The sequence below is a fragment of the Streptomyces ziwulingensis genome (assembly GCF_039542605.1).
GTDB lineage: Bacteria > Actinomycetota > Actinomycetes > Streptomycetales > Streptomycetaceae > Streptomyces > Streptomyces ziwulingensis.
On record NZ_BAABIG010000084.1, the window covers coordinates 54,186 to 110,217 of the forward strand.

Annotated in this window: 51 protein-coding genes, 3 tRNA genes and 1 pseudogene (2 of these 55 only partly in view); 28 read left to right on the forward strand and 27 right to left on the reverse strand. The window is 73.5% G+C overall.

Annotated elements, in window-relative coordinates:
- Positions 1–568: the 5' portion of a Gfo/Idh/MocA family oxidoreductase gene (locus ABEB00_RS31935; protein ID WP_345624178.1), read on the reverse strand. 536 nt of this gene lie to the left of the window's left edge; only the first 568 of its 1,104 coding nucleotides appear in the window; the start codon lies at positions 566–568; its stop codon lies off the left edge, out of view.
- A 55-nt stretch (positions 569–623) separates the two neighbouring features.
- Here ABEB00_RS31935 and ABEB00_RS31940 point away from each other — a divergent pair, with 55 nt between their 5' ends.
- Both ABEB00_RS31940 and ABEB00_RS31945 read left to right on the forward strand, forming a co-directional pair.
- Positions 624–1,982, forward strand: a complete 1,359-nt coding sequence (locus tag ABEB00_RS31940; RefSeq protein ID WP_425586608.1) for an ROK family transcriptional regulator — start codon at positions 624–626, stop codon at positions 1,980–1,982.
- Positions 1,983–2,198: 216 nt separating this feature from the next.
- Positions 2,199–3,092 carry a hypothetical protein gene (locus ABEB00_RS31945; RefSeq protein WP_345624179.1) on the forward strand — a complete coding sequence of 298 codons (894 nt, stop codon included), beginning with the start codon at positions 2,199–2,201 and terminating at the stop codon, positions 3,090–3,092.
- A 15-nt stretch (positions 3,093–3,107) separates the two neighbouring features.
- On the opposite strand, the gene ABEB00_RS31950 is transcribed toward ABEB00_RS31945, so the two are convergent.
- From ABEB00_RS31950 to ABEB00_RS31960, 3 genes are all read right to left on the reverse strand, one after another.
- Positions 3,108–3,902 carry an ABC transporter permease gene (locus tag ABEB00_RS31950; RefSeq protein WP_345624180.1) on the reverse strand — a complete coding sequence of 265 codons (795 nt, stop codon included), beginning with the start codon at positions 3,900–3,902 and terminating at the stop codon, positions 3,108–3,110.
- On the reverse strand, positions 3,899–4,870 hold the full coding sequence (locus ABEB00_RS31955; protein WP_345624181.1) for an ATP-binding cassette domain-containing protein: 972 nt from the start codon (positions 4,868–4,870) through the stop codon (positions 3,899–3,901). The genes ABEB00_RS31950 and ABEB00_RS31955 overlap by 4 nt, the downstream gene beginning before the upstream one ends.
- A gap of 108 nt (positions 4,871–4,978) precedes the next feature.
- Entirely contained in the window at positions 4,979–5,647 is a 669-nt protein-coding gene (locus ABEB00_RS31960) for a DUF4097 family beta strand repeat-containing protein (RefSeq protein ID WP_345624182.1), read from the reverse strand.
- 272 nt (positions 5,648–5,919) lie between these two features.
- Between ABEB00_RS31960 and ABEB00_RS31965 the strand changes: the two genes are divergently transcribed.
- The 13 genes from ABEB00_RS31965 to ABEB00_RS32025 all read left to right on the forward strand — a co-directional run bounded on the left by ABEB00_RS31965 (position 5,920) and on the right by ABEB00_RS32025 (position 18,653).
- The gene (locus ABEB00_RS31965; RefSeq protein WP_345624183.1) at positions 5,920–6,651 is read left to right on the forward strand and encodes a GbsR/MarR family transcriptional regulator; all 732 of its coding nucleotides are present in this window, start codon (positions 5,920–5,922) and stop codon (positions 6,649–6,651) included.
- A gap of 135 nt (positions 6,652–6,786) precedes the next feature.
- Positions 6,787–7,542 carry a GntR family transcriptional regulator gene (locus ABEB00_RS31970; protein WP_345624184.1) on the forward strand — a complete coding sequence of 252 codons (756 nt, stop codon included), beginning with the start codon at positions 6,787–6,789 and terminating at the stop codon, positions 7,540–7,542.
- A gap of 164 nt (positions 7,543–7,706) precedes the next feature.
- The gene (locus ABEB00_RS31975; protein ID WP_345624185.1) at positions 7,707–8,831 is read left to right on the forward strand and encodes a TIGR03364 family FAD-dependent oxidoreductase; all 1,125 of its coding nucleotides are present in this window, start codon (positions 7,707–7,709) and stop codon (positions 8,829–8,831) included.
- 5 nt (positions 8,832–8,836) lie between these two features.
- Entirely contained in the window at positions 8,837–9,541 is a 705-nt protein-coding gene (locus tag ABEB00_RS31980; RefSeq protein WP_345624186.1) for an HAD family hydrolase, read from the forward strand.
- The gene (locus ABEB00_RS31985; protein WP_345624187.1) at positions 9,538–10,659 is read left to right on the forward strand and encodes an ABC transporter ATP-binding protein; all 1,122 of its coding nucleotides are present in this window, start codon (positions 9,538–9,540) and stop codon (positions 10,657–10,659) included. Before ABEB00_RS31980 ends, ABEB00_RS31985 begins: the two co-directional genes overlap by 4 nt.
- Positions 10,637–11,521 carry a 2-aminoethylphosphonate ABC transporter permease subunit gene (locus ABEB00_RS31990; protein ID WP_425586613.1) on the forward strand — a complete coding sequence of 295 codons (885 nt, stop codon included), beginning with the start codon at positions 10,637–10,639 and terminating at the stop codon, positions 11,519–11,521. Before ABEB00_RS31985 ends, ABEB00_RS31990 begins: the two co-directional genes overlap by 23 nt.
- Positions 11,508–12,305 (forward strand): ABC transporter permease, encoded by a 798-nt coding sequence (locus ABEB00_RS31995; protein ID WP_345624189.1) that lies wholly within the window; start codon positions 11,508–11,510, stop codon positions 12,303–12,305. The genes ABEB00_RS31990 and ABEB00_RS31995 overlap by 14 nt, the downstream gene beginning before the upstream one ends.
- Before the next feature lie 87 nt (positions 12,306–12,392).
- Complete coding sequence (locus tag ABEB00_RS32000; RefSeq protein WP_345624190.1) at positions 12,393–13,442, forward strand: 2-aminoethylphosphonate ABC transporter substrate-binding protein; 1,050 nt, start codon at positions 12,393–12,395, stop codon at positions 13,440–13,442.
- 87 nt (positions 13,443–13,529) lie between these two features.
- Positions 13,530–15,023 (forward strand): alkaline phosphatase family protein, encoded by a 1,494-nt coding sequence (locus tag ABEB00_RS32005; RefSeq protein WP_345624191.1) that lies wholly within the window; start codon positions 13,530–13,532, stop codon positions 15,021–15,023.
- A 159-nt stretch (positions 15,024–15,182) separates the two neighbouring features.
- On the forward strand, positions 15,183–15,962 hold the full coding sequence (locus ABEB00_RS32010) for an HAD-IIA family hydrolase (RefSeq protein ID WP_345624192.1): 780 nt from the start codon (positions 15,183–15,185) through the stop codon (positions 15,960–15,962).
- 131 nt (positions 15,963–16,093) lie between these two features.
- Positions 16,094–16,858: a hypothetical protein gene (locus ABEB00_RS32015; protein WP_345624193.1), complete on the forward strand. Its 765-nt coding sequence runs from the start codon at positions 16,094–16,096 to the stop codon at positions 16,856–16,858.
- 2 nt (positions 16,859–16,860) lie between these two features.
- The gene (locus ABEB00_RS32020) at positions 16,861–17,526 is read left to right on the forward strand and encodes a class F sortase (RefSeq protein ID WP_345624194.1); all 666 of its coding nucleotides are present in this window, start codon (positions 16,861–16,863) and stop codon (positions 17,524–17,526) included.
- A gap of 68 nt (positions 17,527–17,594) precedes the next feature.
- Positions 17,595–18,653, forward strand: a complete 1,059-nt coding sequence (locus ABEB00_RS32025) for a glycoside hydrolase family 6 protein (protein ID WP_345624195.1) — start codon at positions 17,595–17,597, stop codon at positions 18,651–18,653.
- On the opposite strand, the gene glxA is transcribed toward ABEB00_RS32025, so the two are convergent.
- The 3 genes from glxA to ABEB00_RS32040 form a co-directional block, all read right to left on the reverse strand.
- Complete coding sequence (gene glxA, locus ABEB00_RS32030) at positions 18,650–20,587, reverse strand: radical copper oxidase GlxA (protein WP_345624196.1); 1,938 nt, start codon at positions 20,585–20,587, stop codon at positions 18,650–18,652. The two genes, ABEB00_RS32025 and glxA, sit on opposite strands and share 4 nt — an antisense overlap.
- Positions 20,584–22,491, reverse strand: coding sequence for a glycosyltransferase family 2 protein (locus tag ABEB00_RS32035; RefSeq protein WP_345624197.1), 1,908 nt, complete (start codon positions 22,489–22,491; stop codon positions 20,584–20,586). Before ABEB00_RS32035 ends, glxA begins: the two co-directional genes overlap by 4 nt.
- Before the next feature lie 230 nt (positions 22,492–22,721).
- A tRNA-Lys gene (locus tag ABEB00_RS32040) sits at positions 22,722–22,795 on the reverse strand.
- A 187-nt stretch (positions 22,796–22,982) separates the two neighbouring features.
- Between ABEB00_RS32040 and ABEB00_RS32045 the strand changes: the two genes are divergently transcribed.
- From ABEB00_RS32045 to ABEB00_RS32055, 3 genes are all read left to right on the forward strand, one after another.
- A complete protein-coding gene (locus ABEB00_RS32045) occupies positions 22,983–23,966 on the forward strand; it encodes a peptidoglycan-binding protein (RefSeq protein WP_345624198.1) in 984 nt (327 codons plus the stop codon).
- 154 nt (positions 23,967–24,120) lie between these two features.
- Positions 24,121–25,287 (forward strand): SPFH domain-containing protein, encoded by a 1,167-nt coding sequence (locus ABEB00_RS32050; protein WP_345624199.1) that lies wholly within the window; start codon positions 24,121–24,123, stop codon positions 25,285–25,287.
- Between the two features lie 62 nt (positions 25,288–25,349).
- Complete coding sequence (locus ABEB00_RS32055; RefSeq protein ID WP_345624200.1) at positions 25,350–25,955, forward strand: lytic polysaccharide monooxygenase auxiliary activity family 9 protein; 606 nt, start codon at positions 25,350–25,352, stop codon at positions 25,953–25,955.
- A gap of 45 nt (positions 25,956–26,000) precedes the next feature.
- Here the strand turns inward: ABEB00_RS32055 and ABEB00_RS32060 are convergent.
- The 7 genes from ABEB00_RS32060 to ABEB00_RS32090 form a co-directional block, all read right to left on the reverse strand.
- A tRNA-Lys gene (locus tag ABEB00_RS32060) sits at positions 26,001–26,074 on the reverse strand.
- Between the two features lie 124 nt (positions 26,075–26,198).
- The gene (gene ehuA / locus ABEB00_RS32065) at positions 26,199–26,996 is read right to left on the reverse strand and encodes an ectoine/hydroxyectoine ABC transporter ATP-binding protein EhuA (RefSeq protein WP_425586609.1); all 798 of its coding nucleotides are present in this window, start codon (positions 26,994–26,996) and stop codon (positions 26,199–26,201) included.
- A complete protein-coding gene (gene ehuD, locus ABEB00_RS32070) occupies positions 26,986–27,636 on the reverse strand; it encodes an ectoine/hydroxyectoine ABC transporter permease subunit EhuD (protein ID WP_345624201.1) in 651 nt (216 codons plus the stop codon). Before ehuD ends, ehuA begins: the two co-directional genes overlap by 11 nt.
- A complete protein-coding gene (gene ehuC / locus ABEB00_RS32075; RefSeq protein WP_345624202.1) occupies positions 27,633–28,337 on the reverse strand; it encodes an ectoine/hydroxyectoine ABC transporter permease subunit EhuC in 705 nt (234 codons plus the stop codon). Before ehuC ends, ehuD begins: the two co-directional genes overlap by 4 nt.
- Positions 28,334–29,254 carry an ectoine/hydroxyectoine ABC transporter substrate-binding protein EhuB gene (gene ehuB, locus ABEB00_RS32080; protein WP_345624203.1) on the reverse strand — a complete coding sequence of 307 codons (921 nt, stop codon included), beginning with the start codon at positions 29,252–29,254 and terminating at the stop codon, positions 28,334–28,336. The genes ehuC and ehuB overlap by 4 nt, the downstream gene beginning before the upstream one ends.
- Positions 29,255–29,362: 108 nt before the next feature.
- The gene (locus ABEB00_RS32085) at positions 29,363–30,775 is read right to left on the reverse strand and encodes an amidase (protein ID WP_345624204.1); all 1,413 of its coding nucleotides are present in this window, start codon (positions 30,773–30,775) and stop codon (positions 29,363–29,365) included.
- Positions 30,776–30,789: 14 nt separating this feature from the next.
- Positions 30,790–31,758: a D-2-hydroxyacid dehydrogenase gene (locus ABEB00_RS32090; RefSeq protein WP_345624205.1), complete on the reverse strand. Its 969-nt coding sequence runs from the start codon at positions 31,756–31,758 to the stop codon at positions 30,790–30,792.
- Positions 31,759–31,999: 241 nt separating this feature from the next.
- Here ABEB00_RS32090 and ABEB00_RS36230 point away from each other — a divergent pair.
- Both ABEB00_RS36230 and ABEB00_RS32100 read left to right on the forward strand, forming a co-directional pair.
- Positions 32,000–32,167, forward strand: a pseudogene (locus tag ABEB00_RS36230) (maleate cis-trans isomerase family protein); the annotation flags it as partial.
- Positions 32,164–32,895, forward strand: a complete 732-nt coding sequence (locus ABEB00_RS32100) for a maleate cis-trans isomerase family protein (protein ID WP_345624206.1) — start codon at positions 32,164–32,166, stop codon at positions 32,893–32,895. The pseudogene ABEB00_RS36230 and the gene ABEB00_RS32100, both read left to right, overlap by 4 nt.
- Before the next feature lie 224 nt (positions 32,896–33,119).
- Here the strand turns inward: ABEB00_RS32100 and ABEB00_RS32105 are convergent, their stop codons facing one another.
- On the reverse strand, positions 33,120–33,875 hold the full coding sequence (locus ABEB00_RS32105) for a sporulation protein (RefSeq protein WP_345624207.1): 756 nt from the start codon (positions 33,873–33,875) through the stop codon (positions 33,120–33,122).
- A 493-nt stretch (positions 33,876–34,368) separates the two neighbouring features.
- Here ABEB00_RS32105 and ABEB00_RS32110 point away from each other — a divergent pair, with 493 nt between their 5' ends.
- A complete protein-coding gene (locus tag ABEB00_RS32110; protein WP_345624208.1) occupies positions 34,369–36,693 on the forward strand; it encodes an ATP-binding protein in 2,325 nt (774 codons plus the stop codon).
- A gap of 2 nt (positions 36,694–36,695) precedes the next feature.
- Here ABEB00_RS32110 and ABEB00_RS32115 read toward each other — a convergent pair whose 3' ends face one another.
- A complete protein-coding gene (locus tag ABEB00_RS32115; protein WP_345624209.1) occupies positions 36,696–37,160 on the reverse strand; it encodes a response regulator in 465 nt (154 codons plus the stop codon).
- Complete coding sequence (locus tag ABEB00_RS32120) at positions 37,157–38,938, reverse strand: PP2C family protein-serine/threonine phosphatase (protein WP_345624210.1); 1,782 nt, start codon at positions 38,936–38,938, stop codon at positions 37,157–37,159. The genes ABEB00_RS32115 and ABEB00_RS32120 overlap by 4 nt, the downstream gene beginning before the upstream one ends.
- A 235-nt stretch (positions 38,939–39,173) precedes the next feature.
- Between ABEB00_RS32120 and ABEB00_RS32125 the strand changes: the two genes are divergently transcribed.
- Positions 39,174–40,274, forward strand: a complete 1,101-nt coding sequence (locus tag ABEB00_RS32125; RefSeq protein ID WP_345624211.1) for an LLM class flavin-dependent oxidoreductase — start codon at positions 39,174–39,176, stop codon at positions 40,272–40,274.
- On the opposite strand, the gene ABEB00_RS32130 is transcribed toward ABEB00_RS32125, so the two are convergent.
- Positions 40,250–42,106: a putative bifunctional diguanylate cyclase/phosphodiesterase gene (locus ABEB00_RS32130; RefSeq protein ID WP_345624212.1), complete on the reverse strand. Its 1,857-nt coding sequence runs from the start codon at positions 42,104–42,106 to the stop codon at positions 40,250–40,252. The two genes, ABEB00_RS32125 and ABEB00_RS32130, sit on opposite strands and share 25 nt — an antisense overlap.
- Before the next feature lie 263 nt (positions 42,107–42,369).
- Here ABEB00_RS32130 and ABEB00_RS32135 point away from each other — a divergent pair, with 263 nt between their 5' ends.
- Positions 42,370–43,746, forward strand: a complete 1,377-nt coding sequence (locus ABEB00_RS32135; protein WP_345624213.1) for a M6 family metalloprotease domain-containing protein — start codon at positions 42,370–42,372, stop codon at positions 43,744–43,746.
- A 78-nt stretch (positions 43,747–43,824) separates the two neighbouring features.
- On the opposite strand, the gene ABEB00_RS32140 is transcribed toward ABEB00_RS32135, so the two are convergent.
- The 7 genes from ABEB00_RS32140 to ABEB00_RS32170 form a co-directional block, all read right to left on the reverse strand.
- A tRNA-Lys gene (locus ABEB00_RS32140) sits at positions 43,825–43,898 on the reverse strand.
- Positions 43,889–44,500 (reverse strand): bifunctional DNA primase/polymerase, encoded by a 612-nt coding sequence (locus ABEB00_RS32145; protein WP_345624214.1) that lies wholly within the window; start codon positions 44,498–44,500, stop codon positions 43,889–43,891. The genes ABEB00_RS32140 and ABEB00_RS32145 overlap by 10 nt, the downstream gene beginning before the upstream one ends.
- Positions 44,501–44,729: 229 nt before the next feature.
- Positions 44,730–45,101, reverse strand: a complete 372-nt coding sequence (locus ABEB00_RS32150) for a hypothetical protein (protein ID WP_345624215.1) — start codon at positions 45,099–45,101, stop codon at positions 44,730–44,732.
- Positions 45,102–45,341: 240 nt separating this feature from the next.
- Positions 45,342–46,709 (reverse strand): AAA domain-containing protein, encoded by a 1,368-nt coding sequence (locus tag ABEB00_RS32155; protein ID WP_345624280.1) that lies wholly within the window; start codon positions 46,707–46,709, stop codon positions 45,342–45,344.
- Positions 46,710–46,747: 38 nt separating this feature from the next.
- Positions 46,748–48,343, reverse strand: coding sequence for a hypothetical protein (locus tag ABEB00_RS32160; RefSeq protein ID WP_345624216.1), 1,596 nt, complete (start codon positions 48,341–48,343; stop codon positions 46,748–46,750).
- Entirely contained in the window at positions 48,334–49,524 is a 1,191-nt protein-coding gene (locus tag ABEB00_RS32165; protein WP_345624217.1) for a hypothetical protein, read from the reverse strand. Before ABEB00_RS32165 ends, ABEB00_RS32160 begins: the two co-directional genes overlap by 10 nt.
- A complete protein-coding gene (locus ABEB00_RS32170; RefSeq protein WP_345624218.1) occupies positions 49,421–50,386 on the reverse strand; it encodes a phosphatase PAP2 family protein in 966 nt (321 codons plus the stop codon). The genes ABEB00_RS32165 and ABEB00_RS32170 overlap by 104 nt, the downstream gene beginning before the upstream one ends.
- A 187-nt stretch (positions 50,387–50,573) precedes the next feature.
- Here ABEB00_RS32170 and ABEB00_RS32175 point away from each other — a divergent pair, with 187 nt between their 5' ends.
- The gene (locus ABEB00_RS32175) at positions 50,574–51,182 is read left to right on the forward strand and encodes a histidine phosphatase family protein (protein ID WP_345624219.1); all 609 of its coding nucleotides are present in this window, start codon (positions 50,574–50,576) and stop codon (positions 51,180–51,182) included.
- 57 nt (positions 51,183–51,239) lie between these two features.
- Here ABEB00_RS32175 and ABEB00_RS32180 read toward each other — a convergent pair whose 3' ends face one another.
- Complete coding sequence (locus ABEB00_RS32180) at positions 51,240–52,709, reverse strand: NsdA family TPR-like regulatory protein (protein ID WP_345624220.1); 1,470 nt, start codon at positions 52,707–52,709, stop codon at positions 51,240–51,242.
- Between the two features lie 280 nt (positions 52,710–52,989).
- Between ABEB00_RS32180 and ABEB00_RS32185 the strand changes: the two genes are divergently transcribed.
- Entirely contained in the window at positions 52,990–53,388 is a 399-nt protein-coding gene (locus ABEB00_RS32185; protein ID WP_425586610.1) for a hypothetical protein, read from the forward strand.
- Positions 53,389–53,500: 112 nt separating this feature from the next.
- The gene (locus ABEB00_RS32190; RefSeq protein ID WP_345624221.1) at positions 53,501–54,370 is read left to right on the forward strand and encodes a spermidine synthase; all 870 of its coding nucleotides are present in this window, start codon (positions 53,501–53,503) and stop codon (positions 54,368–54,370) included.
- Between the two features lie 33 nt (positions 54,371–54,403).
- Here ABEB00_RS32190 and ABEB00_RS32195 read toward each other — a convergent pair whose 3' ends face one another.
- Complete coding sequence (locus ABEB00_RS32195) at positions 54,404–54,982, reverse strand: hypothetical protein (RefSeq protein WP_345624222.1); 579 nt, start codon at positions 54,980–54,982, stop codon at positions 54,404–54,406.
- A gap of 217 nt (positions 54,983–55,199) precedes the next feature.
- Between ABEB00_RS32195 and ABEB00_RS32200 the strand changes: the two genes are divergently transcribed.
- Together ABEB00_RS32200 and ABEB00_RS32205 are read left to right on the forward strand one after the other, a co-directional pair.
- A complete protein-coding gene (locus ABEB00_RS32200; RefSeq protein ID WP_345624223.1) occupies positions 55,200–55,904 on the forward strand; it encodes a response regulator transcription factor in 705 nt (234 codons plus the stop codon).
- Positions 55,901–56,032, forward strand: partial view of a sensor histidine kinase gene (locus tag ABEB00_RS32205; RefSeq protein ID WP_345624224.1) — the start only. It continues 1,278 nt past the right edge of the window; only the first 132 of its 1,410 coding nucleotides appear in the window; its start codon is at positions 55,901–55,903; the stop codon falls past the right edge of the window. The genes ABEB00_RS32200 and ABEB00_RS32205 overlap by 4 nt, the downstream gene beginning before the upstream one ends.

Genomic DNA, 56,032 nt, shown 5'->3' on the forward strand with positions numbered 1-56,032 from the left:
CGATCTCTGCCGGGTCGCCGGACTCGCGCCAGCCGCCCTTGGGCTGGGGCCGCCACCGTTCGAACCGCGACTCGAACCGCCATACGTCGCCCAGGGCGCCTTCGGCGAGCAGCCCCCGCAGGGTGAGGAAGTCGTTGTCCCAGCGGCGGTTCTGGAAGACGGAGAGGAAGAGGCCGCGCTCCTCGGCGAGGGCCGCCAGCTCGCGCGCCTCGGCCGCCGTGCCGGCGAGCGGCTTGTCGACCACGACCGGCAGGCCGGCCTTGAGGGCGGCGGTCGCCAGCGGGACGTGCGTCTTGTTCGGGGAGGCGAGGACGATCAGGTCCAGGTCGCCGGCCCGGTCGAACAGGTCGTCCGGGCTCGCGGCGACCCGTACGTCCGGGAACTCGGCGCGGGCCTGCGCCTGCCGCTCCGGGTTGGAGGTGGCCACCGTGTCCAGGGTGAGCCCCTCGGTGGCGGCGATCAGCGGGGCGTGGAAGACGGACCCCGCGAGGCCGTAGCCGACGAGTCCGACGCGCAGCGCACCGGTGCGCCGCGCGGTGCCGGGAGGAGTGTCAGTCGTACCAGTCATACGTCTACTTTGGCAACGCTGTTGCCAAAGTGCAAGCAGGAGCGAGAATGGCGGCGTGAACAGGACGGACGGCGACGCAGACGGCAAGGACGGCAAGGACGGCAAGGACGGCAAGGACGGCAAGGACGGCAGCGGGACCGGGAAGGGGGCCGGGAGTGAGGGCGGCGGGGCGAATCGGGCGGCCGGCGTCAATCTGCTCGGCCTGCGCCACCACAACACCGCCCTCGTGCTGGACCTGCTGCGGACGGCCGGGGCCGAGGGCATCAGCCGGCTGGAGCTGGCCGAGCGGACCGGGCTCACCCCGCAGGCGGTCAGCAAGATCACCGCCCGGCTGCGGGCGGACGGCCTCGCCGCGGCGGCGGGGCACCGGGCGTCCACCGGCGGCAAGCCGCGCACGCTGCTGCGGCTGGTGCCGGCGGCCGGGCACGCCGTCGGCGTCCATCTGGACCGCGACGAACTGCGGGCGGTGCTGGTCGACCTCACGGGCACGGTGGTGGGGGAGCGGCGGGCACCCCTGGACCTCGGCGCGGGAGCCGAGACCGTACTGACGGGACTGGTGCGGGAGGCGGAAGCGCTGGTCGGGGAGGCGCTGGTGGGGGAGGCGCTGGTGGGGGAGGGACCCCGGCCGGGCGGGGGCAGCCGCGCCCCGCTCGCCGCGGCCGCCCGTACCCATGCCCACACCCACACCCATGCCCGCACCCCTGTCCGCACCCCTGTCCACACCGGCGCCCACGCGCCTGCGTACGCCCCCACCCTGCTCGGCCTCGGGGTCGCGCTCCCCGGTCCTCTCGACCATGCCCGGGGGGTGCTGCACCGGGTCACCGGTTTCCCCGAGTGGGACGGGTTCCCGCTGCGGGACGCGCTGGCCCGGCGGCTGGGGGTGCCGGTCGTGGTCGACAAGGACACCAACGCGGCGGCGCTCGGCCTCGCGGTCGGCGGCGAGCGCGGCTCCTTCGCCTACCTGCACCTCGGTACGGGGCTGGGGGCCGGGCTCGTGTTCGGCGGGAGCGTGCACCGCGGGCCGCGGACCGGGGCGGGCGAGTTCGGCCACCAGGTCATCCAACTCGACGGGCCGCCCTGCACCTGCGGGGCGCGCGGCTGCGTGGAGGCCCTGTGCCTGCGGGCCGTGGACCGGGGTGACGTCGCCGAGGCGGCGCGCGTACTGGGCGCGGGCGCCGCCAACCTGGTCGGACTGCTCGACATCGACCTGGTCCTGCTCGGCGGCCGGACCGTCACCGCGACACCCGAGGAGTACGTGCACGGGGTCGGCGCCGTCCTGGCGGCCCGCGCCCGGCGCGAGGGCGGCGGCGAGACGCCGGTCCCGGTACGGATCGCCCCCGGCGGGGCGCGCGCCGTGGCCGAGGGCGCCGCCCAACTCCTGCTCGCGCCCCTCTTCGGACGCGGCGAGGCGTGAGCGCCGGTCACAGCGGTCACGGCGGTCACGGCCGTCACGGCAATCGCGGCGCTTGCGTCGGTTCCGTCACGCCCACCGCCTCCACTCGCCTCCCTCCATGGAGGGCATTCCTGCGGCCGTCCGGAGGAGCGGACGGCCGGGACGACGACCGGGACCGCACCCACCCGGCATGCTCATGTGTTCATGCGACTGTGTACGCCCGCGTCCCCCTGCCTGATGGCGGCAGCCGCCCTTCTCGCCGCGTCCGCGCCCGCCCCTGCCCTGGCATCGGCGCCGGGCTCGGCGGAGATGCGGACCCCCGCCGTGACGGCCGCCCCCGATCCCGCCCCTGCCTCCGACCCCACCCCTGAACCCCTGCCCGCCTGCACCGCCGCCGAGGACCACACCTTCCCCCTGACCACCCGCCTCCACGGCGGGCCCGCCGGTTACGAGGCCGGGGGTGGTTACGGGACCTGGTACATCGACCTCACCAACACCACCGACCGCACCTGCGCCGGCATCCACCCCGTCGTCGTCCTGGTCGACGAGCGGCGCGCGCTGACGCCCGCACAGCCGAAGCTGGAGTTCTACGACGACGACAGCGGCGGCGGCAGCCCGCACCCGGTCCGGCTGAAGGCCACCGACGCCGACGAGCTGATCGGGGTCCTGGCCGCCGACGACGGCGGCTTTCCCGGCTTCACGGTCGGGCCCGGCCGGACGGTCAGCGTCAAGGTCCGGCTCGCGGTCACCTCGGACGCGGGGCCCAACGACGTCACCGCCGTCGCCGCCGTCGTACAGCGTCGCGGCGGTGACGGCGAATGGGTCGGGCAGTCGAACGACTACCGGTTCCGGATCGCGGCGGGCGAGACGGGCGAGACGGGCGAGACGGGCGAGACGGGCACCGGTACCGACACCGGAGCCGACAGCGGTACCGACACCGGGCCCGGTACCGGAACCGACAGCGGGACCGGGGCGAGTCCCGGTCCCGCCGCCTCCTCCGGTGTGCTTCCCTTCGCCGACGAACTCGCCGGTACCGGGCTCGGCCGGACGTACGCCGTTCTCACGGCCGGTGCCCTGCTCGCCGCCGCCGGGGCCGGCGCCGTACTGCTGGTGCGCCGCCGCCACCGCTGACGGACGGCGCCTCGGTCACTGCTTCGGGTCCTGGTGGAACTTCGAGGTCGACCAGAAGTAGCCGAGGACCGTGAGGCCCAGGCACCAGGCGACGGCGAGCCATCCGCTGTGGCCGATCTCGCTGCCGAGCAGCAGCCCGCGCAGGGTCTCGATGGCCGGGGTGAACGGCTGGTACTCGGCGATCGGCTGGAACCAGCCCGGCATCGACTCCAGCGGGACGAAGGCGCTGGAGAGCAGCGGCAGCAGGATCAGCGGCATGGCGGTGTTGCCGGCGGCCTCGGCGTTGGGGCTGATCAGGCCCATGCCGACGGCGATCCAGGTCAGCGCCAGGGCGAACAGGGCGAGCAGGCCCAGCGCGGCGAGCCATTCCAGGGCGGTGGCGTCGGTGGAGCGGAAGCCGATGGCGAGGCCGACGGCGCCGACCAGGACCACGCTGGCGACGGACTGCAGGACGCTGCCGACGACGTGTCCGATGATCACCGAGCCGCGGTGGACGGCCATGGTGCGGAACCGGGCGATGATGCCCTCGCTCATGTCCGTCGCGACGGAGACGGCGGTGCCGATCGTGGTGGAGCCGATGGTCATCATCAGGATGCCCGGGACGAGGAACGCGACGTACTCGGCGCGGTCCGCGTCACCGCCGCCGATGCCCGCGCTCATGGTGTCGCCGAAGATGTACACGAACAGCAGCAACAGCATGATCGGCGTGAGCAGGAGGTTCAGGGTGAGGGAGGGGTAGCGCCGGGCGTGCAGCAGGTTCCGCCGCAGCATCGTGGAGGAGTCGCGTACGGCGAGGGAGAAGGTGCTCATCGGGCGGTCTCCTTGGACTGGTCGTTCTGACGGGGGATGTCGGCCGTGCCGGTCAGGGCGAAGAAGACGTCGTCCAGGTCGGGCGTGTGCACGGTGAGTTCGTCGGCCTCGACGCCGGCCGTGTCCAGGCGGTCGAGTACGGCGCGCAGAGCGCGCTGGCTGCCGTCGCTGGGGAGCTGGAGCGCGAGTGCCTCGTCGTCGCGGACGGTGTCGCCGAGGGCGGCGGCGGCCGCGCGGTAGGCGGCGGGGTCGGCGAAGCGGAGGCGGACGTGGCCGCCGGGCACGATGCGCTTGAGTTCCTCGGCGCTGCCCTCGGCGGCGATCCGGCCGCCGTGCAGGACGGCGATGCGGTCGGCCAGCTCGTCCGCCTCCTCCAGGTACTGGGTGGTGAGGAAGACGGTGACGCCGCCGGTGACGAGTTCGCGGATGATCTGCCACATGTTGTGGCGGGAGCGGGGGTCCAGTCCGGTGGTCGGCTCGTCCAGGAAGATGATCCGCGGTGAGCCGACCAGGGTCATCGCGATGTCCAGGCGGCGCTTCATCCCGCCGGAGTAGGTGGACGCGGGCTTCTTCGCGGCCTCCACCAGGTCGAAGCGCTCCAGCAGTTCGGCGCTCACCCGCCTGCCCTCGGCGCGGGAGAGGTGGTGCAGGTCGGCCATGAGGAGCATGTTCTCCTCGCCGGTGATCAGGCCGTCCACGGCGGAGAACTGGCCGGTGACGCCGATCGCGGCCCGCACGGACTGCGCGTCGCCGGTGAGGTCGTGGCCGCCGACGCGGATCTCGCCCGTGGCGGGGTCGGGGGAGACGAGGGTGGAGAGGATCTTCACGACGGTGGTCTTGCCGGCGCCGTTCGGCCCGAGCAGCGCGAACACGGAACCCGCCGGGACGGCCAGGTCGACGCCGTCGAGGACGGTCTTGTCGCCGTAGGACTTGCGCAGTCCGGTGGCGGAGATGGCCAAGTCGGTCATGACAGAGGCTCCTTGAAGGCTGCGGACGGAGGGTGGGGACGACGGCCGGAGAGGGAGGCTGGAGAGGGAGGCTGGAGAGGGCGGAGACCGCGCGGCCGGCGCAGACGGTCAGAGGCTGCGGGCGCTGATGTCGCCGTGGCCGGTGGTCGCGTGGAGGGCCAGGCCGTGGGTGGCGCCGGTGTTCTTGAGCGCGTTGTGGACCCGGCCGTGACCGGTGCCGGCGTCCAGGGAGGCGGAGACCCCGTGGGCGGCACCGACGGTGATGTTCCCCATCTGGGTGTTCAGCGTGAGCGTGCCGCGCACGGCCTCGACGATGTTCAGGTCGCCCTTCTGGGTGCTGATCTCACCGGGACCGTTCAGGCGGCCGATCGTGATGTCGGCGTCGAGGCCGGTGAGGCGGGCGCTGTCGGCCTCGTCGAGCTTGATCGAGCGGTGGCCGCCCTCGAAGGTGACGTCGCCGAGCCGTCCCACGCCGCGGAGTTCGGCGGCGGCGGCCTTCGCCTCCACCCGGGAGCCGGCGGGCAGCCTGACGGTCACCTCGATGGCCCCGGAGGGACCGAGCAGCCGGTTCTTCGCCGCCGGGACCTCGATCCGCAGGACACCGTCGGCGTAGGCCACCTCGGTCTGCTCCGCCATTTTCACGTCCCGGCCCTTGGCGGGGTCGGCGGGCAGTACCTCGACCGTGGTGTCGGCGCGGTCGGCGGCGATGAACCGGATCTGCCCGGCGGGGATGTCGAGGAGGGCCGAGACCGGGGCGGGGGTGTCGAACGTCTGCATCGTGCGCTCCTTCGGACCGTCGTTTCCGTTGATGGAAAAGCTACGTTGCGTTTGTGGAAGTGGCAACGGACGCGTTGCATACGAAGCACATCACCGCAGGTGGAAGGCTATTATTCGTTGCAATGGGATGGGATCTAATGCAATAGAACCCATGCTTCCGTTGCAATGGATGAGAAGTGAACGCTATGCTGTGAGCGTCAGGCGTCCTCGTGGGCGCCGAGGGGTCACGGCGAGTGCACATGACACGGCAAGCACATATGAGGGGGATCGCGATGCCGGGAGGCAGGCTCACCCAGCAGGAGCGTCAGCGGATCGCGCTGGGGCTGGCCGACGGGCTCGCCTACGCGGAGATCGCCAGGGGTCTCGACCGCCCCACCTCGACGATCACGCGCGAGGTGATGCGCAACGGCGGCCCCACCGCCTACCGGGCCGACCTGGCCCACCGCGCCACCGAACGCCGCGTCCACCGGCGCAAGCAGGCCGCGCCCCGGGGGCCGGCGGCGGCCGGGCGGCACGACGGACGCGACCCCGAGGCCGTACGCGACTACGAGGAGGCGTTCACCACCGTCTTCATGGAACAGGGCCTGTCCAAGATGACGGCCCGGGTGCTGGTGTCCCTCTTCACCACCGACGCGGGCAGTCTCACCGCGGCCGAACTCGTCCAGCGTCTCCAGGTCAGCCCGGCCTCCGTCTCCAAGGCGGTCGCGTTCCTGGAGAGCCAGGCCCTCATCCGCCGGGAACGCGACGAACGCCGCCGCGATCGCTACTTCGTCGACGGCGACGTCTGGTACCAGTCGATGATCGCCAGCGCGCGGGCGCACGCCCGGCTCATCGAGACCGCGCGGCAGGGGGTCGGCATCCTCGGCCCCGGCACCCCGGCCGCCGCCCGCCTGGAGAACATCGCCCGCTTCGTGGACTTCGTCGCGGAGAGCATCGTCCGCGCCGCCGAACAGGCCCGCGAGGTCCTTTACACACCCACCGCGACGGACCCGCGAGCGGACTGACGGGCGAGGGCCCCGCCCCGCGCGAGCCCGTCACCCCCGTCCGCGAACCGTCTGCGAACCGTCCGAGAACCGTCTGCGAACCGTCCGCGAACCCGTCCGTGAACCCGTCCGTGAACCGTCTGCGAACATCCTCGCGTGGACTACCCGAACGACCAGGCCCCCGGCGCCCCCGTCCGCGCCGGCATCCCGGAGCACGGCCGCGTGCCGAAGTACTACGCCGTGAAGGCGGAGATCGACCGGCTCGTCGGCGAGCTGGGCGAGGGCGCCCCGATCCCCACCGAGCGCGACCTCTCCGAGCGGTACGAGGTCGCCCGCGAGACCGTCCGGCAAGCGCTGCGCGAACTGGTGCTGGAGGGCAAGCTGCGCCGGCAGGGCCGCGGCACGGTGGTCGCCGGTCCCAAGCTGGAGCAGCCGCTCTCGCTGGCCAGCTACACCGAGGGGGTGCGCCGCCAGGGCCGTACCCCCGGCCGCGCGCTGGTCACCCTCGACCGGTTCCCCTGCCCCGAGGCGCTCGCCGCCGAGACCGGTCTCAGCCGCGGCGAACCCGTCTGGCACCTGGAGCGCGTGCTGCTCGCCGACGACGAGCGGGTCGGCCTGGAGAGCACCTACGTCTCCGTGGCCCGGCTGCCCGACCTGGACACCGCCTTCGACCCGGACTCCTCCTTCTACGCCCACCTCGCCGGGCGCGGCATGGCGTTCGGTGAGGCCGACGAGCGGATCGAGACCGTGCTCGCCACCCCGCGCGAGGCCCTCCTCATCGGCACCCCGCCGGCCCTGCCGATGCTGCTCATCCACCGCGTCTCCCGGGACACCGGCGGCCTGCCCCTGGAGCGGGTGCGCACCCTCTACCGGGGCGACCGGTTCTCCTTCTCCGCCCGGCTGCGCGGCTGAGAGCGCCCGGAAGGACCGTAAAGGAAATGGTTTCTCCCCGCTTCTACCTCACCCCCGCATGATCACGAATAGATAACGGGTCTAGCCCAAAAGTGATGCCCAGTTCACGCTTTCGTTGACGGCCGGATTTCTCCGGTTCCCCGGTGGCGAGGAGCGTGGCGGACGTGAGAGTGACAGTGGTAGGAGCCGGCGTGGTGGGCACCATGCACGCCTGGCAAGCGGTGGAACGCGGCCATGAGGTCGTACAGATCGAGCGCGAGCAGGAGGCCCGCGGCGCCTCGCTGCGCAATTTCGGCCAGATCTGGGTGAGCGGCCGCGCGGGCGGCGAGGAACTGGAGACCGCGCTGCGGGCGCGGGAGCTGTGGGAGGAGATCGGCGGCCGCGTCCCGGCGCTGGGCTTCCGCCCCAACGGCTCCCTCACCCCCGTCCGCGGCGCCCGCGAGCTGGCCGTCGCCGAGGCCGCCGTGGCCCGCGCGGACGCCGCCGCCCGCGGCCACAAGCTGCTCACCCCGGGCGAGGCGCGCGCGCTCAACCCCGCCCTGCGCGGGGAGTTCGACGCCGCCCTGTACTGCGAACGGGACGCCGCCGTCGAACCGCGCACCGCGCAGCTCGCCCTCCGCGCCGAGCTGCACAAGTCCCCGAACTACACCTTCCTGCCGGGCCGCGAGGTCCGCGAGGTGACCGGTCCGGGCACCGTCCGCGACGACCACGGCGACACCCACACCGCCGACGCCGTGGTGCTCTGCACCGGCGCCTGGCTCGGCGGCCTGGTCCGCGAACTGGCCGGACCGGAGCTGCCGGTGCGCCGGGTCCGGCTCCAGATGATGCAGACCGACCCGCTCGGCGAGCCGCTGCCCACCTCGGTCGCCGACGCCGACAGCTTCCGCTACTACCCGGCGTACGCCTCGCCCGCCCTGGACGAGCTGACCGCCGCGCAGCCGCAGCCGGCCACCGCCGCCGAACACCGGATGCAGCTCCTGATGGTGCAGCGCGCCGACGGCGGCCTGACCATCGGCGACACCCACGAGTACGCGCACCCCTTCGCCTTCGACACCCTCGAAGACCCCTACGAGCACCTCACCGGTGTCGTCGAGTCCCTCCTCGGCCGCCCGCTGCCGAGAATCCGGCGCCGCTGGGCGGGCGTGTACGCGCAGTGCGTGGACCCCACCCGCGTGGTGCACCGGCAGCGGGTGCGCGACGGGATCTGGCTCGTCACCGGGCCCGGCGGGCGCGGCATGACCTGCTCGCCCGCGATAGCCGAGACCACCGCGAACGAACTGGGCTGGTGAACCACATGACGACCGCCGCTCCCGACATCCGTCTCGTCGTCCTCGACATGGCCGGCACCACCGTCGCCGACGGCGGCCTGGTCGAGCGCGCCTTCGACAGCGCCGCCCGTGAACTGGGCGTCGAACCCGGCACCCCCGACCACGCCGAGAAGCTCGACCACGTCCGCGCCACCATGGGCGAGTCGAAGATCTCCGTCTTCCGCCACCTCTTCGGCACCGAGGAACGGGCCCGGCGGGCCAACGCCGCCTTCGAGAAGGCGTACGGCGAACTCGTCGACGGCGGCCTGGTCGCACCGGTCCCCGGCGCCCGCGAGGCCATCGAGGAACTCGCCGCCGACGGCCGGACGACCGTCCTGACCACCGGTTTCGCCCGCGTCACCCAGGACGCCGTCCTCGACGCGCTCGGCTGGCGGGACCTGGTGCCGCTCACCCTGTGCCCGGCCGACGCGGGCGGCCGCGGACGGCCGTACCCGGACCTGGTCCTGGCGGCGTTCCTGCGCACCGGGGCCGCCGACGCCCTCGCCCAGGTCGCCGTCGTCGGCGACACCTCCTACGACGTGCTCAGCGGCGTACGGGCCGGGGCCGGTCTGGTCGCCGGGGTGCGCACCGGCGCCCACGGAGACGACGCCTTCCGCGCGGCGGGCGCGACCCACGTCCTGGACTCGGTGGCCGGCCTGCCCGCCCTCCTGCGGGGAGCGGCCGGCCGATGAGCACCTCCCCAGGCGCCGCGAGCGCCGGAATCCGCTTCGACTCCGTCACCGTCGCCTACGACGGCAACGTCGTCCTGGACGCCCTCGACCTCACCGTCGGACCGGGCGAGGTCATGGCGCTGCTCGGGCCGTCCGGATCGGGCAAGACCACCGCGCTGCGGGCGGTCGCCGGGTTCGTACGGCCCGTCTCCGGGCGGGTCTTCCTCGGCGACCGGGACGTCACCGACCTGCCGCCGCACCGGCGGGGCATCGGCATGGTCGTCCAGAGCTACGCCCTCTTCCCCCATCTGCGGGTCGAGGACAACGTCGCCTTCGGCCTCAAGGCCCGCAAGGCCGGCAAGGCGCGGATCAGGGAACGGGTCGGCGAGGCGCTGGAGATGACCGGCATGGCCGGTTACGCCCGCCGCCACCCGCGCGAGCTGTCCGGCGGCCAGCAGCAGCGCGTCGCCATCGCCCGCGCCCTCGCCGTCCGCCCCGACGTCCTCCTCCTCGACGAGCCGCTCTCCGCCCTCGACGCCCAGCTCCGCTCCGGGATGCTCGCGGAACTCGCCCGGCTGCACCGGGAACTCCCCGACGTGTCGATGCTCTACGTCACCCACGACCAGGTCGAGGCGCTGACCCTCGCGGACCGGATCGCGGTGATGGACCAGGCCCGCCTCCAGGCGTGCGGGACACCGAAGGAGCTGTACCGGGCGCCGGCCGACGAGTTCACCGCGTCCTTCGTGGGCGGCGCGAACCTGCTGCCGGTGACCGTGGGCACCGAGGGCGCCGACTTCGCGGGCACGCGGGTCGACGTCGACACGGCGGGCGCCGTTCCCGGCGCGCGGGCGACGCTCTGCGTCCGGCCGCACCTGGTCGGCATCGGTGACGGGCCCAACCGGCTCACGGGCACGCTCTCGGAGATCCAGTGGCGCGGGGCCACCCACCGCCTCCACGTCGACGTGGCCGGCCACCGGATCATGGCCGACCTGCGCGAGCTGCGCGACCCGCCGGTCCACGGCGCCACGGTGACGCTGCACTTCGCGGCGGGGGACGCGGTGCTGCTGCCCGCCGGGGTGGGCGACCGTGGCCAGGGCGACCGTGGCCAGGGCGACCATGGCTGGGGCGACCGTGGCTGAGGCGACCCCGACCGCCCCGGCGAAGACCGGGACCCGTCGCACCGGCGTCCCGTCCTGGGTCTGGGCGCTGCCTCCCGTCGCCCTCCTCGCCCTCGTCTTCCTCCACCCCCTGGCCCTCGTCGTCCAGCAGTCCTTCCAGCCCGACACCGGCGGCACCTCCGTCCAGCCGTACGCCGACGTCTTCGCCTCCGAGGCGTTCCGCGAGGCGCTGTGGACCACCGTCTGGCTGGCGGCGGCCGCGACCGCCGGCTGCCTGGTCCTCGGCTTCTTCCTCGCCCTGGTCATCGCCTTCGTGCCGTTCCCCGGCGCCCGCGCGGTCGCCCGGTTCGTCGACGTCTTCCTCTCCTTCCCGTCCTTCCTGATCACGCTCGCCCTGCTCTTCGTCTACGGCACGGCCGGCCTGGCCAACGGAGCGTGGACCGGCGTCACCGGGACCGCCGAGGGCCCCTTCCGGTTCCTCACCACCCCCTGGGGCGTGCTCCTCGCGGAGATCACGTACTTCACGCCGTTCGTGATGCGCCCGCTGCTCGCCGCGTTCTCCCAGATCGACACCGCCCAGATCGAGGCGGCCGGTTCGCTCGGTGCCCGCGCGCCGCGGATCGTGCGGCAAATCATCCTGCCCGAGGCGCTGCCCGCCCTCGCGTCCGGCGGCAGCCTGGTCCTCGTGCTGTGCCTGAACGAGTTCGGCATCGTCCTCTTCACCGGCGCCAAGGGCGTCACGACCCTGCCGATGCTCGTCTACGGCAAGGCGATCCTGGAGTCCGACTACCCGGGCGCCTGCGTGGTCGCCGTCGTCAACGTCCTGATCTCCGTGGGCCTGTACGGCCTCTACCGGGTGGTGAGCCGCCGTGCTGGTGCATAGCCGGGGCGCGAGGTGGGCCCTGTGGGCCGGCTTCCTCGTCCTGTTCCTTCCCCTGTTCGCGCTGCCCCTGCTCGTCGTCCTCGGCGCCTCCTTCGCCACCCACTGGTCGGGCGTCCTGCCCTCCGGCCTCACCACCGCCCACTACCGGGCGGCCACCCGCGGCGAGGCCCTCCAGGCCCTCACCACCAGCCTGGTCACCGCCGCCGCCGCGAGCCTGCTCGCGCTCACCGCCGGCACCTGGGCCGCGCTCGCCGCCGCCGCGCTCGGCAAGCGGGCCCGCAAGGTGCTGGACGCCCTGTTCGTCCTGCCGGTCGCGGTGCCCTCCGTCGTCGTGGGCCTGGCGATCCTGGTCGCCTACTCGCGGCCGCCGTTCCTCCTCAACGGCACCCGCTGGATCGTGATCATCGCCCACTCGGTCCTGGTCACCGCGTTCGCGTACCAGTCCGTCGCCGCCGCCCTCACCCGCCTCGACCCGGCGTACGAACAGGCCGCCGCGTCCCTCGGCGCCCGCCCCGCGTACGTCCTGTGGCGGGTGCGGCTGCCCCTGCTGCTGCCGTCCCTGACCGCCGCCGCCGGCCTCTGCTTCGCCCTCTCCATGGGCGAGCTGAGCGCCACGATGATGCTCTACCCGCCCGACTGGACCCCGCTGCCGGTCCTGATCTACGCCGCCACCGACCGCGGCGCCCTGTTCACCGGCTCCGCGATCGCCGTGGTCCTGATGGCGGCCACCCTGCTGGTGCTGTCCGCCGTCTCCAGAATCCGCACCAGAGCCTCGTACCGCTGACCCCACCCTCGTACCGCTGACCCCACCCTCGCACCGCTGACCACTTCCCGCCGTATCCACCCCGCCACGCAAGGAGTTCACCTCGCCATGTCCAGAAAGCCCCTCCTGCCGGTCACCGCCCTGTGCCTGCTCGTCCTGCCGCTCACCGCCTGCGGCGGCAGCTCCGCCGCCGACGAGAAGGTCGTCACCGTCTACAGCGCCGACGGCCTCAAGGGCGAGAACGGCGACGGCTGGTACGACCGGATCTTCAAGGACTTCGAGAAGGCGACCGGCATCAAGGTGAAGTACGTCGAGGGCGGCTCCGGCGAGATGGTGCAGCGCGCCGTCCGCGAGAAGAGCAACCCGCAGGCCGACGTCCTCGTCACCCTCCCGCCCTTCATCCAGCAGGCCGACACCAAGGGCCTGCTGGAGAAGTACGCGCCGAAGGGCGCCGACCAGGTCAGCGGCGCCGACAAGGCCGAGAACGGCACCTGGACGGCGGTCGTCAACAACTACTTCGGCTTCATCCACCACACCGGGGAACTGAAGCAGCCCCCCACCACCTGGGCGGACCTGCTCGACCGGAAGTACGAGAACAAGCTCCAGTACTCCACCCCGGGCGTCGCCGGCGACGGCACCGCCGTCCTCATCAAGGCCATGCACGACTTCGGCGGCGAGCGGCCGGCCATGGAGTACCTGAAGAAGCTCCAGGCCAACAACGTCGGCCCGGCCGCCTCCACCGGCAAGCTCGCGCCCAAGGTCGACAAGGGCGAACTGCTCGTCGCCAACGGCGATGTGCAGATGAACCACTCCCAGTCGAAGTCCATGCCGAACCTCGGCATCTGGTTCCCGGCGCCGGAGGGCGGCAGGCCCACCACCTTCGCGCTGCCGTATGCGGCCGGCCTGGTCAGCAAGGCCCCGCACACCGAGAACGGACAGAAGCTCCTCGACTACATGCTCGGGCAGCGGGCCCAGCGGCAGGCGAGCGAGATCGGCGGCGGCTTCGCGGCCCGCCAGGACATCAAGGCCACCGACGCCAACGCCGTCGAACTGACCACGCTGATGGACGGCGTGGAGATCTTCGAGCCCGACTGGGCCGACATCGAGAAGAACCTCACCGCCTACGTCGACGCCTGGAAGTCGGCGACCGGCAGCTAAGAGCGGTCCGGCAGCCAAGGGCGGTCCGGCAGCCGAAGGCTGTCCCGCCCACACCCCCGCCCCGCCCGTCACCCCGTGGAGGACCACATGTCGTACCGCGTCTCCCGCCGTTCGCTCCTGCTGTCCGCCGCCGCCCTCGCGGCCACCGCCGGACCTCTGGCCACCGGCGCCCGCGCCGCCGCCAAGACCCCCAAGGTCCTGGTCATCGGCCTCGACGGCGCGCTGCTCACCCGCATCAAGGCAGCCGACGCCCCGCACCTGGGCGCCCTCATGGCGGCCGGCCTCACCGCTCCCAGCACCCTCTACGCCGACCCGCTCGCACCCACCATGTCCGGCCCCGGCTGGTCCACCCTGATCACCGGCGTCTGGCCCGACAAGCACCACGTGAGGGACAACGCCTTCACCGGGCACGAGTTCGCGCGGTACCCCGACTTCCTGACCCGGATCGAGACCGCCAAGCCGTCCCTGACCACGTACGCCGTCTCCTCCTGGGCCCCGCTCACCGACACCGTCTTCTCGGCCGCGGTCGACACCCGCGTCTCCACCCCGAGCGCCGAGTACGACACCGGCACCACCTCCCGCGCGGTCGCCCGGCTCAAGGGCGCGGGCCCCGACGCGGTCTTCGTACAGCTCGACAACATCGACCACGCCGGCCACGGCCACGGCGCCGCCAGTACCCAGTACCTCGACGCCATTCACACCGCCGACGCCCAGGTCGGCGAGATGGTCGCCGCCGTCAAGGCCCGTCCGACGTACGCCTCCGAGGACTGGCTGATCATGGTCACCGCCGACCACGGCCACACCGACGCGGGCGGCCACGGCGGCTCCACCCTCCCCGAGCGCTCGACGTTCCTGATCGCCACCGGCCCGACCCTGAGCGCGGGCTCGGTCCGGTACGACGTGAAGATGCCGGACGTCGCCGCCTCCGCCCTCGCCCACCTCGGCATCGCCCTCGACCCGGCCTGGGACCTGGACGGCCGCCCGGTCCAGCAGCCCCAGCCCGACGACTTCGACACCCTGCGCCCCAAGCTGACCGCCCGCACCGACGAGACCGGCATCCCGGCCGCCGTCCTCGGCCACACCCACACCCCGCCCGCCGGCTGGTCCGTCGACAACTCCGCGATGGGCACCGGCGGCGTCACCGAGTGGCGCGGCTGGTCCTTCACCACCGACGAGTTCTGGACCCAGTCCCAGCGCGACCAGCAGCGCGAGTCCAACGTCCGCGCCCGTGGCGTCTTCGCGGTCGCCGACGGCGACGAGTGGCAGGACAAGGCGTTCACCGGCACCTTCGACTCCACCCTGGTCGGCCCGGCCTGGACGGTCACCGGCGGCCGGCCCGCGACCCTCACCTACACCACCTACTACCGGCACGAGTCCCCGCAGAAGGGCGAGGTCCTCGTCTCCTTCGACGGCGCCGCCCCCGTGGCCGTGCGCACCTACACCGCCGACGTCCCCTCCCGCACCGAGACCGTCACCCTCCAGGTCCCCTCCGGAGCCCGCACGGCCCGCGTCCGCTTCCGCTACACCGGCGGCAACAACTGGTACTGGGTGATCGACGGGGTCCGCCTGACCCAGTCCTGACCCGACCAGCCCGGTCCCGACCAGCCCGGTCCCGACCAGCCCGGTCCCGACCGGCTCGGTCCTGGTCGGGCCGGGTGCTGACTAGGCTGGGGGTGTCGGCACGCCGTGGTTCCGGCGCCCCCGTCTTTGCCCCACCCCGCACCAGGGAGTACCCAGCACATGGCAGACCGCAGGCCCATCGAGTCCTGGCTCACCGACATGGACGGCGTCCTCATCCACGAGGGCGTGCCGATCCCCGGCGCCGACGCCTTCCTGAAGCGGCTGCGCGAGTCCGGCAAGCCCTTCCTGGTGCTCACCAACAACTCGATCTACACCCCGCGTGACCTGCACGCCCGGCTGCGCCGCATGGGCCTGGAGGTGCCGATCGAGTCCATCTGGACCTCGGCGCTGGCCACCGCCAAGTTCCTCGACGCCCAGCGGCCGGGCGGCTCGGCGTACGTCATCGGCGAGGCGGGACTGACCACCGCCCTGCACGACATCGGGTACATCCTCACCGACCACGAGCCCGACTACGTGGTCCTCGGCGAGACCCGTACCTACTCCTTCGAGGCGATGACCAAGGCGGTCCGGCTGATCAACGCCGGGGCCCGGTTCATCTGCACCAACCCCGACGAGACCGGCCCCTCCACCGAGGGCCCCCTGCCGGCCACCGGCGCGGTGGCCGCGCTGATCACCAAGGCGACCGGCAAGCAGCCGTACTTCGCGGGCAAGCCCAACCCGCTGATGATGCGCACCGGGCTCAACGCGATCGGCGCCCACTCCGAGACCAGCGCGATGATCGGCGACCGGATGGACACCGACGTACTGGCCGGCATGGAGGCCGGGATGCAGACCTTCCTGGTCCTGACCGGCCTGACCCGTCCGGACCAGATCGAGAACTTCCCGTACCGGCCGTCGACGGTGGTCGACTCCATCGCCGACCTCGTCGACCTGGTCTGACCGGCCCCGCTCTCCCGCGCCGGCCCGAAACGCGCCGCCCGCCGCCGTCGCCCGTTCGGAGCAGTCACCCGCCCGCACCGGATGCGGGGGCGGGGCGCGCGGGGGAGTCTCCAGGTGACTGGAGGTACACGATGGGCTCACTGCAAGCCACTCTCTGTGCCGGAGCCGCGCTCACCGCGGCGCTCCTCCCGGCGACGGCGTTCGCGGGGGACGACGCGGGGGACGACGGCCGGGTCTCGGTGACCCCGGCGGCCCCCGCCCCCGGCACCGACGTCACGCTCCGGGTGGCCGGCTGCACCGAGAGGACGGCCGTCGCCGTCTCGGCGGCGTTCGTCTCCGACGCGGAACTCTCCCTGGCCAGCACGGACGGCGCGCTGGTCGGCTCCAGCCGGGTACGCGCCCCGCTCAAGGCCGGCGCCTACACCGTCGAGGTCCGCTGCGGGCCCACCGCACGCGAGGGCACGCTCACCGTCACCGCACCGGAGGACACCGGCGACCGTACCGGGGAGCGCGCCCCGGAGCGTACGAACTCCGACGAACGCGCCCCGGCCCGTGCCGAATCCGGGGAGAGCGCCCCGGAACCTGCCGACACAGGCGAGCGCGCCCCGGCCCGTACCGACGGAGTCACCCACGAGAGCCCCGCCGAACCCGAACCCCAATCCGAACCCGAACCCGACCGTGACCTCGCCCCCGCCCGCAACCGCCCCGTCGCCGCCCACGCCTCGCCCATCGCCCCCGTCGCGGCGGGCGGCGGCGGGACGGCGCTGGCGGCCGGGGACGACGCCCAGGCGGACGGGCCGGGCACCGCGCACGCGGTCACCGGTCTCGTCCTCGCCGGGGTCGCCGCCGTCGCCGTCGCGCTGCGCAGCGCCCGCCGGAGCCGCGGAACGGACTGACCATGCCCGATCAGGAACGCTCCCCGGGCGGCGGGCGCCTCATGACCGGCATCGCCTGGGCGGTGCTGCTCCTCGGCCTGTGGCTCTGGGGCCGCGAGGCGACCGGCGGGCCCGCCGGGACGGCCGGGCCGGCCACCGGGGACATGGCGGCGGCCGGCCGGCCCCCGCACCGGGACCTGCCCCCCGCCCACGCGCCGCTCGACGACGCCCTCCCGCGGCGCCTCGACATCCCGCACCTCGGCATCGAGGCCCCGGTGACCGCCGGCGGCCTCGACCCCGCCGGCGCACCCGAACCCCCGCCGTTCGGCCGCCCCGGCACGGTCGGCTGGTACGCGGCCGGCACCGCCCCCGGCGCCGCAGGCACCGCGCTGATGGTGGGACACGTCGACACCGAGACCCGGCCCGCCGTCTTCTACAAGCTGAGCACCCTGAAGCCGGGGGAGACGATCCGGGTGGTCCGCGACGGCACCGGGGCCGCCGAGTTCACCGTGGACGACGTACAGGTCCTCACCCGCGACGGTTTCGACGCGCGACAGGCGTACGGGCCGCACCGCACCGGCCGCGCCGAACTGCGCCTGATCACCTGCGGCGGCACCTTCGACCGGACCACCGACAGCTACTCGGCCAACGTCGTCGTCTCCGCCTACCTCACCGGCACGGGCCCCTGACGCCGCCTCGTGCCACCCCGGGGTATGTCAGGATTGGCCCTCGCGACAGTGCGCTCAGTGGGGGTCGGATGTACGGCAGCAAGGGGGCCGGGGCGTCCGCCGCGACGTTCGCGACGCGGGTGCCGGCGGTGGTGCTGGGGGCGGCCCTGCTGGTGGCGGGCTGCTCGTCCGGCGGCGCGGAGGAAGGCGGCCGGGCCGAGAGCGCCGGTGCCGGTACCGCTGCCGGCGTCACCCAGCAGCCCGAGGAGCGCGACCCGTTCTGGGTCAACCCGGACGGTACGGCGGCCCGGCGGGTGGCGGAGCTGGAGAAGGCCGGCCAGGCCGCGGCGGCCGAGCAGATCCGCAAGATCGCCCAGCAGCCGACCGCCGAGTGGATCAGCCCGGACAACCCCGAGGCACAGGCCCGCGGTTTCACCGAGGCCGCCGACCGGGCCGGCCGTACCGCCCTGCTCGTCGTCTACAACATCCCGCACCGCGACTGCGGCCAGTACTCCCAGGGCGGCGCCGCCGACGGCAACGCCTACCGGGCCTTCGTCGACGCCGTGGCCAAGGGCATCGGCGACCGCTCCGCCACGGTGGTCCTGGAACCCGACGCCGTACTGCACCTGGTGGACGGCTGCACCCCCGAGCAGTTCCACGAGGAGCGCTACGACCTGCTCCGGGGCGCCGTCGAGAAGCTCACGTCCCTGAAGAAGACGAAGGTCTACCTGGACGCGGGCAACGCCGGCTGGGGCGAACCGGACCGGCTCCACGAGCCCCTCACCCGCGCGGGCCTCGACCGCGCGGACGGCTTCGCGGTCAACGTCTCCAACTTCTACTCCACCGAGGACTCCCTCGACTACGGCAAGCGGCTCTCGGCGAAGGTCGCCGGCAAACCCTTCGTCATCGACACCAGCCGCAACGGCAACGGCCCCTACACCGAGGGCGCCGAGTCCGAACGCTGGTGCAACCCGCCCGGCCGCGCCCTCGGCGAGACCCCCACGACCGAGACGGCCGACCCCTTGGCCGACGCCTACCTCTGGGTCAAGCGCCCGGGAGAGTCCGACGGCGAATGCAAGGGCGGCCCGGGGGCGGGCCAGTGGTGGTCGGCCTACGCGCTGCAACTGGCGCAGGCCGCGAGCTTCTAGGGCACCTTCACCCACCGCGCCTTGCTCGGCACCCCGTCCCCGTCCGTCACGAACAGCATGTACCACCCCGACGGAACGAGGTTCCCGTTCCCCGGCACGGTCACCGTGAGCCGGTCCCCGACCGCCTCGAACTCCAGCGCGATCGACCGCTGGTCCACGTCGGTGACATGCGTCGCCGCACTCGGCCGGATCAACCGCGCCTTGCGCACCGACCCGGCAGCCTTCGACGTGAACGTCCCCGACGCCCCCCGCGCGAGGGTCCGCGGCCCGCCCGTGAGATCGGGCCGCTCCGCCCCGTACAGGTACGGCGGCGTGTAGATCTCGATCCGCTGCTCGAACTCGCCCGGCCGGGTGTTCGCCTCGTTCCCGTACAGCGAGTCCGACCCGAAGAACATCACCCGCCCGTCGGGCAGCAGGACCGACCCGGAGTGGTAGTTCCGGCCGACCAGCGGATCGGCGACCCGCCGGAACTCCCCGCTTCCCGTGTCGTACAGCCGGGCCTGCAGGATGTCCGAGCCGCCACGCCCCCGGTAGTCCCGCGAACCCCCGGAGACCAGCACGCTGTCGTCGGGCAGCACGGACGCCTGCGGGTACCGCGTCCCCTTCTCCAGCGAGGGCCCGGCCGTGAACCCGGGGCGGTCCGCCTTGAGGTCCACGATCCGGGTCCGCTCGCTGGACCGCGGGGACTCGCCGACCCCGCCACCCCCGATCACCAGGTACCTCTCGTCCTGCGCGGGCGGCAGCAGCACCGTGCCGGACGTCTCCATCAGGTCCGGGTCGCTCAGCCCGGGGACCTTCGTGAACCTGTTCGTCTCCACATCCCAGACGCCCGGGTCCCGTCCGACGTCGGCGGGCCCGTACCCCGCGTTCGAACCCGAGTAGAACAGCTTGCCGTTCTGCATCAGGAACAGCGCCGGGTAGGTCGGGAACTGACGGGTCCTGTCGGTGTAACCCCACTTCTCGGTCTCCGGGTCGTACACCTCGTTCTTGCCCGGCACGAGCTGCCCGATGTCGTCGAGGCCGGAGACGCCGAGGACCTTCCCGTCGCTCAGCGTGGTGAGCGTCGGATACCAGCGGGCCTCGTGCATCGGGGCGACCTTGAGGTACTTCTCGGCGACCGGATCGAACTCATAGGTGTCCCGGATGCCCTGGAAGTCCTTCTTGTCGAGGGCGAGTTTCTCCGCGATGCCGTACGTGTTCCGCGCGTCGGCCCCCTTCAGGCCCCGCACCCGGTAGTTGTCCTGGGTGCCGGTCTCGTACCGAGCGCCGCTCGCCCGCGCCTCGACGTAGATCCGGCCGAGTCCCGGTTCGGTGCGCAGGAACGCGCCCGTGGCCTTGTCGAAGACCTTCTCGGCGCGCGGCACCAGCACCGGGTCCCGGGAGACGAAGGTCCGGCCGTTCTCCCTGCCGGTGAAGCTCGTGCCGGCGGGCAGGGTGATCGGCTTGTCCGGGTTCTCGTTGTGCACCACCATCAGGCCGCCGGCCCTGGTGACGTCCCCCTGGAGCTTCTCGTACCGCTTGGTGCCGCCGGCGATCAGCAGCCTGCCGTCGGCGAGCTGGGTGTGGCCGGTGCAGAACAGGTCGGTGGGGGTGGGCACCTTCCTGACCGTGCCCTTGACGGGGTCCCAGATCCGGGTGTCGAACCGCTTCGCGTCGAAGTTGTCCTGGTTGTTGCCCGACCCCGCGACGAGCAGCACCTTGCCGGTGTGCAGCAGCGCCGCGTGGATGGTGTTCTGCCGGTACTCCGCCGGGAAGTCGACGATCTCCCAGCGGCCGTTGGCGGCCTTGTACTCCGGCCTGCCGATCTTGTACTGGTGGTACTCCTCGGTACCGAAGCGGTACAGCCACGGTCCGTTCAACCCGGCCAGCGCGAGCGCCACCACCGTGCCCATGGTGAGCCGACGGGCCCGGCGGCGGCCTGCCTGGTGCTTCATTCCTCACCTCCCCCCGGTCCGCCGAGCGCGATCCGCAGCGGCTGGTCGTCGCCCCCGGCGGACTCGGCCCAACGGGGCAGCCGCCGCGCCGGGAGGGGCGCGGCCGGCCGGCGCCCCGCCTTCCGCAGGCCGATCCCCCACGCGAACATCGGGGAGGCGGTGATCAGCAGCGCGAAGGCCGCCCAGACGATCATCGCGGGATGGGCGTGGCCGAGGACGGCACCGGCGGTGATCGACGCGCCGAAGACCAGGATGAAGTACCAGTGGTGGCGGAAGGTGCCGAAGAGCGTGTCCGGGCTGGCCGAGTCGCCCTTCGGGGTCACCACGAACCTGCTCTCGCGGCGCAGCGCCGAGTCGATCAGCGCCTTGGCGTACAGCGGCGCCGACAGCGCGGACATGATCATGCCCGCGACCCCGCCGGACCCCTCGGGCTCGTGCGGCGAGATGTTGTGGCGGCGGTTCCAGACGTAGAGGCCGATCTGGAGCGCGGAGGCGTTGCCGTAGAGCATCAGCCAGACCGCGGGGTCGATGTTCACGCCGGAGGCGCCCAGGCCCAGGAAGAGCGCGCAGCTCAGCGCCGCCAGAATCCAGTTCAGGGCCGCCATCGGATAGAAGATGATCATCATCGTGTAGTGGAAGAGCCGGGTCGGCGGCAGCGAGTGGAAGCCCTTCCAGTACTGCTTGAGGATCGTCTCGTACGTCCCCCGGGACCAGCGCATCTGCTGGGTGAAGAAGTCCGTCCAGGCGTTCGGGCCCTCGCCGACCGCGAGTACGTCGGGGGTGTAGACCGAGCGCCACTTCCGTCCCGTGGCGGGGTTGCGGTGCCGGTGGATCTCGAACCCGGTCGCCATGTCCTCGGTGATCGAGTCGTACAGGCCGCCGATCTGCTTCAGCGCCTTGATCCGCACCGCGTTGGAGGTGCCCACGAACATCGGGGCGCCGTAGCGGTTGCCGGCCCGCTGGATGAGGGCGTGGAAGAGGAACTGCTGGGACTCGGCGGCCTTGGTGACGGGGTTGTCGTAGTTGCCGTAGACCTGCGGGCCGATGACGAAGCCGACGTCCGGGTCGCGGAAGTAGCCGAGCATCCGCTCCAGGTAGTTCGCCATCGGCACGTGGTCGGTGTCGACGGAGGCGAAGTAGTCGTAGCCGTCGCCGTACGCTTCCAGCCAGGCGTTGTAGTTGCCGTGCTTGGTCCGGGCGCGGTGCGGTCCCCCGGCCCGGTTCCACCTGGCGACGCCCTTGCGGGAGAAGTGGTGCACGCCCAGGCGCGCGCAGACCGCCCGCACCCGCGGGTCGTCGCCCTCGTCGAGGAGCCAGACGTGCAGCAGCCCGCGGTGGCGGATCCGCACGGCCGCCTCCAGGGTCCGGGTCACCATCGCCAGCGGTTCCTTGCCGGGCACGAACGAGGTGAGGAAGGCGACCCGGGTACCGGACTCGGGCACCACCGGCACCGGATCGCGGGCGATCAGGGTGGCGTGCGCGTTCGACAGCACGTTCAGGCAGCGGAACAGCTCGATCAGGCCGATCGAGACGAGCATGACCAGGTCGAGGGCGGGCAGCCAGGCGAAGGCCGGGTAGTCGCGCTCGGTCCAGTGCCCGGGCTGGAGCAGCCACACCAGCAGCACCACGGAGAGCAGCGGGGCGGCGGCCAGCATCAGGGCGACCCGGACGCGGTGCGGCTCCCGCGAGAGCAGCGAGCGGTACCGCACCCGGTACGGCGTGTACGGGTCGGGCTCGGTGAGGGGGCCCGCGAGCCGGCTGTAGTGCTCGTAGTCGTATCTCGGGAGGCTCTTCCTGATCCGGCGGAAGGTTCCGGTAGTACTCGTCCGATGAGCGGGCACGCTCGGCTCGGTGGTCCGGGACGGACCGGGATCCGCTCCGGCGCCCGACGGCGTCGACGTCATGAGTCATCCCCCCACACGCAGGTCACGCGTGTTTCGTCGCTTACGGCGCCCGCTGCCCGGTGCCCCTGGACCGGCACAGGCGTCTCGTTGGCGGGGCGCCGGTCACCGCGTGCTCACCCCCCGTGGGACAGCGAAAGGCGCCCTCCGGTTGCATGATGCCCCGCGCGGAAAACACCGGACTCGAAAACGCCGAAAGCCCCCCGCGTGAGCGAGGGGCTTTCGGTTGTCTGTGCGCCGCCAGGGACTCGAACCCCGGACCCGCTGATTAAGAGTCAGCTGCTCTAACCAACTGAGCTAGCGGCGCCTGCTGACATCGACAACTCTACCGGACCCCGGAGCGTGCTCCGGACCACCCGCCGTGCTCCCGGTCACCCTCCCGTGGTGCCCCGTACATCATTCGGACCGTCAACATGCGCACCCGGAAGACAGTTGCGAAACTGACGCTCGTGCATCGCCGCGGAGATTTTCACCAGCAGTGTGAGGGGAATCGCATGGAGACGCCGGTATTCGTGGAATTCGACCCGGCGGGTGATTGCGACTGCCCCGGTTGTCATCACTGGCGGCGCGTCCTGCCGCCCGCCCCGGCCGGCCGCGCCGCCCCCGCCCACCCGGCGGCCCACCGCGCCCTCGTGGTCGCGGCGGCGCTCTCCGCCGCGCTCGGCGCGGGCGGGGCCGCCGCCGTCCCGACCGCCGCCCACGCACCCGCCCGGCCCGGCATCCCCGCAGGTGAGGAGCGTGCCACCCCGCAGGGCAAGCAGGCGCCCCTGCACGGCCCGGGCGGCGGTCCGGCGGCGCCGGCCGGCGCCCCGCTGTCCGCGATCACCCGCACCGAGATCATCGACCGGGCCGAGACCTGGGTCGCCGCGAAGGTGCCGTACAGCATGAGCGCGTACTGGTCCGACGGTTATCGGCAGGACTGCTCGGGTTATGTCTCGATGGCCTGGAACCTGCCCAAGAACGAATGGACGGGAAGCCTCGGAGAGTACGCCGACCCCATCACCAAGGAGGAACTCCAGCCCGGCGACATTCTTCTCTTCCACAATGAGGCGGATCCCGAGGGGGGCTCCCACGTGACGATCTTCGGCGGCTGGACGGACGCCGCGCAGACCGAGTACACCGCCTACGAGCAGACCCCGCCGCACACCCGCAAGCAGGCCACGCCGTACGCCTACTGGAGCAACTCCGACCAGTACCTCCCCTACCGCTACAAGGGCCTGACGGCCGACGCCCCCGGCGGGACGGAGTACCCGGGGCGGGCCTCCTTCCGGCCCGGCGCCGTCAACGCCCATGTCGCCCGGCTCGGGGAACGGCTGGTCGAGAAGGGGTACGGCAGGTTCTACCCGGCCGGTCCGGGGCCGCGCTGGGGTGCGGCGGACCGGCGGGCGGTCGAGGCGTTCCAGCGCACCCAGGGCTGGCGCGGCGGCGCCGCGAACGGTTTCCCGGGCCCGGAGACCTGGCGCCGCCTGTTCACCTGACCCCGCCTGTTCACCTGACCTCGCCTGTTCACCTGACCCCGCTCGTCCTCCCACCCCGCCCGTTCCCTCGACCCCGCCCGTTCCCCCACCCCGCTCGTCCCCCCGACCCCCTCATGGCGCATCCGGCGCCTCTGGCGCGGAGGCTGGAGCACGCATGACCACGACCCCTTCGACGACCACGCCGCCCACGCCCGAGCCCGGCGGCCCCGACTCCGGCGACCCGGCGGACGGCAGGTCTCGGCACGTCCGGCTGATCCAGAACGAGTCCACCACCGAGATCCCCGTCCACCTGCTCTTCCGGGACACCGCCGCCCTGTCGCCGGTGCCGCCGCGCCCGGCGGTGGTCGGCCGCCGGCAGGGCACGGGGGAGCAGCCGCGGCTGCGGCGTCCGGCGCCGGCCGGCCCGCGGGTCGACCCCGGCCTGGTGGAACGGCCGGCCCGGGTACTGCCCGGCGCGGCCGGTGTCCTCGCCGGTGTCTGCGGCGCGGCGGGCTGTGCGGTCACCTCCTGGTGGGCGGGGACCGTGCCGCCGCTCGCGCTGGAGGCGCTGCGGCTGCCGGCGGACCCGGGGGCCGGGCTCGGACCCGCGCAGTGGGCGGCGTACGCCGGGACCGGGGCGCTGGGTCTGTTCGGCCTCGGCGGGCTGGCCCGGGGGCGGACCGGGCGGGCCTGGGTGCTCGGTCTGTTCGGACGGTACCGGGGGACGGTGCGGCGCACCGGCCTGATGTGGGTCAACCCGCTGTTGCTGCGCCGCCGCGTCGACGTCCGGCTGCGGCACTGGCGCAGCGAGCCGATGCCCGCGGCCGACGGCCACGGGGTCGCGCTGCGGGCGGTGACGCTGGTGGTGTGGCGGGTCCGGGACACCGCGCGGGCCACCCTCGGCGTCGAGGACCACGAGACCTACCTGCGCCAATGCGTGGAGGCGGCGCTCGCCCGGGTGCCGGTGGAGCCGCCCGGGACCGCCCGGTCCGCGGCCGACGCGGCCGGTGAGGCGCTGACCCGGCTGGTGGCGGCTGACGCGACGGCGGTCGGCCTGGAGGTGTTCTCGGTCCGGCCGGTCCGGGTGGAGTACGCCCCCGAGGTGGCCGCCGCCATGCACCGGCGCCGGATCGCCGCGCTGGACGCGGCGCAGCGGGCGACGCTGCTCGGCTCGGTCGTGAACTCGGTGGAGGACACGGTGACCCGGCTGACCACGCGCGGGCTGGTCGCTCTCGACGACCACGAACGCAAGGCGCTGGTGAAGGACTTGACGGTGGCCTTCTGCGCGGGCCCCGCAGCGGGTTCCACGATTGGTATGGACATGTTCAACCAGCGGCCATAATCTGAACTTGGTCTAGACCTGCAAGGCTCACTGTTCTTCCCCACGTTCACAGGAGCGGCAGTATGCGCAAAAAGACCAAGTTCTACGCCAGTGCGGTGGGGCTGGCCACCACCGGGGCTCTCGTGCTCTCCTCCGGCGGCGCCAGCGGCCACGGCTACACCGACCTGCCGGTGAGCCGGCAGAAGCAGTGCCAGAACGGCTCCGTCGCCAACTGCGGCTCGATCCAGTGGGAACCGCAGAGCGTCGAGGGCCCGAAGGGCTTCCCGTCCGGCGGAGCGGCCGACGGGCAGATATGTTCGGCGAACAACACGCGGTTCGCCCAGCTCGACGCCCCGAAGACCCCCGGGGGCGGCGCCTGGCCGACCACCAAGGTGACCGGCGGGCAGAGCTACACCTTCCGCTGGCAGTTCACGGCCATGCACTCCACCAGCGACTTCAAGTACTACGTGACCAAGGCGGGCTGGAACCAGAACCACAACCTGACCCGCTCCGACCTCAACCTCACACCGTTCCTGACGGTGCCGTACGGCGGGAAGCAGCCGCCGGCCACGCTCTCCCACAGCGGCACGCTGCCGTCCGGGCTGAGCGGACACCATGTGATCGTCGCGGTGTGGTCGGTCGCGGACACGGTCAACGCGTTCTATTCCTGCTCGGACGTCACGTTCTGAGCGACGCGGAAGGCCCCTCGCAGATGCGAGGGGCCTTCCGTGAGGTGCGCCGCCAGGGACTCGAACCCCGGACCCGCTGATTAAGAGTCAGCTGCTCTAACCAACTGAGCTAGCGGCGCGTGACCAGAAAAAATAATACCCGGTCCCCGGCAGTGCTCCCGACCACCCCTGCCCGGGGCCGGAGCGTCAGTGACAGCACCGGGCAGGGGTACGGCGGACCCGGCCGGGGCCGGCGGGCCGTGGTCAGAGGACCGCGCTGAGGAACTCCCGGGTGCGGTCCTGCTCCGGCTCGCTGAAGATCTTCTCCGGCGGACCCGACTCGATGACCCGACCCGAGTCGAACATCAGTACCTGGTCGGAGATGTCCCGGGCGAAGTTCATCTCGTGCGTCACGCAGAGCATCGTGATGTCGGTGGAGCGGGCGATGTCCCGCAGCACGTCCAGGACGCCCGCGACCAGCTCCGGGTCGAGCGCGGAGGTCACCTCGTCCAGGAGCAGCACCCGCGGGCGCATCGCCAGCGCCCGCGCGATCGCCACCCGCTGCTGCTGGCCGCCGGAGAGCTGGGTCGGCCGGGCATCGCACTTGTCGGCCAGCCCCACCAGGTCGAGCAGCTCCCGCGCCCGTACCTCGGCCTCGTCCTTGGCCATGCCGAGCACGGTGACCGGGGCCTCGGTGATGTTGCGCAGCACCGACATGTTCGGGAACAGGTTGAACTGCTGGAAGACCATCCCGATCTTCTTGCGGATCTCCCGGACCTGCTTCTCGGGCGCCGGGAAGAGCTGCTGCCCGTCGACGGTGATCGTGCCCTCCTCGGGCTTGGTCAGCGTCATCAGCAGCCGCAGGATCGTCGTCTTGCCCGATCCGGACGGCCCGATCAGGGTGACGTGCTTGCCCGCGTCCACGGAGAAGTCGAGGTGGTCCAGGACCGTGTTGTCACCGAACCGCTTGGTGACCCCCTCCAGACGTATCAGCTCGGCCGCGGACCGCGCGGGCCGCCGCTCCGGGTTCTTCTCGGGCAGGGGCAGGGTGTCAGTGGACAAGGCGTCGCTCCAGGGCTCGCAGGGCAAGGGAGGCCAGGTAGGAGAGGACGATGAAGGCGAGGCCGATCACCGTCAGGGGCTCGGTGAACTGGAAGTTCTGCTGGGAGAAGAGCCGGGCCTCACCGAGCATCTCCAGCACGGTGATCGCCATCAGCATCGGCGTGTCCTTCAGCATGGAGATCACGTAGTTGCCGAGGGCGGGCACGACCCGGCGGACCGCCTGCGGCAGGATCACCGCGGTCCAGGTCCGCGCGACCGGCAGGTTCAGCGCCGTCGCGGCCTCCCACTGGCCCACCGGCACCGCCTCGATGCCGGCCCGGTAGACCTGCATCGTGTACGTCGAGTAGTGCAGGCCGATACCGATCACGCCGGTCGTCATCGCGGAGGCGGTCACGCCCCACTCGGGCAGCACGTAGAAGAGGAAGAACAACTGCACCAGCAGCGGGGTGTTGCGGACGAACTCCGTGACCACCCCGACCGGCCAGGTCACCCAGCGGGACGGCACCCGCATCAGCAGCGCCCACACCAGGCCCAGGACGAACGAGATCACCGAGCCGATGACCAGGATCCGCAACGTGACCAGCAGACCGTCCCAGAAGTGCGGCATGAAGTCGGAGACGGCGCTCCAGTCCCAGTTCATCGCAGACCCGCCTTCATCCCGGCCGGCTCAGGCATGACCGTCTTCTTCGCCGGCCCCTTGCCGACGCCCGCCTTCAGCTTCTTCTCCAGCCCGCGCATCACCCGGGTCAGCAGGAAGGCGATCACGAAGTAGATCAGCAGCAGATACGTGTAGATCTCCGCGCTCTCCTGGAGCGCCAGCCGCACCAGGTTGCCGCTGAACGCCAGGTCGCCCATGCCCATGACCGAGACCAGGGCGGTGCCCTTGAGCAGCTCGATCAGCAGGTTGGAGAAGGGCGGGATCATCTCCGGCACGGCCTGCGGCAGCAGTATCAGCCGCATCCGCTGCCAGGGCGTGAAGCTGAGGGCGATACCGCCCTCCTTCTGCGCCGGGTCGACGGCGCCGAGCCCGCCGCGCACGATCTCCGAGCCGTACGCCCCGTAGGTCAGGCCGAGCGCCAGGGTGCCCGCCCACAGCGGCACGAGCTGCCAGCCGAAGGCCGGGGGCAGCACGAAGAACACCCAGAAGATCATCACCAGCGCGGAGGTGCCGCGGAACACCTCGGTGTAGAAGCCCGCGAGGAAGCGGACGATCCACAGCCGGTGGGTGCGCGCGACGCCGACCACGAAGGAGACGGCCGTCGCCAGCAGCGCGCTGCAGACGAGCAACTGGATCGTGACCCAGACGCCCTGGAGTACGAGTTCCCACAGTCCCGAGGTCATCCGCCGCACAGCTCCTTCGCGGTCAGATCCGTCATCTCGTCCTCGGAGAAACCGAAGGGCGCGAGGATGCGGAGCAGTTCGCCGCTCTTCTTGAGCTTCGCCAGTTCCACGTTGAAGGCGTCGCGCAGCCTGGTCTCGGTGGGCCGGAAGGCGAAGCCGCCGCCGTCGACGTGCGGCTTGCCGCCGACGATCGGCTTGAACGCCTCGGTCACCTCGGTCCTGGCCGACTTCTTCACCACCTCGCGGGTGGTCAGCGCCGTCCCCGCGAACACGTCGACCCGGCCCGCCTCGACGGCGTTCAACCCGGCCACCTGGTCGGGCACGATGAGGATGTCGCCCTCCGCGTACCCGGCCTCCACCGCGTACTGGATCTCCGCGTAGCCGGTGCCGGTGGCGAACCTGGCCTTCTTCGCGACGACGTCCGCGTAGTTCCGCAGGCCCAGCGGGTTGCCCTTGCGCACGATGAACGAGTCGAGCATCTGGTAGTCCGGGTCGGAGAAGATGACCTGGGCGCAGCGGTCGGGGTTGATGTACATCCCGGCCGCGACGACGTCGAACTGCTGGGACGCCAGGCCCGGGATGAGCGAGCCGAACTCGGTGGGCACCGGCTGCACCCGGTCCACACCGAGCCGCTTGAAGACGACCTTCGCCAGCTCCGGTGCCTCGCCGGTGAGTTCGCCGTCCTTGTCGATGTAGCCGAAGGGGATCTCGCCGGCGATGCCGAGCCGGACCACGCCCTGGGCGCGGAGCCGGTCGAGCAGATCACCGCCGTCCTCGCCCGACGCGGTGGCCACCCGCGAACATCCGGCGGCGCCCAGTGCGCCGAGCGCCGCCACCCCCGCGAGCAGCGATCGACGACTGGGACCCGGTATACGGTCGAGTTGTCCCCTTGGCGGGGCTCTGTGTGGTCGAAGCATGGGCGCGCGCCTTCCCGACTTCGCGCAACTCATGCCGCTCTTTTTCAGTCTGTTGCGCCACCGGTTCGGCTCTGTCTCCTCCGGCTCCGCGCGGAAGCGGCGCGGCCCTCAGCCTCCGGCGGGCCTGACGCGCGGTCCCGGGGACGCCGCGCCCGCCTCGTACAGCGCGTGGGCCGCGCGGAGTACCAGGTCGTCGCGGTGGCGGGCGGCGATGAGCTGGAGGCCGATGGGGAGGCCGTCGGCGTCGTGGCCGACCGGGAGGGTGGCGGCCGGCTGCTGGGTGAGGTTGAAGGGGTAGGTGAAGGGGGTCCAGCCGGTGAAGCGGCGGTGCCTCGAACCCTTGGGGACCTCGGCGCCCGCCTCGAACGCGGTGATCGGCAGGGTCGGGGTGACCAGCAGGTCGTAGGACTCGTGGAAGCGGCCCATCCGCCGGCCCAGTTCCACCCGGACGTCGACGGCGGCGAGGTGGTCCAGGGCCGAGTGGCGCGCGCCCCGGCCGGCGATCTCCCGCAGCCCGGGGTCGAGCAGTTCGCGCCGGCCCGGTCCGAGGGGCTGCACCACGTGCGCCGCCGCGCTGAACCACAGCGTGTGGAAGGCGTCCACGGGATCGGCGAAGTCCGGGTCGGCCTCGGTGACGTACGCGCCGAGGGCCGCCAGGCGCTCCACCGCCCGCCGCACCGCCTCCGCCACCGCCGGACGCACCGCCACCTGCCCGCCCAGGGAGGGGGAGTACGCCACCCGCAGCCCCCGCACCCCGCCGATCAGCGCCTCGCTGTACGACCCGGGGGCCGGGCCCAGCGCCGACCAGTCACGGCTGTCGGGGACGCCGATCACGTCGAGCATCAGCGCCGCGTCCGCCGGGGCCCGGGTCATCGGGCCGACGTGGGCGAGGGTGCCGAAGGCGCTCGCCGGATACAGCGGAACCCGGCCGTACGTCGGTTTCAGGCCGAAGATCCCGCAGAAGGAGGCCGGGATGCGGATACTGCCGCCGGCGTCCGTGCCGAGCGCCAGCGGCCCCGCGCCGAGCGCGACGGCCGCCGCCGCGCCGCCGCTGGAACCGCCCGCGGTGCGGGCGGGGTCGTGCGGGTTGCGGGTCACCCCGGAGCGCGGCGAGTCGGTCACGGCCTTCCAGCCGTACTCCGACGTCGTCGTCTTGCCGAGGAAGACCGCGCCGTGCTCGCGCAGCCGTGCCACCGAGGGCGCGTCCTCCTCGAAGGTGCCGCGGTCGGAGACGGTCAGCGAACCGCGCAGGGTGGGGTGGCCGCGCATCAGGAGGAGGTCCTTGACCGTCACCGGCACCCCGTCGAGCCGCCCGCGCGGCTCCCCGCGCAGCCACCGCCCCTCCGAGCGCCGGGCGCGGGCCAGCGCCTCCTCGGTGGTGAGCAGGACGAACGCGTTCACCTCCGGCTGGATCCGCTCGGCCCGCTCCACGACCGCCCGCACCGCCTCCACGGGGGAGAACGCGCCGGTGCGGTAACCGTCCAGGAGCTGTCCGGCGGTCAGTTCGGTGAGGTCGCTCATGCACTCTCCCAGCGTCAGTGTCCCGGTACGTAGCCGCGCTTCTTGTCCACCGCGTTCGGCAGCGGACGGCCCGCCGCCCAGTGCTCGAACAGCTCCACGAACTGCGCCCCGAGCGCGTCCCGCCAGCCGACCGTGTCCCCGCTCATGTGCGGGGAGACGATCAGGCCCGGCAGTTCCCACAGCGGACTGCCGGGGGTGAGCGGTTCGTCCGCGAACACGTCCAGCGCCGCCCCGGCGATCCCACGCCGCTCCAGCGCACGGGCGAGCGCCTCCTCCACGACCAGCCGGCCGCGCCCCACGTTGACGAAGTACGCGCCGGGCTGCATCACGCCGAACCTGCGGGCGTCGAACATGCCGTACGTCTCCGGCGTCAGCGGCGCCGCCGCCACCACCCAGTCGGCGCGGGCCAGCAGCCGGTCCAGGTCCTCGGGGCCGTGCACCCCGGTCCGCGGCGTGCGGCCGACCAGCGCGGTGGTGAGGCCGAGCGCCCGCAGCACCCGGACGACGGCCCGGCCGATCGGACCGGAACCGACGACGACCGCGCGGCCGCCCGCCACCCGCCGCGTCTCGCGGTGCCGCCACTCCCGCTCCCGCTGGAGGTCCAGCGTGCGCGGCAGGTCCTTGGCCAGCGCCAGCACCAGCGCGGCCACGTACTCGGCGACGGGCTCGTCGAAGACACCCCGCGCGTTGGTCACCACCGTGTCCGAGGCGACCAGCTCGGGGCAGATCAGGTGGTCCACGCCCGCGCTCGCGGTGTGCACCCAGCGGGGCCGCGGCCCCGCACCCGGCCAGGCCCGCCGCACGGCCGGCGAGGTGAAGTCCCAGACGAGCAGCACGTCGGCGTGGGGCAGCCGGCCGGGCAGCGTCGACGCGTCCGCGTACTCGACCCTGGCCCGCCCGGTGAGACGGCCCAGACGGGGCCGGGGGGCGGCGTCGAGGACGAGGAGGACGGGGCGGACGGGGAGCGGACCGGCGGTGCTCATGAGCAGGCGCTTCTCCGGTGCAGAGGGCGGGAGGGCGAGGTGCGGCGGGAGGCGCCGACTGTCGACCCGGTGGTCCGGGTGGTCCTGGTGGTCCTGGCGGGGACGCGGACGGATGTGACGCGGACGGATTGACCACGCTCGCACCGGAACCCACCGCCGTCAACACGGCCCCTGCGTACGGTGCGTCCCCCTTTCCCTCCACCGGGTGAGTTTCCTTCCGCGGGGTGAGACCGGTGCGGCCCGCGCACCGGTGATCTCGGCCAACCAAGTGACGATGGGGGCGGCGCTCGGCCGACGGGGTACCCGTGCGGTGGGGCCGTACCAGGCACTGAACGAACCGGCGGCGCGCCGCGGTCCCCCGATGCCCCGCGTGCCGGACGGAGAACAGCAGCAGGAAAGGTGGACATGACAGCACTGGGATTCCTGTATCCGGGCCACTCCGGCGAGGACGACTACCCCCGTATCGAGCAGCTCCTGGGCAGCGACATCCGGGTGGACCTGGTGCACACCGACGCCGTCGGGGACGCGCCCCGCGTGGACGCCCTGCGCGAGCTGGGTTCACCCGAGCGGCTCGCGGCGGGCGTCGAGGAACTGCGGCACACCGGCGCCGACGCCGTGGTGTACGCCTGCACCAGCGGGAGCTTCGTGCACGGCTGGGACGGCGCCCACGACCAGGTGCGCTCGCTGGCCCGGGCGGCCGGACTGCCCGCCTCCTCGACGTCGTTCGCCTTCGCCCACGCGGCACGCGAGGTCGGGGCGCGCCGGGTCGCCGTCGGGTCGGCCTATCCGGAGGACGTCGCCCGGCTCTTCGCGGAGTTTCTGCGGGCGGCCGGTCTGGAGGTCGTGGCCGGCCGCGGTCCGGGTGGGAGCGCGGCGGCCGAGGCCGGCGCCTGGGGCGAGGCGGAGGTGCTGGCCCTGGCCCGCGAGGCCGACCACCCGGACGCGGAGGCCGTGCTCCTGCCCGGCACGGCCCTGCGCACCGCCGCGCACCTCCCGGCCCTGGAGAAGGAGCTGGGCAAGCCGGTCCTGACGGCCAACCAGGTCACGGTCTGGGAGGGCCTGCGGCTCGCGGACCGCAGGGTGAACGCCCCCCGGCTGGGCGCGCTGTTCACCAGGGAGCCGCTGGTACAGGCGTGAGGGCCGGCCGCAGATGAGAAGAACCCCGGTCCGCCGAAGCGGGACCGGGGTTCTTCGGGTGGAGCGCCGGGCAGGCCTTGCACCTGCATTTCCCCGCAGGAAGCGGGGCGTCTTTCCTTGGACCACCAACGCAGTGCCGGAGGGACGGAGTTGCTCCGTTCACCAGCGCATGATGATCATACCGCAGACCCGCCCGGCACGCACATCACGCGCCGGCGGGGGCGCTAACCGGCCCGCCAGTAGGCCCGTACGTGCTGGTCCAGCGTGGCCGTCCAGGCGTGCGGGTCCGGGTCGGCGTAGTCGAAGGTGACCGGCGGATGGCCGCCGGGGTGGACGTCGAGGGAGTCCTCGCGGGCGATGAAGACGGTCTCCAGCTCCTGCCGGCCCTGGCCCCAGGACTCGGGGAAGAAGAAGTCGATCTCCTGCCAGAAGCGTTCCGTCTGCCGGGCCCGCATGTGCGGCGCCCGGCTGAGCGCGCCGAGCTTCACCTCGGACTCGTGCAGCCGGAAGCCGAGGTCCTCGAACGCCTGGAGGATCGCGTCCTGGGCGGGCAGGGCGTGTACGGCGATCTCGTCGAAGTCGCCCTTGTCCACGGCCTTGTCGACGGCGAGTTCGGTACGGACCGCGGCCCGGCCGCCGCGCACCGGCCGGCCCCGCCCGTGGGTGAGCGGCATCTCCCACGGCACCCGCAGGGCGACCTTGTGGGTGACCGTCTCGCCCGCGGCCAGCCGGAACCCGCTGAGGTCGACCGCGGTCACGGAGTACGGGCGGCGCCAGGCGGTCGAGCCGTCCGCCTCCCGGTCCTCGGCCCGGACCACCAGATCGAGGCGGAGGCGTTCGATGTCGACGTCGGCGCCGCCGCCCTGCACGGTCACCGTGCACTCCACCGTCCCGCCGGGGTGCACGCCCGGGTTCTCGACCACTGTCTCCACGCCGGGCGCCCGCTTGCCGAGTGCGCCGAGGAACTTGCGAAAGGCCATGTCCGTCCCCTCCTCGACCGACTCCCCGGTCGATCTTTCTCGCTGCCGAGCGTAAGCGGTGCGGGCCGGAACGGCCATGAAGATCGATACAACCTTCGACGGGTGGTGAAGGTCGTGCGGCGCGGGCGCCCACGCCGCGTCCGGGCGCGGGGCACCGCACCGGGAGGGGAGCCGCCTTACATGAGAAGCCCGTAATAGGAGAAGCCCGTACATGAGAAGAACCCCGGTCCGCCGAAGCGGGACCGGGGTTCTTCGGGTGGAGCGCCGGGCAGGCCTTGCACCTGCATTTCCCCGCAGGAAGCGGGGCGTCTTTCCTTGGACCACCAACGCGGTGCCGGTGCTACGGAGTTGCTCCGTTCACCAGCGCATGATGATCGTACCGCAGGTGTGGCGGACGCGCACATCGCCGCCGCGCCGGGTAGTTTCGCCGGTGGGACGCCCGGTGACAGTGGTCACGGCGACCAGTGCGGCGCGGACGGAACGAGGCGGCGGCGTGACGGACCGGTGGTTGTCGGAGCGGGTGTGGGCGGCCGAGACCGAGGTGTCGGACGGCTTCGACCTGACGGCGTGCGTGCGCGAACCCATCCACCTCCTGGGCGGGGTCCAGTCCTACGGCACGCTGGTGGCGGTGGACCCCGCCACCGGCCTGGTGGAGGTGGCCGCGGCGAACACCGGCGAGATGTTCGGTGTGCCGGCCGCGTCCCTGGTGGGCGGACCGGTGACCCGGGTCCTCTCGTCCGAGTACTACGACGAGGCCGTGCGGGGGACCGCCGAGGACGGCGGGGTGCCCGTCTCCTTCCCGGTCCCGGCCGGCCCGGAGCTGCCCGGCGGGCGCCGGTTCGACGTCTCGGCCCACCGCAGGGACGGACTGCTCGTCCTGGAGTTCGAGCCGCGGGACGGCGGGGCGCTCGGCTTCTCCGGCTTCTACCAGGGCGTGCGCCGGGCCCTCGGGCGGCTGCGGGCCGCCGCCGCGGTCGACGAGTGCTGCCGGATCGCGGCCCGGGAGATGCGCGCGCTGACCGGGTTCGACCGGGTGGTGGTCTACCGCTTCGACGAGGAGGACGGCCCCGGCGAGGTGCTGGCCGAGGACGTCGCCGAGGGCCTGGAACCCTGGCTGGGACTGTGGTTCCCGGCCACCGACATCCCTCCGCAGGCCCGCCGGCTCTACCGGGAGAACTGGATCCGGGCGATCGCCGACGTCGACGACGTCACCGTCGGCCTGTACCCGCCGGTACGCGCGGCCACCGGGGCGCCGCTGGACCTCTCCCAGTCGGCCCTGCGCACGGTGTCGGAATTCCATCTGGAGTATCTGCGCAACATCGCCGTGCGCTCCTCGATGTCGGTCTCCGTCCTGCTGGAGGCCAGGCTGTGGGGGCTGATCGCCTGCCACGGGACGGACCCCGTGCGGCTGGCGCCCGAAGTACGGTCCGCCTGCGAGATGTTCGGCGCCGCGTTCTCCCTGCAACTGGCCGCCATCGAGGAACGGGTACGGGCCGACGCGCTGATGGCGGCGGGGCGGCGGGCGGGCTCCGTGGCCCGGCTGCTGGAGCGCGGTTCCGGGCCGGGCTTCGCCGTGGACGCCGGGGGGCTCGCCGGACTGCTCGCCGCCGACGGCGTACTGCTGCGGCGGGCGGGGGAGGAGATCACGGGCGGCGCCCCCTTCCCCGAGGGACTCGTACGGGCCCTGGGGCGCAAGGCCGCCGCGCTGGCGCCGGGGTCGGTGTGGGCGACCGACCGGCTGGCGGAGGTACCGGCGGACGAACTCGACCCCGGCCCCGGCCCCGATCACGACGCGGCTTCCGGCGGTGGTGGCGACGTGCCGGCGGGGGTGCTGATGCTGCCGTTGAGCCGTTCGGGTGACTTCCTGGCCTGGTCCCGGCGGGAGCGTCCGGCGCCTCGGCAGTGGGCGGCCGACCCGGCCAGGCCGCTGCGGGTCGGGCCGCGCGGCGAGCGGCTGACGCCGCGCGGGTCGGGCGCGGTGTTCCGGGCCATGATGCGGGGCCGGAGCCTGCCGTGGACGGCGGCCGACGAGGCGTCGGCCCGGGAGATCGGGCGGCTGCTGACCGAGCTGGTGCTGCGCCACGCCGACGCCGTGGAGGCCCTCAACGAGGAGCTGCGCCGCAGCAACGTCGATCTCGCCGCCTACGCCCACGCCGCCGCCCACGACCTGAAGGAGCCGTTGCGCGGCATCTCCCACGCGGCCACGTTCGCGATCGAGGACGCCGCCGGCCTGGACGAGCCGACCATGCGACGGCTGCTGACCATGCGCCGGCTCACCGAGCGGATGGACTCCCTGCTCAACTCGCTCCTGCACTACTCCGGGCTGGGCCGCGCCGGATTCCGGGTGCGGGAGGTGGAACTGGCCGCCGTGCTGGACGGAGCGCTGGAGGTGGCGGGGCAGCGCCTGGCGGAGGAGCGGGTCACGGTGCGCCGCGGCGCGCTGCCCATGGTCGTCGCCGACCCCGACCGCCTGCACGAGATTCTGGTCAACCTGCTGGTGAACGCGGCCAAGTACGCGCGGGACGGCGTCGACCGCCGGGTGGAGGTGAGCGCGTACACCCGGTCGGCCGCCGACGGGCGGAGCCCCGAGACCGTGGTCGTCGTGCGGGACAACGGGATCGGTATCGCACCGGAGCGGCAGCACGAGGTGTTCGAACTCTTCCGCCGCCTGCACCGGCCGGACGAGCACGGCGGCGGCTCGGGGGTGGGGCTGGCCGTGGTGCGGCGCATCGTCGAACGGCACGGCGGCCGGCTGTGGCTGGAGAGCGTCCCCGGGGAGGGCACCGCCTTCCTCTTCACCCTGGGCCGGTCCGGGTAGCCTCAGCGCCCGTCCGCGTCCGGGCCGGGGTCGGCGCCGCCGCGGGTCTGCTGCTGCCAGTAGTCGACCGCGCCCTTCAGCACCGTACGGAACAGGGCGAAGTTCACCGGCTTGTAGATGTAGCTGTCCGCGCCGGCGGCGTAGCAGGCGTCCACCTCGCCGGGGGCGGTGGAGGCGGCGAAGACGACCACGGTGACGTCCCGCAGCTCGGGCCGGGCCCGCAGGGCGCTGAGCACGGCGTGGCCGCCGACGCCGGGCAGGTTGAGGTCGAGGAAGATCAGGCCGGGTACCTCCTCGCGTTCCAGGAGCAGGTCGGCCAGGCCGTCCCCGCGGTCGGTGAACTCCGTCCGCAGACCGGGGTGGGTCTGGCGCAGGGCGCGTTCGATCGCCTCGGTGTCCTCGGGGCTGTCCTCGACGACCAGGACGCGGTCGCGGTCGACCGGCCGGGCGCCGGGTCCGGGCGTCACCGGGGCTCCTCGATGCGGGCGACGAGCACGGCGGTGTCGTCGTTGCCCAGCGCCCGGAACTTCGACGCGCGGGCGATCAGCTCACCGGCCGGATCGGGAGCGTCGGCGCACTCCCGGACGGCCTGCGGCAGCAGCTCCTCGAACATCGTGCCCTGCGCGCTGCGGGCCTCGGTCAGCCCGTCGGTGAACAGCACCAGCACGTCCCCGGGTGCCACCTGGTGCCGCGCGGGCTCGATGGCGAGGTCGGGCAGCACGCCCAGGAAGACCCCGGAGGCGACGACCTCCTCGACGCGGCCGTCGGCCCGCCGGATCAGCGGCGGGGGATGACCGGCCGCCGCGATCTCCACCGCGTGCTCGCCCTGCCCGGTGGAGGTGAGGACGGCGATCAGCGCGGTCACGAAACGGTCCGCCGACTGGCCGAGCAGCGCCTTGTTCAGGCGTTCCAGCGCGTGCGCGGCGGGGGTGCCGTCCTCCAGCAGGGTGCGCAGGGTGTGCCGGGCGAGACCGGTCATGGCGGCGGCTTCGGCGCCGCGCCCGCACACGTCCCCGATGACCAGGGCCAGGCGTCCGTCGCGGTCGATCACGGCGTCGTAGAAGTCGCCGCCGACCTCCAGCGAGGCGTCGGCGACCTCGTAGGCGGCGTGCAGCTCCACGCCGGGCGGGTCGGGCAGCGCGCCGGGCAGGAGCTGGCGCTGGAGCAGTTCGACGTGGCGGCGGCGCTGCTCGTAGGCGCTGGTGGTGTCGATGGCGAGGGCGGCGCGCTGGGCGAGGTCGGTGAGCATGCGGGGGCTGGCGATGTCCTCGCCGTCGCGGTGGTAGACGAAGGTGAGGGTGCCGATCGCCTTGCCCCGGGCCCGCAGCGGGTTGACGCTGACGGTCCGCACGGCCCGCCCCGGTCCCTCGCCGCCGGTGCCGAAGGGGCCGCCGGTGAGGCCGTCGCCGGTCAGGACGAGGCTCTCCCCGCGCGCGACCGCGCCGCTCAGCAGACCCCCGAGCCACCGGTCCTCGCGGGCCAGGCTGTCCAGCCAGGGCTGCACGGAGGCCGACACATGGGCGGACGCGACGGGATCGAGATACCCCGGCCGGCACAGATGGACGACGCATCCCTCGGCCATGGCGGGCACCGCGAGCCGGGCGACCCGCCGCAGGGTCTCCTGCGCGTCCAGACTGGAGTCCATCTGCAACGACGCCTCGGCGAGGAAGGCGTCCTCGATCTGCCGCTTGTCGTGCTCCCGGTACGCCACGATCCGGTGATGGCTGGCGACGATCACCTCGCAGAGCTGGACGAGCCGGGTGGCCGTGGCCGTCGCGGCCTGCGGCGCGGGCCGCTCGGCGAACCCGACCGAGACCGCCGCCCAGTCCCCGTCCCCGAGCCGGAACCGGGACTCCAGTGCCCAACGGGCTCCGGCCGCCACCAGTTCGGCGCCCTCGGGAGCGAAGTCGGCGTGGCCGGCCGTCAGGTCGTGCGTGACCACCTCCGGGCCGGCGCCGGGCGCGGGCGGCTGCCGCCCGTCGCCCGCCCGTACCGGTCCGGCCGGTGACGTCGTGGTGGCGGGCGCGGGCCGGCCCGCGGTGGCGAGGCGCAGGTAGCGCAGCTCGCCGTGGACCCAGCGGGTGCCGGTGACGACGACCGATCCGGGCTCGGTGAGGGCGGACTCGTACACGTAACGCGACATGTCGGTGACGTCCTGGACGTCCTGGGACACCCGCCACAGCCCGTGCAGTCGCGCCGACCAGCGCTCCTCGCCCGGCTCCGTCCGCCCGCTCGCCTCGCCCACGTCCTCCCCGCCTGCCCGTCTCTCCTCCGGTGCCCCGGCCCGTGCGGCACCCGGGTCACGCCGCCTGCCAGGGAGGCGGTCCTTCCCACGGTACTGCCGGGGCGCGGTTGCCACGAGTGGCCCACGTGCTCAAGGGGTGCCACTCGGGCGCCGACCAGGCACTCCGGGGAATAGCGGATCACCCCGTCCTGTTGAAGCTGGGCGAACGTCACCGCGAAACAGGAGGCACCTCACCATGTCCGCAGACGCCGCAGAGGAGATCCGGGGCACAGCGCGGGGCACCGCCCCCGTACCCCTCTCCGTCCTGGACCTGGTCACCGTCGGTGCCGGGCGGACCGCGACCGACGCGCTGCGTACCGGCGTCGACATAGCGCGCCTCGCGGAGCGGCGCGGCTACCACCGGTACTGGGTGGCCGAGCACCACTCCATGCCGGGCGTCGCCTCCTCCTCACCGGCCGTGATCCTCGCCCACCTCGCCGCGCACACCGACCGCATCCGGCTCGGTTCGGGCGGCGTGATGCTCCCGAACCACGCTCCCCTGGTGATCGCGGAGCAGTTCGGCACGCTGGAGGCGATGGCTCCGGGCCGGGTCGACCTCGGACTCGGGCGCGCACCCGGCACGGACGGGGCCACCGCCGCCGCCCTGCGCCGCAGCGAGCGCCTGCACGAGGGCGCCGACGACTTCCCGCAGCAACTCGTGGAACTGACCCGGTTCCTGGACGACGACTTCCCCGACGGACATCCCTACCGCCGTATCCACGCCGTGCCCGGCCCCGTGCAGGCCACCTCGCCGGGCGGGGTGCAGTCCCCGCACCGCCCGCCGCTCTGGCTGCTCGGCTCCTCCGGCTTCAGCGCGCGGCTGGCCGCCACCCTGGGCCTGCCCTTCGCCTTCGCCCACCACTTCTCCGCGCAGAACACCGTCCCCGCGCTGGACCTGTACCGCGAGAACTTCCGCCCCTCCGCCGTCCTGGCCGAGCCCTACGCCCTGATCGGCGTCTCCGCGCTCGCCACCGACGACGAGCGGGAGGCCCGCCGCCAGGTGCTCGCCGCCGCGCTGAACATGGTGCGGCTGCGCACCGGACGCCCGGGTCTCGTCCCCACGCCCGAGGAGGCGGAGGCGTACGAGTTCAGCGCGATGGAGCAGGACTTCATCGACTCCTGGAACTCCAACGTCATCCACGGCACCGCCGACCAGGTCCGGGCCGGCCTCGACGACCTGCAGAAGCGCACCGGCGCCGACGAACTGATGATCACCGCCAACGCGCACGGCGGCGACATCCGGCTGCGCTCCTACGAGCTGATCGCCGACGCCTACGGGTTGCCGACGCCCGCCTGAACACCGGCGCCGGGACTGTCCAGCAGCTCGGAGATGCGATCCGGCGGCACCGGTCGGGAGTACAGCCACCCCTGACCGGTGTCGCAGCCGATCCGGCGCAGCCGCGTCGCCTGGTCCGAGGTCTCCACGCACTCCGCGGTGACCGACAGACCGAGCCGGTGGGCGAGCTGGACCATCGCCTCCACGATGACCTCGTCCGCCGGACTGGTCCGGTCCGCCTCCCGCTCGGCGCTGCGCGCGTCGTACTGGAAGCCCCGTACGAACGACCCGTCCAGCTTCAGCACCGACACCGGCAGCCGGCTCAGGTACGCCAGGTTCGAGTACCCGGTGCCGAAGTCGTCGATGGCGATCTGCACCCCCATGTCGCTGAGCGCCTGCAGCGCTTGCAGGGGGCGGCCCGAGGAGCCCATCACCGCGGACTCGGTCAGCTCCAGTTGCAGCAGCTCCGGGGCGAGGCCCGTCTCGGCCAGCGTCCGCGCCACGTCCGCGACCAGGTCGGAGTCCCAGACCTGCCGGACCGCCACATTGACGCTGACGAAGATCGGCGGCTCGCCGGGGTGGTCGAGCTGCCAGCGCCGGGCCTGCTCGCACGCGGTGCGCAGCACCCAGCGGCCGAGCGGAACGATCGAACCGTCCTCCTCCGCCAGTGCGATGAACCGATTCGGCGCCAGTACGCCGAACTGAGGATGATTCCAGCGGATGAGCGCCTCGACGCCCCGCAGCCGCCCGTCCTCCATGCCGACCAGCGGCTGGTACCGCAGGTCGAACTCGCCGCGGTCGATGGCCGGGCGGAGGGTGGAGGCGAGCGCCTGCCGGGTCATGCGGTGGGCGTTGCGCTCGGGGTCGAAGAGCGTCCAGCGGTCCTTGCCGTCGGCCTTCGCCCAGTACAGCGTGGTGTCGGCGGCCTGCACCAGCGCGGTCGGCGTGGTCCCGGCGGCGTGCCGTTCGACGACGCCGACGGAGGCGGAGACCGACAGGCGCCGCCCGTCCAGATCGAACGGCGCCCGCAGCGCGCCGAGCGCCGACTCGGCGAGGTCGGCGAGCTGTTCGGTGCCGGTGGAGTCCTCCACCAGCAGCGCGAACTCGTCGCCGCCGAGCCGGGCCACCAGCGGCGTGCCGGTCCGGGGATGGGCGGCCTCCTGCGCGCAGCGGGTCAGCCGTTCGGCGACGGCCGCGAGCAGCCGGTCGCCCACGCGGTGGCCGAGGGTGTCGTTGACGGCCTTGAAACCGTCCAGGTCCAGGTAGCACAGGCCGATCCGGCCGGTGCCGCCGCCGTACGCCTCCGCCTCCAGCGCGGCGCTGAGGCGTTCGAAGAACAGGGACCGGTTGGGCAGCCGCGTCACCGGGTCGTGCATCTGCAAGTGGCGCAGTCTCACCTGGAGATCGCGCCGGACGCTGATGTCCGCGACGGACAGCAGCAGGCCGGGCGCGTCCCCGGCCAGCGGTGTCACGGTGATCTGCGCCCACACGGCCTGCCCGTCGGCCCGCTTCAGGCGCCGGGTGCAGGTCAGCCGCGGCTGGTCGCCGCGGAGCACCTCGCGGTACGCGTGCCAGGTGGGGGAGTCGGAGGCGAGGTCGACCAGATCGGCCGCCGTGCTTCCGGCCAGCGCCTGGGGCGTGGTGCCGAGCAGTGTGCCGAGCGTGTCGTTGGCGCTGACCACCATGCCCTGGGCGTCGACGACCGCCATGGCGAGCGGAGCCGCCGTGAAGGCCGAGCGATAGGTCGGTACCTCCGTACGAAGAGTACGAGGAGCCAAGTCGAAGTCACTCTCTGTGACGGCCGACCCGTCGAGGTCTGCCGCGGGCGCCGGCCCTTCGGACGTTCCGCTCACCGCTAGCTCCCGCAGTGCCTCGATCTCTGTCCGTGCAGGAAAGTGTGCCGATCATAGAGGCTGGCCCTCCGCCCTTCCAGCCGCGCGACAGCGGCCGGCGTCGAAGAATCCTTCTGCCAGATCGTTTCTGCTCGCACCTGCCCGGGTCTTAAACACCTTCGACCAATTGTGACTGTCTGTGCACGGTCCACGGGCGCCGTTTTCGGCGCTTCCCGAGTGGCTCACCCGTCCGGTGCAGGCGAACAGGGCGTAGTACGACAAACATGCACAAGCTGGGTGCGGTGTTCCGCGAACCGCACTCGGAGGTCCATGTGCCGCGCCAGTTCCCTCTGCGGCGACTTCCCCGTGCGGCCCGCGAGGGCCTCGGCGCGGGCCGCCGGGCGGGCGGCGGCTCCCGCCGGGGGCTGCGCAGTACGGCGGCACTCTGTACGACGATGTCCGCGCTCGCGGCGACCTCCCTGGTCACGGCCCCTTCGGTGGCCGAGCCGTTCTCGCCCGCCCCCTGCGCCCTCCAGCGCACCGACGCCCACCACTCCGAGGGCCTGGACACCTGGAACGCCGCCTATCCCCGCCCGGCCCGCGTGCTGGACGCGGTGATGGTCTTCCTCTCCTTCCCGGACTCCCGGCCCCGGACGGCGCCCCGCGCACTGGCCGACGACCACTTTCCGGCCACCACCCGCTTCTTCCAGCGCGCCTCCTACGGCAAGTTCACGCTCCGCCCGCACCCGCTGCGGCACTGGCTCCGCATGCCGCGGCCGTCCACGCGGTACGCCATACGGCGCGACTGGAGCCCCGAGCACCGGGCCGCCTATCTGCGCGACGCGCTGGCCGCCGCCGACGGGCACGTCGACTTCTCCCGCTACGACGTCGTCTACCTCGTCGCCGACCCGGACGCCCCCGGCGTGGACTCGGACGCCACCAAGGTCGTCAACCTGGACGCACCGCTGCGGGCGGACGGCACCGACATCCGGCGGGTCGTCACCGTGTTCGAGAACCACCCCCCGGACCGGCTGGTCCTGGCCCACGAGACCGGACACGTCTTCGACCTGCCCGACCTGTACCACCGGCCCGTCGACGGCAAGGGCGACTGGGACACCCACGTCGGCGACTGGGACCTGATGGGAAGTCAGTTCGGGCTGGCACCCGACCTCTTCGGCTGGCACAAGTGGAAGCTGGGCTGGCTCCAGCCGCGCCAGGTGACGTGCGTACGGGGCGGCGGGCCGACCCGGCTGACCCTGGAGCCGCTGGGCGCCGGCCCGGGGGTGCGGGTGACGGGCGCCGCGGGGGCGCCGGCCTTCGGGCTCGGCCGCGGCACCAAGCTGGCGGTGGTGCGCACCGGGTCCGGCGACGCGCTCGCCTTCGAGGCGCGCGGCCCGGTCGGCAACGACGTCGCCGCGTGCCGGGCCGGGGTGCTGGTGTACCGGGTGCGCAACGGGGCGGAGTCCGGGGGCGGGCCGGTCGAGGTGGTCGACGCCCATCCCCGTACCGAGGCGTGCTGGCAGGACTCGGTCTACCCGCCCCTGGCCGACGCGCCCGTCGCCCTCGGCGAGAGCTTCACGGTGCCGGGGGAGGACGTACGGGTGGAGGTGGAGGGGCGCACGGCTTCGGGGGCGTGGACTGTCAAGATCACAACGGGCTGATCTCGAACGGGCGCTCCGGAATGACGACGGCGAGGCCGGTTCGCGATTTTCCGCGAACACGCCTCGCCATCGGTGTCGTGCGCCGCCAGGGACTCGAACCCCGGACCCGCTGATTAAGAGTCAGCTACTCTAACCAACTGAGCTAGCGGCGCCTGCTGACGTCGTAGACCTTAGCATCCGTGGCGGGAGGAGGAAAAATCGAAATACGCACCTCAGTGCCGACCGGGCTGGCCGTGCGAGCGGCCCGCACCGCCGCCCAGAGCAGGATCTCGGGGCCGGGCAGCCAGGGGAGGCGGGTGTCCGGGGCGATCAGCCAGCGGCATCCGGAGCTGGGCCGGTCCGGGCCGGTGCCGGTGGGCGGCGGGACGGTCACCGCGTCCCCGGTGCCGTGGCAGAGCAGCGGCGGAACGATGGCCTCCGGGCCGGCCGCCCGGCCGCGCGCACCCCACTGCTCCCACTCCAGCAGCGACGGCAGCCGCTGGGCCGTGCCCGGCGCCGTGAACAGCAGCAACCGCCCCCGGCACGCCGCCACCGGCCCGGAGCCCGGCCCCTCGGCCCACATCCGGTCCAGCATCCGGCGGCCGAACATCGCCGGCGCGCTCACCACGTCGAAGACCGACCCGCAGGGCAGGACCACCGGGGCGTCCGGCCGCGCCGCCCAGAGGGCGAGCGTGCCGTGCGGACCCGCCCCCGCCGTGGCGAGCCAGGCGGCGCCGTCCTCGGTGCAGTACGAGACGTTCGGTGTGCGGCTCATGGAGCCCAGATCTACCCGCTGTGAGCAGGCGATTCCCCTGAGTCGCCGGAAACCGGGACAGGAGCGCGGGGCAGGGGGTATCTTGCGTGCCCGCCTGGCATATGCCAGAGGTCCTGGAGGTCCCGGTGCGGTTTCCGGTGCGGGTCCCGGACGTTGTCTCAGTCGGGGTCCCGGACGGGGTCGCGGACGGGGTCGCGGGGGAGGCCCCGGCCGGGGAGGGCCCGGCCCCTCACGCCCGGTCGGCGTGTTCCGGGTGGCCGCCCTCGCCGCCGCGCATGAGGTCCCGGCCGAACTCCACCATCTTCTTGGCGTAGTCCTCGGTCCACTGGGCCCGCTCCGCGAGGTCCGCCGGCGTCAGCCGGTCGAAGCGGCGCGGATCGGCGAGCTGCGCCGCTGCCATGGCCTGGAACTCCATCGCCCGGTCCGCCGCGGCGCGGAACGCCTGCGTCAGCTCCGTGGCCCGGTCCAGCAGCGCTCGGGGATCGTCGATCGACTCCAGGTCGAAGAAGTGCTCGGGGTCCGCGGCGGCCGCCGCGGGCTCGAAGAGCAGGGGCGCGGGGCGTAGCCGCGGTTCGTGGTGACGCGGCGTGGGCTCCGCCATGTCTTCTCCTCCTCGTACGTCGCACATGGCCCATGGGGGGGAACGGGCCACCGTCCATTGTCCCGCGCCCGCGCAAGTGCGCCTCGTCCCGGCCCGCTTCGGCAGGAAGCCCAGCTCACCCGGTGTTCCCCCGGATATGCCGGCACCGGGTGGTTCGTTTCCCGGCCATCGGGGCCGTGGCCGACGGGGCGGGCGGAGGCGTGCGGGGGCCTGCCGGACTCCGGCGGGTGGGCATGTCGCTCAGGGGCGCCGGCTCACCCGGTGTTCGGCCAGGTGGGCCAGTACCGCGTGGTTCGCCTCCCAGCCGTCCGGGAACTTCACCGCCGTGCCCAGTTGGACCGGCTCGGTGGACGGGTAGTCGTCGAGCAGGTCGCCGACGCCCGCGCGGCAGACCACGATGCAGGCGTGCCGGTGCCGGGAGGTCAGCACGCACAGGCGGCCGGTCTCCAGGTGGAACGCGGTCGCGTCGGGGCGGCCGGAGAGCGGATGCAGGACGACCGTCACGTCGTACTCGCGGCCCTGGAGCCGGTTGGCGGTGTCGACGGTGACGCCGGTGACCTGGAGGTCGGCCAGCGCGGCGCGTACCGCCGCCGCCTGGTCCCGGTGCGCGGTGCCCACCGCGATCCGGCCGGCGGTCAGCGGCGCCGGGTCCGGCGAGCGCTCCGAGACGGTCGAGCCGTCCCGGTCGAGGAGACGGCGGACGGTCGCCGCCACCGCCCGTACCGCCTCCGGGTCCGTGCGCGGGGTGTGGCGCGGGGGCAGCTCCAGCAGGCCCCAGCCCGAGGCGGCGGCCTCGTCGATCACCCGGTCGGGGGCGGAGCCGTCCGAGGGCGCCGCGAAGGCGAGCCGCCGGTCACCGGGGCCGGTACCGCTGCGGAACGGCGTGAACGGGTAGAACGCGCGGGAGACGAGCGGCGCCGCCGACGCCGGGAGCCGCCAGGACACCGGCAGCCGGTGCTGCGGCAGCCCGGGGTTGTGCGCGAGCAGGGTGGTGACCGCGGAGGCGGACGGATCGTATGACAGGCCCGCCCACTGCTCGCTGCCCACGATCGCGAACGGGTCCAACTGCCCCGGGTCGCCCACGAACAGCGCCCGTTCGAACAGTCCCGCCACGGCCAGCAGCGCGTCCGACCGCATCTGGTACGCCTCGTCCACGATGGCGTGCCGCCACGGCTCGTCCACCTTGACGTGCGCCCACTTCGCCGCGGTCGACAGCACCACGGCGAGCCCGGCCAGATCCGCCGCCTTCGCCGACTTGCGCACCTGCTCCAGTCCGTCCAGCGCCTTGTCGTACGGGTCGGCGTCGCTGCTGTGCAGCCGGCCCACCGGCAGTTCGGGGTTGCGCTCGGCGAGCCGCAGCACCAGGTCGTCCACCTGGGCGTTGGTCTGCGCGACCACCATCAGCGGGCGCCCGGCCTCGGCCAGCTCCAGCGCCGCCCGCACCACGAGAGTCGACTTCCCGGCCCCCGGCGGGGAGTCGACGACCACTCCGCGCTCGGTGCCGTACAGGGTGTCGCGCAGGATCGCCGCCGTGGCCCGCCCCGCCTCCGCACCCGGATCGAAGGCGGCGGCCCCGTCCGCGGTCCCGGTCGTCGACCGGGCGGTCACCCCGGCGGTCGCGCCGGTCGTCTCCGTCGTCTGCGTCGTCACAGGACGTCCTCCTCGGTCACGGGGTCGGCGGCCTCCGGTACGACGGCCGTCTCACCGGGGGGCCCGCCATGCGTCCACGGTGTCTGCTCCGGGTCGGGCAGCTTCGCGCCGCCCCGCTGCTCGTGCTCGAACAGGGTGAAGCAGAGCCGGTCGCCCTTCTCCGGTACGGACCCGGTCTCGGGCTCCTTGCCGCGGCCCATCTTGTCCATGATCCGCAGGACGAACACCCCCTCCTCCTCCTGCGCGACCACCTCGGCCGCCTGCGGTTTCCCGCCCAGCGACCGGTACACCTTCACCCGCTCGGCGAGCTGCGGCCGGTCGTCGGTGCGGACCGTGACCAGCGGGCGCGGGCTGGGCCGCTTGCCCTCGCTGTACGCCATCACCACGTCCTCGACCTCCCCGGCGAACGCCTCCCCGGCCAGCCGCCGCCCGGCCATCACCAGCGGGTCGTCCAGTGCCTCCTGCGCCTCCAGCCGGGCCTGCTCGCGCTCCCGCGTGGCCAGCTTGTTCGCCGCCGTCACCGCGTCGTCGCGGCGCGGCTGCGGGGGCTCGCCGGAGACGATCCGGTCGCGGTGCCCGGTGAACGACCAGCGGTCGCGCGTCCACCGCTCCTCGACGTGCGCCCCGGCCGGCAGCTCCCGCAGCAGATCCAGCGCGCGCCACACCGCGTCCCAGGTCGGCCGGGTACGGCTGAGGACCAGCTCGCGGATCTCCCGCTCGGCGGCGGTCAGCGCGCCGAGCCGTTCGTCGGCGGCCGGGCCGTCCTCGGCGGCGGCGAGCGCCGTACGGGCCCGGTCGTAGCGCTCGATGGCCGGGGCGAGCAGCTTGTTGTCGAACGCCGGGTCGGTGGCCGGCCCCGCGGGCGGGCAGTGCAACTGGCCCTTCTCGTCCCGCGCCAGCTCGGCCCGGAGCGCGGCCTCGGCACCGGACGCGCCCTCGGGCGGGTCGATCCAGGCCAGCAGCGCGCCCAGGTGCTGGTCCTCCAGGGTGGACTGCCCGGTCGCCCAGTGCCGGGCCAGCAGATCGGTCGCGGCGAGCAGCAGCGAGGAGCCCGGTACCCGGGCCCGTTCGCCGTAGTGGGTCAGCCACCGGCCGAGCAGCGGCACGCGTGGCGGCGCCGGGTGCGGGGCCTCGGGTTCCTGCTCCGCGGTCCGCCGGAACCGCATGGAACGGCCCAGCAGCCGTACCAGGTCGACGCCCGCGCGACTGGGCACGACGAGCTGGGCGGCGTCCGCGCACAGCTCCACCTCGACCTTGACCCGTTTTCCGGTCTCCGGGTCGGTCTCGGTGCGCTCGGCGGCCTCCACGACGTCGGCGACGGCGTCGAGGTGCGGCAGGACGACGTCGGCCAGTTCGGCGAGGAACGCGAACCTGAGGTCGCGGTCCCGGGGCTGCGCCACGACCAGCAGACGGGGCGCGTCCCGGTCCGTGCCGACCAGCGCGCCGAGCGGCGCGCCCGCCTCACCCGCGGTGGTGAGCGGCACGAGGACCAGCGGCCGGTCGGACAGGTGACGGTGGCGGACCGTGGCGGCGGGCTGGGCGCGGCCCGCGCGCACCGCCTCCAGCCGGGCGAGGGTGGAGATCAGCGACACCGGACCGCCTCCCGGCCGGCCGCCGCCAGGGCCTCGGCCCGCAGCGCCGCCGCTCGGCGCAGCGCGGCCACCGCCGGGTCGTCCGGGTCACCGGCCTCGCCGTGGGCCGCGGCGAGCACCTCGTCCATGGTGGCGAGCCCGCCCAGCTCGGCGCGGGCCGGGCGGCCCAGGCTGGTCACCGCGCCCTGCTGCCGGGAGCGGGACCGGCAGTGGAAGGCCAGCTCGCACGCGGACAGGCACTCCGGGGCGTACGTCGCCGGGACCGCCTCGACGGCGGCCGTCAGCTCCTCGGCCGGCCGGTCGGGGGAGAAGCAGGTGCCCTCCGGGAGGGCGTCGGTGATCTCCTCGATCCGGGTGAGCCGGTCGAGCTGCCGCCTGGTCACCGCGCGCTGCTTGCGCACGTCCACCGCGGAGGCGGCGGGCAGGTTGGAGAAGTCCTTCGGGCAGACGAGCAGGATGCGGTGGCGTACCGGCGGGGCGGGGCGCAGCCGGGCGGCGACGTCCTCCAGGGCGAGCACGTACACCGCCGCCTGGCGCGCGGCGGCGCCCACCTTCGCGGCGTCCGCGGCGCCGTCCAGCATCGGGAAGGACTTGATCTCCACGACCGTCCAGGAGCCGTCGGGGTGCACCACCACCGCGTCGGGTTCCAGGAAGGCGGCGGAGCCGGCCACGTCCAGGGCGAGCATCGGGTGGTCCAGCAGCGTCCAGGTGCCCGCGCCGGTCGCCTCCCGCAGCTCCAGCGCCGTACGCGCCGCGCGCCCCTCGGGGCCGACGGCGGTCAGGTCGGGCAGCCGGGCGTCGCTCGGTGGTACGGCGCCCGGGTCCAGCCGCTCGTGCACCAGCCGGAGCAGTTCGGTGCCGCCGTCCGCCTTGACCCGGGCCTCGAAGGCGTTGCCCCGGGTCAGCGCGAACTGGGACTGTCCGAAAGCCGACGGCGACCCCAGGGCGCCCGCGAGTCCCGCCTTGTCCACGCCGGCGCCGTCGAGGATCGCCCGGCGTCTGCACCCCGGGTTGGCGGCGAGGGCGGCCAGGGCACGGGCGTCCAGCGGCTTGGCGGGGACGTCGGGACCGCGCAGCTCAGCGAGCCGGTGCCGGAGCGCCGTCCCCCGAGTCCGCGGGGGCGGCGTCCGGCTCGGCTCCCGCCGGGAACCGTTGGTCGCGCTGGCGTGGGAATCGCTCACCCGCGGAAGTCTCGCATCCCCCACTGACAACAGGGGCCCCCGTGCGCCGGGAGCCCCGGGCGCGGGGGGCGAGCCGCGGCGTGAGGCGGGCCGCGAGAGCCGTCCGCCCGCGGGCCGCGCCGCGCAGCACGTAGGGGGTGAGCAGCAGTCCCGCGCCCATCGCGGCCGCGCCGGCGACCGCGTCGAGGAAGTAGTGGTTGGCGGTGCCCATCACCACGATCGTGGTGATCAGCGGGTAGAGGACGCCGATCACCTTGGTGGCGCGGGTGCCGCCGTGGCGCCAGAGCATCACCCCGCACCACAGGGCCCAGCCCACGTGGAGGCTGGGCATCGCCGCGTACTGGTTGGTCATGCCGCCCAGGCCGCGCGGCGCGCTGGCCTCGCCGCCCCACCAGCCCCAGGAGCTGTAGTGGGCCATCGTGTCCACGAAGCCGTGTCCGGGGTGGAGCAGCCGCGGCGGGCAGGTCGGCAGCAGCGTGAAGCCGATCAGGCCGATGAAGGTGGAGGTCATCAGCCAGGTGCGGGCGGCGCGGTAGTGGACACTGCGGGAGCGGAAGAGCCAGATCAGCACCGCGGGCGTGACCAGGTAGTGCAGCGAGGCGTACCAGAAGTCGGCGGGTATGCCGAGCCAGGGTTCGCTGGTGAAGAGGCGGTTGAGCGGGTGCTCCGCGTTGAGGTGGAGCGCCTTCTCGACGCGTAGCAGCGCCAGGCCGTGGTCGACGGCGTCGGAGACGTCGCCCCGCACCAGCAGCCGGCCCGCGGAGTAGCAGGCGTAGACGAGGACGATCAGCGGCAGCTCCGTCCACCAGCGCAGTCGGGCCCTCGGGGCCGTCTCGGTGCCCTGTGTGTCGGTGCGCGGCAATCCGATCGCCCTCCCCTTTCGTCCCTCGTGTGCCCCGGTGCGGGCGTGCCACTCTACGGCGTACGGGCGACCCCTTCGCGGGCCGCCCGGCCCTCAAAGACGCCGAGATCGCCCCCCGGGTTGCCCGAGGGGGGCGTGCGCGATGATGGAAGGACCCACCCGACATGTCTTCCGGAAGGCCCTCGTCATGGCACCGCGCATCCTGCTGGCCCGGCACGGACAGACCGAATGGTCACTGTCCGGCAGACACACGGGCAGGACCGACGTGCCGCTCCTGGAGGAGGGCCGGCGGGGCGCCAAACTGCTCGGCGAGCGCCTGCACCGCCCGCCGCTGGACGGGCTGCCCGGCGTGGAGGTGCGCACCAGCCCGCTCTCCCGCGCGTACGAGACGTGCGGGATCGCCGGGTTCGGCGACCGCGCGCAGACCTGGGACGCGCTGATGGAGTGGGACTACGGCGCGTACGAGGGCATGACGCCGGCCGAGATCCAGGCGGTCCGGCCGGGCTGGCTGATCTGGCGCGACGGTGTCCCCGAGGGGGAGAGCACGGCGGCGGTCACCGCGCGTGCGGACGAGGTGGTCGCCTGGGCCCGCGCGGCCGACCGCGACGTCCTGGTCTTCGCCCACGGCCACATCCTGCGCGCGATCGGCGCCCGCTGGCTGGACCTGCCGCTGGACTTCGCCGCCCGGATACGGCTGAACCCGACCTCCTTGTCGATCCTCGGCTGGGCCTACGGCGAACCGGCGATCGAGAACTGGAACGAGGTGGGACATCTGGCGGGCCAGGGCCAGGGCTAGAGCCAGGGTGAGGGCGAAGGTGAGGCCGGCCCCGGTGAGGCCGGCCCACGGGGTCCGTCACACCGTGCGGGTCATCGCCGCGTGTCGTTCCAGGAACGCCGAGACGCCCGATGCCCTGCGGTGCGGCAGCAGTACGCGGGTCGTGCCGTTCAGCATCGCGTGCACGCGCGCGGACTGGACCTCGCCCAGGAGGTCGAGCACCCGCATCCCGGCGGCCGCCGCCGCGTCCGGCCGGCCGCTCCGGGCGAGATCGTCGGAGAGTTCCGCCGAGTACAGGGCGATGTTCCGGGTGAAGTGCGGGTCCTGGGTCTCCGTCGCCCGCCGCGCGTGCCGCGCCGCCCGGGGCCAGTCGCCCAGCGTCGACCAGCACTGCGCCTCCAGCCCCGCCAGCTCGGCCGTCCCGAAGAAGCTCATCCACTCGGGGTCGGCGTCCGAGGCGCCGCGTTCGAAGTGGACCTTGGCGCGGGCCAGCGCCTGTTCGCAGGCGACCCGGTCGGCGAGCCCCGCCCAGCCGCCCGCCTCCCGCAGGACCAGCAGGGACATCAGCCGGGCCGAACCCAGCGGACGTGCGACGCGCTGCGCGGCCTGCGCGGCCCGCACCGCCTCGCGCGGCCGGCCGGTGGCACGCGCGAGGGACGCCGTGTTGCAGAAGGCGTGCGCCTCCAGGGCCGCGTCGCCGGTCATCCGGGCGGTGGCCAGCGCCTCCGCGTAATGCGAGCGGGCGTCGTCGAAACGCCCCGAGTCGTGGGCCAGCCACCCGACCGTGATGGCCAGTTCACCGGCGCCCGCGGAGAGCCGGTCCGCCGTCGTCTGCCGCGTCGCGCCGGCGTCCAGCAGCGCGTAGGCGGCGCGCAGCGGAGCTGCCGCGCGCCGGTAGAGCCCCTCCGCGCCGTGCCGGTCGTCGAGCAACCGGAGCCGGCGGACGGCGTCCTCCAGGGCGTACGCGTCACTCGCCCCGGGGCGGCGCACGGGGCGCTGGGCCGCCGCGGCGTCCAGGGCGAGCCCCAGGGAACCCAGCGAGGCGGCGGCCACCGTGGCGCTCCCGCTCCTCATGAATGCGCGCCGCCGCACGTCGTTCTCCTCGTGGTCGTCCCGCGGGTACGACTCCCGCGGCGCATACGGTGCATACGGTCGGGGCGGCACCGGCGTCTCCCCCGGGGAGCCTCCGGAACCGCCGAAGCCTCCGGAACCGCCGAAGCCGTCGGAACCGCCCGAGCCCCCGGCCTCCCGCGGGCGCCGGCCACGCACGGACGCACGCGGCGCGAATCCCAGGTCGGCGAGGGTGCGGCCGGGGAACATGTGCAGGAACACCCGCTCGTACGCGTAGTTGGGGCAGCGGATCTCGCCCGACTCCACCCGGCCGACGTACCGCGCGTCGCAACTGACCCGCTCGCCGATCTCCCGGGCGGCCCGGCGGACCGCCGCCGCGAACTCGGCGGGCGAGCGCAGCCCGCGCAGCTTCCGGAAGACGAGGTTGGGGCGCGGTGGCCGGTCGGGTGGGGTGGAGGTGGTCGTCGACGACGCCATGGCCGGGTCCTCTCGTGCGAACCGTCGAACCATGCCGGACCCGAGGGGACTTGTCTGGATGGTTCCTTGTGTCACCCCGTGTCCGGCGAACAAGAAGGTACCGGGTGAACGGGGTTCACCACACGGGTTTTGCCTACAAAACGGATATCTCATCCACGATCCGCCATGAACTGCCATGGTTTGCGACAAAATTGTGCCGTAGCCGTCGACAGATCGGTGCGTTAGACCCTGCGGATCGGGAGGCCCCGACTCCCGACCTGCTCGTGCGAGGAGTGGTTCCGTGGTGGAGGTCGGGATGAAGTCCGGTCCGATCAGTGACCCGCATGTCCCCTGCGACACCTGCGACGTCGTCACCGTGCCGGCCAGGCAGGGCCTGGAGGCCATCGACATCCTCAGACGGGGAGACGGTGACGCGGTCGGCCCGGTGCTCCACGACACCGGCTGCGACACGCTCGGCTTCCTGGTGCCGTCGGGCACCGCCGCCGTCTGGGACGTACCGGGCAGCACCTGTACGGCGACGGCCGGGCGGTGTCTGCGGCTGGCCCCCCGGCCTCCGGTGGAGGGCTCGGAGTGGCTGCTGGCGCCCGGCGAGGCGGACCCGGCGACCGACCCGGCCGTGCTGCGGGCCGCGCTCGGCGAGGCGGCCCGGCTGATCGAGGCGGCCGACGACCGGCGCTGAGGGGCAGGTCACGAGGACCGGCGCTGAGGTGCAGGTCACGACGACCGGCGCTGAGGTGCAGGTCACCCGGGACCCGGCCGCCGGTGCGGGCGGGCCCCGCGATAATGGCCGGATGGGAAAGACCAGCAGGGCCCGGCGCGACCGGGGCGCGGCGGAGACCGTCGTGGCGGACGTCGACGGCGGCCGCGCCGAACTGGTGCCCGACCGGGAGCGGCCCAGGGCCCGGACCCTGCTGATCGACGGCGCCCCGCAGTCGCACGTCGACCTGGACGACCCCTCCCACCTCGCCTTCGAGTACCAGCGCCGCTTCGGGCACGTCGCCGACCTCGTCGCCCCGCCCGGCCGCCCGGTGCGGGCCGTGCACCTCGGCGGCGGCGCCTTCACCCTCGCCCGGTACGTCGCCGCCACCCGGCCCCGCTCCACCCAGCAGATCGTCGAGCGGGACGCCGCCCTCGTCCAACTGGTCCGCCGGGAACTGCCGCTCGACCCCGCCGCCCGCGTCCGGGTCCGCTCCACCGACGCCCGCGCCGGACTCGCCAAGGTGCCCCACGGCTGGGCCGACCTCGTGGTGGCCGACGTCTTCGCCGGCGCCCGCACCCCGGCGCACCTGACCTCCGCCGAGTTCCTCGACGAGGTCCGCCGGGCCCTCGCGCCCGGCGGGGTCTACGCCGCCAACCTCGCCGACGGCCCGCCCCTGGCCCACCTGCGCGGGCAGATCGCCACCGCCGCCGCCCGGTTCGCCGAACTCGCCCTGATCGCCGACCCGGCCGTCCTGCGCGGCCGGCGGTTCGGCAACGCCGTCCTCGTCGCCTCCGACCGGCCGCTGCCGCTCGCCGAACTGACCCGCCGCGCCGCCTCCGACCCGCAGCCCGCCCGCGTCGAACACGGCAGGGCGCTCACCGACTTCACCGGGGGAGCCGTACCCGTCACGGACGCCGCCGCGGTGGCGTCCCCCGCACCCCCGCCCTCGGTCTTCGACTGACGAGGCCGGTCGGTCGTCGGTCGGTCCGGCGGTTCAGTACGTCCCGATCTCGACCCGCGGCGGCCCGTCGTGCCAGGTGCAGAAGACCGACACCCGGTCCGCGCCCGAGGCGAACTCCACCCGGATCCACGACTCCGTCTTCCACACCTGCATCGACCAGCCCGCGCCCGGGGTCGCCGACACCAGTGACGCCGACGACTTCCCGAGGTCGAAAACCGCACGGCCGCCCTCGGTGTCGTAACCGCGCACCTGACCGGAGGTCGCGGCCGCGGCGGAGGGGGCGGGCGCGGGACGGTCCTCGGAGGCGGTGGCGGACGGCGTCCTGGACGGCGCCGGGCTCGGCTCCCGGGACGTCCCGGCAGCCCCGGACGTCTCGGAGGCCCCGGTGCGGGCGGGCGTCGCCGAGCGGCTCACCGACGGGGCCGGCCGGCTGGTCGCGGAGGTTCCCGGTTCCGCCTCCGGGGCCGTCGCCTCGACCGCCGTGATGGGCAGGGCGCGCGGCGGGTCGTACGCGGTGCCCGCCATGACCGTGTGGACACCCCACCACGACAACGTGACCGCCGCGCCCGTGGCGAGCAGCCAGGCCAGTACGTGTACGAGTCCTCTGCGCATCGCGGCCATACTGCCCCACCCGCCCCGCACCTGTCGCCCGCCGCCCACAGCCGTGAAGTCGCCCACAGCCGTGAAGTCGCCCACAGCCGTGAAGTCGTCCACAGCCCTGAGGTCGTCCACAGCCCTGAAGCTGTCAACAGCCCTGAAGTCGTGCACAGCCGCCGAGTTGTCCACAGGCCCGAACCCGTGTTCCCCCGCATGGCGTACGGTGCCGCCCATGGCAAGTGTGCTCGTGGTCGAGGACGACCAGTTCGTACGCTCCGCGCTCATCCGGCACCTGACCGACGCCTCGCACACCGTGCGCAGTGTCGGTACGGCACTGGAGGCGCTGCGCGAGGTCGCCCAGCTCCGCTTCGACGTGGTCGTCCTCGACCTCGGTCTGCCCGATCTCGACGGGTCCGAGGCGCTGAAGATGCTGCGCGGCATCACGGACGTCCCCGTGATCGTCGCCACCGCCCGCGACGACGAGACGGAGATCGTCCGGCTGCTCAACGCCGGGGCGGACGACTACCTCACCAAGCCGTTCTCCGTCGAGCACCTCTCGGCGCGGATGGCCGCCGTACTGCGCCGCGCCCGTTCCGGCACGGGAGAGGCACCGCCGTCCACCGTCCTGCGGGTGGGCGGTCTGACCGTCGACCCGCTGCGCCGCCAGGCCGGCCTGGACGGCGTCCGACTGGACCTGACCCGCCGCGAGTTCGACCTGCTCGCCTTCCTGGCCGGCCGGCCCGGCGTGGTCGTCCCCCGCAAGGAACTCCTCGCCGAGGTCTGGCAGCAGTCCTACGGCGACGACCAGACCATCGACGTCCACCTCTCCTGGCTGCGGCGCAAGCTCGGCGAGACCGCCGCCCGGCCCCGCTACCTGCACACCCTGCGCGGGGTCGGCGTGAAGCTGGAGCCGCCCGGTGGGGAGCCGCCGCGATGAGGTGGGCCCTGGTCAAAGTCTCCCTGGCGGTCACCGCGATGGTCGTGATCGCCTTCGCCGTGCCCCTCGGCCTGGTCATCCGGGAGATGGCCCGCGACCGTGCCTTCGCGGGCGCCGAACGCGAGGCG

Excerpts from the sequence above, each read along its gene's own strand:
- ABEB00_RS32050 (WP_345624199.1), top strand. The coding sequence starts at position 24,121 with ATGACCACGACCCCTTCGACGACCACGCCGCCCACGCCCGAGCCCGGC.
- ABEB00_RS31965 (WP_345624183.1), top strand. The coding sequence starts at position 5,920 with ATGCCGGGAGGCAGGCTCACCCAGCAGGAGCGTCAGCGGATCGCGCTG.
- ABEB00_RS31950 (WP_345624180.1), bottom strand. The coding sequence starts at position 3,902 with ATGAGCACCTTCTCCCTCGCCGTACGCGACTCCTCCACGATGCTGCGG.
- ABEB00_RS32090 (WP_345624205.1), bottom strand. The coding sequence starts at position 31,758 with ATGAGCACCGCCGGTCCGCTCCCCGTCCGCCCCGTCCTCCTCGTCCTC.
- ABEB00_RS31980 (WP_345624186.1), top strand. The coding sequence starts at position 8,837 with ATGACGACCGCCGCTCCCGACATCCGTCTCGTCGTCCTCGACATGGCC.
- ABEB00_RS32020 (WP_345624194.1), top strand. The coding sequence starts at position 16,861 with ATGCCCGATCAGGAACGCTCCCCGGGCGGCGGGCGCCTCATGACCGGC.
- ABEB00_RS32015 (WP_345624193.1), top strand. The coding sequence starts at position 16,094 with ATGGGCTCACTGCAAGCCACTCTCTGTGCCGGAGCCGCGCTCACCGCG.
- ehuB (WP_345624203.1), bottom strand. The coding sequence starts at position 29,254 with ATGCTTCGACCACACAGAGCCCCGCCAAGGGGACAACTCGACCGTATA.
- ABEB00_RS32125 (WP_345624211.1), top strand. The coding sequence starts at position 39,174 with ATGTCCGCAGACGCCGCAGAGGAGATCCGGGGCACAGCGCGGGGCACC.
- ABEB00_RS32055 (WP_345624200.1), top strand. The coding sequence starts at position 25,350 with ATGCGCAAAAAGACCAAGTTCTACGCCAGTGCGGTGGGGCTGGCCACC.
- ABEB00_RS32010 (WP_345624192.1), top strand. The coding sequence starts at position 15,183 with ATGGCAGACCGCAGGCCCATCGAGTCCTGGCTCACCGACATGGACGGC.
- ABEB00_RS32190 (WP_345624221.1), top strand. The coding sequence starts at position 53,501 with ATGGGAAAGACCAGCAGGGCCCGGCGCGACCGGGGCGCGGCGGAGACC.
- ABEB00_RS32200 (WP_345624223.1), top strand. The coding sequence starts at position 55,200 with ATGGCAAGTGTGCTCGTGGTCGAGGACGACCAGTTCGTACGCTCCGCG.
- ABEB00_RS32105 (WP_345624207.1), bottom strand. The coding sequence starts at position 33,875 with ATGGCCTTTCGCAAGTTCCTCGGCGCACTCGGCAAGCGGGCGCCCGGC.
- ABEB00_RS32035 (WP_345624197.1), bottom strand. The coding sequence starts at position 22,491 with ATGACGTCGACGCCGTCGGGCGCCGGAGCGGATCCCGGTCCGTCCCGG.
- ABEB00_RS31990 (WP_425586613.1), top strand. The coding sequence starts at position 10,637 with ATGGCTGGGGCGACCGTGGCTGAGGCGACCCCGACCGCCCCGGCGAAG.
- ABEB00_RS31985 (WP_345624187.1), top strand. The coding sequence starts at position 9,538 with ATGAGCACCTCCCCAGGCGCCGCGAGCGCCGGAATCCGCTTCGACTCC.
- ABEB00_RS32000 (WP_345624190.1), top strand. The coding sequence starts at position 12,393 with ATGTCCAGAAAGCCCCTCCTGCCGGTCACCGCCCTGTGCCTGCTCGTC.
- ABEB00_RS32100 (WP_345624206.1), top strand. The coding sequence starts at position 32,164 with ATGACAGCACTGGGATTCCTGTATCCGGGCCACTCCGGCGAGGACGAC.
- glxA (WP_345624196.1), bottom strand. The coding sequence starts at position 20,587 with ATGAAGCACCAGGCAGGCCGCCGCCGGGCCCGTCGGCTCACCATGGGC.
- ABEB00_RS32045 (WP_345624198.1), top strand. The coding sequence starts at position 22,983 with ATGGAGACGCCGGTATTCGTGGAATTCGACCCGGCGGGTGATTGCGAC.
- ABEB00_RS32005 (WP_345624191.1), top strand. The coding sequence starts at position 13,530 with ATGTCGTACCGCGTCTCCCGCCGTTCGCTCCTGCTGTCCGCCGCCGCC.
- ABEB00_RS31955 (WP_345624181.1), bottom strand. The coding sequence starts at position 4,870 with ATGACCGACTTGGCCATCTCCGCCACCGGACTGCGCAAGTCCTACGGC.
- ABEB00_RS31960 (WP_345624182.1), bottom strand. The coding sequence starts at position 5,647 with ATGCAGACGTTCGACACCCCCGCCCCGGTCTCGGCCCTCCTCGACATC.
- ehuD (WP_345624201.1), bottom strand. The coding sequence starts at position 27,636 with ATGAACTGGGACTGGAGCGCCGTCTCCGACTTCATGCCGCACTTCTGG.
- ABEB00_RS32135 (WP_345624213.1), top strand. The coding sequence starts at position 42,370 with ATGCACAAGCTGGGTGCGGTGTTCCGCGAACCGCACTCGGAGGTCCAT.
- ABEB00_RS32085 (WP_345624204.1), bottom strand. The coding sequence starts at position 30,775 with ATGAGCGACCTCACCGAACTGACCGCCGGACAGCTCCTGGACGGTTAC.
- ABEB00_RS32195 (WP_345624222.1), bottom strand. The coding sequence starts at position 54,982 with ATGCGCAGAGGACTCGTACACGTACTGGCCTGGCTGCTCGCCACGGGC.
- ABEB00_RS32025 (WP_345624195.1), top strand. The coding sequence starts at position 17,595 with ATGTACGGCAGCAAGGGGGCCGGGGCGTCCGCCGCGACGTTCGCGACG.
- ABEB00_RS32180 (WP_345624220.1), bottom strand. The coding sequence starts at position 52,709 with ATGGCGTCGTCGACGACCACCTCCACCCCACCCGACCGGCCACCGCGC.
- ABEB00_RS32145 (WP_345624214.1), bottom strand. The coding sequence starts at position 44,500 with ATGAGCCGCACACCGAACGTCTCGTACTGCACCGAGGACGGCGCCGCC.
- ABEB00_RS31945 (WP_345624179.1), top strand. The coding sequence starts at position 2,199 with ATGGCGGCAGCCGCCCTTCTCGCCGCGTCCGCGCCCGCCCCTGCCCTG.
- ABEB00_RS32150 (WP_345624215.1), bottom strand. The coding sequence starts at position 45,101 with ATGGCGGAGCCCACGCCGCGTCACCACGAACCGCGGCTACGCCCCGCG.
- ABEB00_RS32175 (WP_345624219.1), top strand. The coding sequence starts at position 50,574 with ATGGCACCGCGCATCCTGCTGGCCCGGCACGGACAGACCGAATGGTCA.
- ehuC (WP_345624202.1), bottom strand. The coding sequence starts at position 28,337 with ATGACCTCGGGACTGTGGGAACTCGTACTCCAGGGCGTCTGGGTCACG.